This is a genomic window from Paraglaciecola arctica BSs20135 (genome assembly GCF_000314995.1).
GTDB classification, from domain to species: domain Bacteria; phylum Pseudomonadota; class Gammaproteobacteria; order Enterobacterales; family Alteromonadaceae; genus Paraglaciecola; species Paraglaciecola arctica.
In genome coordinates this window covers 57,672-115,342 of sequence record NZ_BAEO01000056.1, presented here as the reverse complement: position 1 = coordinate 115,342, position 57,671 = coordinate 57,672, and the positions used below count along the sequence as shown (strand labels likewise).

Sequence of the window (57,671 nt, the reverse complement as noted above, 5' to 3'; positions counted from 1 at the left end):
AAACCATGCTTCCTCATCTTAAATGGTTGGGTGAGCAACATAACTTTCAGCAAATTATGCCTATCTCAGCTAAAACAGGTAAAAATGTCGAAGAATTACGTGCCTTAGTATTGGCTACTTTGCCCGAAAGTGAATTTTATTTTCCTGAAGATTATATTACAGATCGTTCAAGCCGGTTTATGGCATCTGAGATTGTTCGTGAAAAGCTAATGCGTTTTACTGGTGACGAATTACCTTATTCTATTACTGTGGAAATTGAGCAATTTCTACTGGCAGAAAATGGTATCTATCGTATAAACGGTTTGATTTTGGTTGAACGTGATACCCAGAAAAGCATGGTTATTGGTAAAGGTGGACAACGCCTTAAAACCATTGGTATGGAAGCACGAAAAGATATGGAAGTATTGTTTGATGCAAAAGTCTATTTAGAACTTTGGGTAAAAGTGAAGTCAGGCTGGGCAGATGATGAAAGGGCATTACGTAGCTTAGGTTATGGTTTAGATAACTAATCTAAACCGGAGGTTCCATCCTTAATAAATAAGAGGTTTACATGCGTTCAATCAGCGATATTCGCCGTGACTACACTCAAGCAGGGTTAGATGTCGATGATTTGACACCTGAACCTTTTGCACTTTTTGAACGGTGGTTAAAAAATGCAGTCGATGCTAACTTAGCTGATCCCACAGCTATGACAATAGCGACAGTTGATAAAACAGGTCAACCCTCTCAACGTATAGTGTTATTAAAAGGTTTTGATGAAACAGGCTTCGTTTTTTACACTAATACTGGCAGTAAAAAGGCTCAGGACTTAAGCCATAACAGTAAAATTTCGTTGCATTTTCCATGGCACATGTTGGATCGCCAAGTCAAAGTTTCGGGTATTGCTCAGCAAATAAGCTCGGTGGATGTGGCTAAATACTTTTTATCACGTCCTAAACCTAGTCAGATTGCCGCTTGGGCTTCGGCGCAAAGCCGTCCTATTAATAGTAAACAATTACTTATGCAGAAATTTGCAGAGGCTAAAGCTAAGTTTGCAAAGGGGGAAGTTCCATTGCCATCATTTTGGGGTGGTTACCGAGTTGTCGCTCATGAAATTGAGTTTTGGCAAGGAGGAGAACATCGGCTTCACGATCGATTTGTTTATACTAAAACACCCGAAGGAAATTGGCAGTCAGAACGTTTAATGCCTTAACCGTTTGAGGTGTATTTGTGTTAATTGATAGTCATTGTCACCTTGATTTTAGCTGTTTTGATCATGACCGAGTTGAGATTTTAGGTAACTGTAGAAAGTTGTCGATAGACACTATTGTTATTCCCGGTACTCAGGCTAGTCAGTGGCAAAAACAAATTGATCTATGTCATTTGTATCCACAGCTTAGATTTGCCTTAGGTTTACATCCGTATTTCCTTAATAGTTTTGAATCTGAACATTTAGTTAATTTAACTTATCTGCTAAATCAATATCAAAACAAAGTATTGGCTATAGGTGAGATTGGTCTTGATAGTCATATTGACGTCAATTGGCAGTTGCAAATACAAGTATTTGAACAACAACTAACTATAGCCAAAGAAAATCTGTTGCCAGTCATTTTGCACCATAGAAATTCACATAACGAACTAATACGAATACTTAAAGCAACAAAATTCAGCCAGGGCGGCGTTGTGCATGCTTTTTCGGGGAGTATCCAAGAAGCGCAGACCTACATTGATTTGGGGTTTAAAATAGGAGTTGGCGGTGGTATCACCTATGCTCGCGCAAATAAAACACGTAAAACTATTGCTCGGTTGCCTCTTTCTAGTTTAGTTCTAGAAACCGATGCTCCAGATATGCCGTTAATGGGCAAGCAAGGACAAAGGAATAGTCCTGTGTATTTAGTTGAAATATTTGAGAGTCTGTTATCCCTACGTAAAGAAACTAAGCTGCAAGTACTTCAAGCATGTTCCCGTAACGTGCTGGATAGTTTTGTAAACTTATAGGCTACCTATTGTTTCGATGCACGGATCAGTTGTCTATATCTGACTTTATAAAATGCGCGGGTGATTAATATGCCAGCAATGGCTGCTAGGATCATCAACATTTGTACTTGTTGATTGAGTTGATTTTGATACTCGCTATGGTACGCCATCACCTTCTTTTCCTCCAAAATGATACTCAAATAACCGATTATCTGTTGATTGTGGGTGATGCTTTGCACGAAGACTAAAGGAGATATGGTGTTCAATTTATAAGCTGCAACTACCGATGCCGCTGAATTGTTATCAGCTAACACTCTACCTTTATTATCGAATAGCGACACGCCAGCAACGTGAGGGTCTGCGGCAATATAACTAAGTTGTTGGCTTAATTTTTCCGAATCATTTTCTAGTAACGAACTTATCAGCATTTTACCAGACAAAGAAGATAAACTAACACCTAACTGATTTGCTTGTTTAGAATGCCAGTTCAGTGATTGCTCAGAGCCTATAAGCCAAAGGTTGATGCTAGCAATGCACCCAACAACGACCAAAACCAGATTCACTATCCGTTTGAATATGGAATAGCGACTAGGTTGCTTAAAAGGAGCAATAAAAAGAGAGGGAGTGATTTGTTGCATGAGCAGACAATAAGGCAAATTGGTTGTGATGCCAAGCTAATAGCTTGTAGGTTGTAAAAAAATCTCATTAAGTATGAGCAAAGCACATATTACATAGCGTTTTTTTCGTAAACTACTAGATAAAATATTGAAAATTAGCTGTCTATCACCATATCTACAGCGCATTCGTTATTGGTCATTACAGGATTATTATGATCTCAGTCAAAAATATATTTAAGTCATTCAATGGTTTTCTCGCCGTTAATGATCTCTCATTTGATATCAAGCCAGGCGAAGTGGTGGGATTTTTAGGTCCAAACGGAGCTGGAAAATCTACCACCATGAAAATGTTGACAGGTTTTTTACTTCCCACTAGTGGTGATATCTATATTAGTGATTTGTCTCTTAAGCAGTCTGCATTAGAGATAAAAAAGAAAATCGGCTACTTACCGGAGGGAGCGCCAGCCTATGGTGATATGACTCCACTGCAGTTTCTGAATTTTATTGCCAGAATTAGAGGTTACAAAGGTGCTGAAAAAGCGGCAAGGATTGAACAGGTTGTTAATCAGGTCGAACTTCAGGAAGTATTAGACAAGCCTATTGATAATCTATCCAAAGGCTTTAAACGACGCGTAGGTTTAGCACAGGCCTTGATCCATGACCCCGAGATATTGATCCTTGATGAACCTACTGATGGACTCGATCCGAATCAAAAGCATCAAGTCCGTGAACTAATTAAAAATTTGTCTAAAGATAAAATAGTGATTATCTCTACCCATATTCTGGAAGAAGTCACAGCTGTGTGTAATCGCGTGATGATTATATCCAAAGGGAAACTTTTGTTTGATGACACACCGAATGCTCTTAACCGTAGGTCGAAATATTATGGTGCAGTGACTTTACATTTTAGCTATCGCGCCGATGTCGCTGAGTTAGGTGAATTGGAAGGTGTGGCAGAAATGGAAGAGGATTTAGAGACGGGACGTGTGACCCTGTTTCCAAAACCCGGTGCAGACATATTGCATTTAGTCACAGCTCACGCTCAAAGATGCAAGCTACCAGTAGATAGCTTATATGTCGAGCAAGGTCGTTTAGACCAAGTGTTTAGAGAAATTACTCAAGAGGTGCCCAATGAGTAACATTAGTATTTTATTTAAACGTGAGTTTTCTAGCTTTTTTGCTACGCCTGTCGCCTATGTGTTTATTGGGATTTTCTTGGTTTTATCCGGTGTGTTTACATTTTTTGTAGGTGGTTTCTATGAACGTGGACAAGCTGATTTGTTGCCATTTTTTAATTTTCACCCTTGGTTGTATCTTTTTTTAGTGCCTGCTATCGCTATGCGAAGCTGGTCTGAAGAACGCAAAAGCGGCACCATTGAATTGTTAATGACACTACCAATTAGCACTTGGCAAGCCATGTTGGCTAAACATCTTGCTGCTTGGGCGGTATTAGGTTTGTCGCTTTTATTAACTTTCCCTTTGTGGTTAACGGTTAATTATTTAGGAAACCCAGACAACGGTATTATTGTCGCCGCTTACCTTGGCAGTTGGTTAATGGCTGGAGCATTTTTGTCAATAGGCATGTGTATGTCGGCACTCACTAAAAATCAGGTGGTTGCCTTTATCTTATCAGTGGTGGTGTGTTTTGTATTTGTAGTAAGCGGTAGCAATATCGTCCTTGATGCATTTAAAAGCTGGGCGCCTAGCATGGTCATTGATGTAGTGGCCTCTTTTAGTTTCCTGACCCATTTTGAGGCCATGGCTAAAGGTGTGATTGCGTTAGATGATTTAATGTACTTCCTGCTTGTGACCACATGTTGGTTATTTGCAGGTTTAGTTGTAATTGAACAAAAGAAGGCGGATTAGTCATGCAACATAAATTGACATCATCTGTGAATTTGGTTTTGTTAGTCGTGGTGTTTTTTGCTCTTGTGTTTTTGAACAACCAATTGTTATCTTCGGCTCGGTTAGATTTAACTGAAAACCAAGTTTATTCGTTGTCTCAGGGCAGTAAGCAGATCCTCAAAGAAATAGACGAACCAATCAATTTATACTTTTTCTTTTCAGATAAAGCCTCAAAAAACATGACTAGTTTACGCAACTATGCAAACCGTGTTGAAAGCCTATTAACTGAATATGAAACCCTTGCCAACGGCAAACTAAAGTTGCGAGTTTTAGATCCTCAAGCATTTTCGGAGCAAGAAGATCAGGCCGATCAATATGGTTTAACCGCTGCTAATATTGGTGCAGCAGGTGAAGCTATTTATATGGGAATGGCGGCGACTAATGCTTTGGATGAACAAAAGGTCATTGCGTTTTTTGACCCACAAAAGGAAGGTTTTTTAGAGTATGAAATCAGCAAACTAATTTATCAATTAAGTGAGCCAGAACCTGTCAATGTTACTTTAATAACAGACCTTGCCATAAAGGGGGGACAAAATCCCATGACGGGACAAGTTGATCCTGCTTGGACATTTCTGACTCAGTTAGAGCAATTGTACCAAGTAGAACAACTCGATAGTGAAACCACCAGTTTACCGGATAACACCGACGTATTGCTGTTAATTCATCCTAAAGAATATAACGATGCTTTGTTATTTGCGATCGATCAATATGCGCTCACTGGCGGTAAAATTTTAGTTTTTCTGGATGCGCATAATGAATCTGACCAAATGGCAATGATGGCCGGACCTATGCCTAGTGGCAATAGTTCTAACTTGGAACCCTTGCTCAGCGCATGGGGTGTTCAGTTTGATAGTGAGAAGGTGCTGCTTGATGCCTTGGCTGGGCTAGACATACGCACCCAAGATGGTGGCGTGACCAGACACTTTGGTTTTGTAGGCCTAACCACAGATCAGCTTGATCGTGAAGATGTAGTTACATCAAACCTTGAAGTGATAAATGGTGCGTCCTTTGGTGTATTTAGTCAACGTGAAGGCGCCGAAACTACTTGGTTACCACTGGTTCGCTCAACACTAAATTCAGACTTGATGGATGTTTCGAGCTATGCCATGACACAGGATCCTCAAGAATTGGCGAAAGCTTATCAAAGTAACAATAAGACATATGTTTTAGCTACCAGACTTTCAGGGCCAAGCCATAGCGCTTTTGATAAAGCCCCTGAGGGGGTTGAACAGAGCGAAATAACTACATCAACTGATAACTTAAACATCGTTTTAGTAGGTGATTCTGACATGCTCGCGGATCGTTTTTGGGTGCAGCAATCAAATTTCTTCGGACAGACTATTTTTACCCCTTTTGCTAATAACGGTGACTTTATTACTAATGCCGTCGAGAATTTAGGCGGCAGCGATGCGCTTATTAGCATTAGAAGTCGGGGGGTATTTAGTCGCTCTTTTAGTAAGGTTGATGAACTCACTGTTATTGCTGAGCAAAAATTCCGTGATCAAGAACAGATACTGCAACAACAACTAGAAGAAACTGAGCAACAATTGTTGCAGTTACAAAATCAACAAGTTGAGGGTGGTGCTTTGGTCATAACCCCAGAGCAACAGTTAGCTATTGATGAATTTATGCAAAAGAAAATCACTATTCGTAAGTCGCTACGTGATGTTAGACATCAACTTGATAAAGACATTGAAAGTTTGGGTAATTGGTTAAAACTTATCAATATTGCAATAGCCCCACTTTTACTCATTTTATTACTAATGTTGTTAAGAGGGATTTTCAGAACTAAACCTCGTAAAGCAGTTGCTGAGTCAAAAGAGGCCGCTGTTTTATGAATAAACAAGTTTCTATATTGACTGCTATTGCGATATTAGCTGTTGGACTAGGGGTATGGCTGATCCAAGCACCTACCAAAGATACATTTGAAGCAGGATTTTTGTTTGAAGATCTGCAAAAATTTGCTAATCAATTGGATAACGTCGAAATAAAAAATGCACAAGGTGTGTTATTTAGTGCACAAAAACTAGGTGACAGTTGGTTGGCCACTTTTGATCCTGGACAACATGTTTATCCTATTTCACAGGACAAACTAGCAGATTTTGTCGAAACTATGATGCGCGCAAAATTAGTTGAGGCAAAAACGAGTAAGCCAAAAAACTATATCCGTTTGGGATTACAATCTATAGATACTGACGACAGCATGGCAACGTTAGTAACCTTTAAAGCTGATGATCATTTATGGCAGGTTTTAGTAGGTAATAAGGTCACTGTGGGGGAAGGGCACTATATCCTTAAACCTGAAAACCCTCAAAGCTGGCGAATAGATAAAACAGTAAATTTACCAATAGATAAATTTTCATGGTTAAAACAACCGATTTTACCTTTTCAAACACAAGATATTAGTTCCGTTTCAAGAGTAGACAACTTAGATTGGCAAATAACAAAATCTGCTAGTGGTGATTTTCAATTAATTAACATGCCCAAAGATAGAGAATTGCAGTACGACAGTATTCTTAATGCAGTTGTTAGTAACTTAATCGATCTTAATTTTGAACAGCTACTCACCGCGGATGATGATTTTACTCAATCGTTAAAGATATTGACTCAGCTAGAAGTGAGTACCTCAGACGAAAAAATATTTCAGGTCATCGTAAGTGAACTTGATGATAAACATTATGTGAATTTTAGTTCTAACGATCAGCCAGAGTATTGGCAAAAATGGTATTACCAAGTGTCTAACTTTTCAGCACAACAATTGATCAAAACCCTAGATGACTTTTTAGCAGAACAGAACGCCACTACAAACAATAGTGATCCAAGTCCTGAAACTGTTGATGAAGGGGATTCACCTTTCTAATAGGTATGTATTATACGGGTTCTGGTTATTTTAATAAGGATTGTAAGTAGCTTGAACCTAGTTCCCTTGCCTTTGTTATATTGTTTTCAGGAATACTTTCTGGTTCAGGGTAATGTTTCAGCACAGCTTCAATACTGCTTTCTCTGAGTATATGTAAAATGGGGTAGGGTGACCTATTAGTGTAATTGGCTGGATCATTTTGATCCTCACCATCGAAGCAGTAATCGGGATGAAAGCTGGCTAATTGATAGATACCTCCATAACCACCTTGGCTTATGAGCGAGTTGGCCATTTCAAGCATATCTAAATAACACTCAAAATCGGCAAAGCCTGATGGAAAAATCAGCAATGTGGTTTGGATATTCTGTTTTTGGTCGAGTATTGCCAGTTCTTCTAGTAAATGGCTTAGAGCATCATTAACTTGAGTCGCGGGGAAAATGGCATAACGCACAGTATTGCGTTGTATTTCTTTTTTAGCGAAAGGACAGAAGTTTTGCCCTACAATCACTTTGTCTATCCAATATTTGACCGCAGTCAGAACCTCTTCATCCGGTAACTGGGCAGATATGTTCATATTTATGAATGGTACTTCACATAAGCTTCTAATGTATTTTCAATTAGACTGGCGACTGTCATCGGTCCTACACCACCTGGCACGGGAGTTATCCAGCCAGCTCTTTGAGAAGCTCCTGCATATTCAATATCTCCTCCTAAGCTACCATCTTGATTACGATTGATACCTACATCTATAACAATTGAACCGGGTTTTATCCAATCTCCTGGAATAAATTCTGGTATGCCTACCGCCACGACTAATAAATCAGCACGCTGAACATGAGATTTCAGATCTTGAGTGAATTTATGACAACTAGTTACTGTACATCCGGCTAAAAGGAGCTCCATAAACATTGGACGACCGACAATATTGGAAGCGCCTACTATGACTGCATCCAAACCTTTAATAGGGCGCTTAGTGGACTCAATAAGACTCATGATGCCTTTAGGTGTGCAAGGACGCAAAGCAGGGATACGCTGGGCAAGTCTGCCGATATTGTAAGGATGAAAGCCATCTACATCTTTGTGAGGATCGATACGCTCTAATATTTGCTCTTTGTTTAAGCCTGCGGGAAGTGGAAGTTGTACTAATATACCGTCAATTTCATCGTCGACGTTTAATTGGTCGATAATATCGAGCAGAGATTGTTGAGACGTTGTCGCCGGTAAATCATAAGATTTAGAGACAAATCCAACTTCTTCACAGGCCATGCGTTTCTTGTTAACGTAAACATGTGAGGCAGCATCACTGCCCACTAATATAACGGCCAAACCTGGCGCTCTTCTGCCTGATGAGATTATGGCTTCGACTTGTATAGCTACATGTTGTCTAATATGTTTGGCAATTAAAATACCATCAATTTTCTGTGCTGGCATGAATAACCTAGAGCAAAATATTCCGTGAGTGTATTGTCACATATCGCTGGGGTTTGTCGCAATTAGGATGTATTAAAAATGCCAAAATCAATCATAATTCTTAAACCATTTCTAGTTGTTATTGATATAACGTGCAGTTAGTCTAGTAGGTGAAATTTATTAAACTAACGTAGATTTTACCTCTGAAAAGAATGGTTACTGGACTTATTACAGCAATTAATAAATGTGAGATGTAAATGAAAAAAATTCCAAATGAAACCCAATTGTTGAAAAAAGCCTTAGTAGTGGGCGAAGCATATGCCAAAAACAGAGGGTTCAAAACTTTCTCAGCAACAGATTCTGCTAAAGAAAAAGTTGAATGTATTTATCGTTTGTTGGCGAATGACAAACTGATTACGCCGTTACCTGCTGGCAGTGAAGATTTATTGAGTATGAAACATAAACTTGCAGTTTGGCTTAGAAACAAGCTACCTAAAGACCATGCACTTTTGAAATAAAAGTTCGTATGTATAGTTTTTTAGGTGCTGATTTATCAAAAAATGCGCATCTTGGATTAAAAGTAATCAATCGAAAAAATTGATCGAAAAAGTGTTTGACGAGGTTATGTAAGCTATGTAACATGCGCCTCCCGTATCGAGATGAGAACAACGTTACGGGTTAAGTCGGTGAGTAGCGCAGCTTGGTAGCGCACTTGGTTTGGGTCCAAGGGGTCGCAGGTTCGAATCCTGTCTCACCGACCATTTCTCAAATGTCACCTTAGGTTCCATAGCTCAGCTGGATAGAGCAACGGCTTTCTAAGCCGTGGGTCGAAGGTTCGAATCCTTCTGGGACCACCATTTGGTTCTAATTCTTTCGAACGCATAAGCGAGCGAGAGGTTGAGAAATAGTTCTTAATTTAAAAGTTGAAAATTTACTACAGTTTATTGTGGTGAGCGTAGCTCAGTTGGTAGAGCCCCGGATTGTGATTCCGGTTGTCGCGGGTTCGAGCCCCGTCGCCCACCCCACTCGCGGGAGTGGTGGAATTGGTAGACACGCTGGATTTAGGTTCCAGTGCTTCACGGCGTGAGAGTTCGAGTCTCTCCTTCCGCACCATATTTATAGTCATTTGATCCCAAATGGTTTTTATATTAAGAAAGTAATTTTTAATTTATCTAATTTGTATATCCCTATACAAAACTGATAGTTCATAAGTTCATTATTTTAAGGAACTTCATCTTTAAATATTGTGATGAACTTATAATAGGTTGTTTTAGAGTTAAGTCGGTGAGTAGCGCAGCTTGGTAGCGCACTTGGTTTGGGTCCAAGGGGTCGCAGGTTCGAATCCTGTCTCACCGACCATCTTTTCTTGTTTTATATTCCTTTAATAAAATGTTTACTTTCTAAGTCGTATTTCGGCAACTTTCTGAGACCTCCTTAGGGTGGCATTACGATGAGTTTCCTATTAATTTCTATATTCCATCTCGTGTCATAAGCTTGCTCAGACACTTACCGCCATCCATGGTGATTGCCCTACTTAATTCGAAAAATAATCGGCGAGCTTTAATCTGTGGGGTCAGGTTTGTTGAAAGTGAAAATATTGGACTCATTGTCAAATTAAGAATTTAAGTTATTGATTTTAAAATAAATTGTTTTTTCCTGCGTATGCCCTGTGAGCAATAGATCTTTAGTCTTTTGTATTATGATGGGCTTGTTTAAACTTAATTATGGAATTGAACATGGAACGTCCTACTAAAGAGCAGGTAAGTAGATTGCCATTGTATGTTGGCCTTAGCCTTGCAGATATTGATATTATCGAAACTGAGTTAGATGCAGTAAATGCATTAAAAGAGTTAGAGACTGAAATTTGTTTGGGGTTTGATACTGAAAGTAAGCCTATTTTTCGTAAGGGGCAAACCAGCCCTGGACCCACCTTGATCCAACTAGCAACAGCAACTAAGGCCTTTTTATTCCCTACTAAGTTTCCTTTCGCTATATCTACAGCTAAGGCTATTTTGTGCAACCCAAATATTCAAAAGGTAGGCTTTGGTCTTAAAGGAGATAAAAAGGAACTTCGTAATAAACTCAGTATTGATATTGCAAACACACAAGATTTATCAGTTGAGTTAAAGAACCTAGTGGGTGATAAAGATTTGATTGGAGCTCGAGCCGCTGTGGCAATGGTGCTTAAATCTAGACTAGGGAAGGGGGCTCAGAGGTCAAACTGGGCACAATACCCACTTCAGCAACATCAAATATTATATGCAGCGAATGATGCTCATTCAGCTATTTGTGTTAAAAATCATTGTGTGGCTCAGGAGCATATTGTTGACGGTTGACGGTAACCTGAATTCTGGTTTACTAAAGAGTCAATCAAACAGAAGGGAATTCTGCGAGAAAAAAGCATGAATGCCAGTATGTAGAGCATATGCTCTTAAAATCTCGTATCTCGAAAATTTAACTATAGCAGCTATGTCATTGTATCTATGGCAAGGATTTTTTAAGTACCAAAGTCGTTATTAAGTTACTAAACGACAATACTATTCCAATGCAGGGCATTTTACCCTCGACTTGCGTAATAGCTATCGCTATACTACTGCGTCTTTTTATCAGGCTGTCTTGGCTAGAAATAAGTTTTTTTCTTTTGTCAGGATATTCGGACGCAACAAGTGTTATCCGTAACACTCAATTATTTTGCGCCGATAAAAGCTCATTAGTCATTATACATAAGCGCAAGTATGCGCATAATTGAGGTATTAGAATGCAAGTTTCCGTTGAGGCGACCAAAGGTTTAGAACGCCGTCTTACTATCACCGTTCCTGCTGAGTCAATTGATTCTGCAGTTAAGTCTCGCTTACAGCAATTAGCTAAAACCCAAAGAATCAATGGTTTTCGCCCTGGTAAAGTTCCTGTTAATGTTATTAAGAAACGTTATGGCCAAGCCGTTCGTCAGGAGATTGCTGGTGAAGTGATGCAACGCAACTTCTATCAGGCTATTACTCAAGAAAAAATTAATCCAGCAGGCATGCCTAGCTTTGAAATGAAAACTGATGAAGATGGCAAAGACTTAGAGTTTGTTGCCGCTTTTGAAGTGTATCCAGAAGTAGAAGTGAAAGATATTGCTAAGATTAAGGTTGAAAAACCAATAGTCGACATCAGTGATAAAGACTTAAGCGAAATGATTGACACTTTGCGTAAGCAACATGCTAACTACAAAGAAGTTAAACGCAAAGCTAAGAAAGACGACAAAGTCACTATTGATTTTATCGGTACTATCGATGGTGAAGAGTTTGATGGTGGTAAAGCTGAAGATTTCGCCCTTGAAATGGGTAAAGATCGCATGATCCCTGGTTTTGAAAAGCCAATAGTTGGCAATAAAACTGGCGACGAAGTTATTGCTGATGTTACTTTCCCTGAAGATTATCATGCTGAAAAGCTGAAGGGTAAAGTGGCGCAGTTCACTATCAATATCAAAAAAGTAGAGCAATTAGACTTACCTAAAGTTGACGAAGAGTTTGCTAAATTGTTCGGTATTGAAGATGGCAACATTGAAGCGCTGCATGCTGAAGTTCGCAAAAATATGCAACGTGAGCTAGATCAAACATTAAAAGCGTCAATAAAAGAGCAAGTGATTGCTGGTTTATTAGAAAAAAATCAAATTGATTTGCCAAAAGCATTAGTTGATCAAGAAATTAATGCGTTACGCGAGCAAGCTAAACAACGTTTTAGCCAGCAACAAGGCGGAAACGTTGACAACATGCCAGAGCTACCTGCTGATTTGTTTGAAGAAAACGCCCGTAAACGCGTAAGTATTGGTTTGTTGTTAGGTGAAGTGATTAAAACTAACGACCTAAAAGTAGATACTGCTAAAGTAGATGCGCTAATTGAAACTGCCGCTTCCGCTTACGAAGATCCTCAAGAAGTGATCGAATACTACAAAACTAATGACGAATTAATGCAACAAATGAACAATGTTGCTATGGAAGAACAAGCAGTTGAATTATTGCTTGAACAAGCCAAAGTTAAAGAAGTGAAGAAATCTTTTGATGAGATCATGAACAAACAGGCTTAATTTGGCCATTGTTAATTGACTTATCTAGTCTGTAACTGCTTAAATGCTCGGTAACTACCGAGCATTTTTATTTGTGAAGAATTCTAATATATGATGAATACACCTTTTGATCCTACAAACGCATTAGTCCCTATGGTCGTTGAGCAAACTGCTAAGGGTGAGCGTTCATATGACATTTATTCTCGTTTACTTAAAGAGAATATTATTTTCTTAGTTGGTCAAGTTGAAGACCATATGGCTAACTTGATCGTGGCACAGATGCTTTTTTTAGAAGCGGAAAATCCAGAAAAAGACATTTTTTTGTATATAAACTCCCCTGGTGGTTCAGTTACTGCCGGTATGGCAATTTACGATACAATGAATTTTATTAAGCCTAATGTGAGTACTATTTGTATTGGGCAGGCGGCGAGTATGGGCGCATTTTTGTTGTCGGCTGGTGAAAAAGGTAAGCGTTATTGTTTACCAAACTCACGGGTGATGATCCATCAACCTTTAGGTGGTTTTCAAGGACAGGCTTCAGATTTTGAAATACATGCCAAAGAAATCCTGTCTATTAAAGAGAAGATGAACAGGTTGATGGCACAGCATACTGGAAAAGATTATGAAACTGTTGCTAAAGATACCGATAGAGATAACTTTTTAAGTGCTGATGAAGCTATGGAATATGGCTTAATAGATAAGGTCTTTACTAATAGGCCTGATAATCAAGCAGAAACAAAAAGCGACAAATAAGATAGTGACTCTTTGAAATATTAATGAGTACACTGTAGCTCAATCAGTATTAGGGCAGTTGTGGTAATAAGTCGGTTTGAGATAGGAAAAGATTGTAAATGAGTGATAAAAAAAGCAACGATGGCGACAACAAACTTTTGTATTGTTCGTTCTGTGGTAAAAGCCAACATGAAGTAAGAAAATTAATTGCTGGCCCGTCGGTTTTTATTTGTGATGAGTGTGTCGATTTATGTAATGACATCATTCGCGAAGAAATAAAAGAAATCGCACCCAAGAAAAAACAAGATGACTTACCTACACCGAAAGAAATTCATGCTCATCTAGATGATTACGTGATTGGTCAAGAGCATGCAAAAAAAGTGCTTTCTGTTGCGGTTTATAATCATTACAAACGTTTAAGAAATGGCGATGTACATGAAGGTGTTGAATTAGGTAAGAGTAATATCTTGCTAATGGGTCCAACAGGAAGTGGTAAAACCTTACTAGCCGAAACACTTGCAAGGTTGTTAGACGTGCCATTTACCATGGCTGATGCAACAACATTAACTGAAGCGGGTTATGTAGGTGAAGATGTCGAAAATATCATTCAGAAATTACTACAAAAATGCGACTATGATGTTGAAAAAGCCCAGCGCGGTATTGTTTATATCGATGAGATAGACAAGATATCACGTAAATCAGACAACCCATCTATTACCCGAGATGTATCCGGTGAAGGCGTACAGCAAGCACTACTTAAACTAATTGAAGGCACAGTTGCTTCTGTCCCCCCTCAAGGTGGCAGAAAACATCCGCAACAAGAGTTTTTGCAAGTAGACACCTCTAAGATATTGTTTATTTGTGGTGGTGCTTTTGCTGGTTTAGATAAAGTGATTGAGCAGCGTGCTCATACAGGAACCGGTATTGGTTTTGGTTCAGAAATTAAAAATATTAGCAACAAAGCGCAAGAAGGTGAATGGCTTAAAAAGGTAGAGCCCGAAGATCTAGTGAAATACGGCTTGATCCCAGAATTTATTGGACGTTTGCCTGTACTTACTTGTCTTGAAGAACTTAGTGAAGATGCATTGGTTCAAATTTTACGTGAACCTAAAAACTCCTTAACCAAACAATACTCAGCGTTGTTTGGAATGGAAAACACTGAACTAGAATTCCGTGAAGATGCTCTTCAAGCTATAGCTAAAAAAGCCATGCAACGTAAAACGGGGGCTCGTGGTTTACGCTCTATAGTTGAAGCTGTATTGCTGGATACTATGTACGACCTACCATCAATGACTAACGTCAGTAAAGTTGTGATTGATGAAACTGTCATTCGTGGGGAATCAAAACCTATTTTGATTTACGACAGTGGTGTCGATAAAAAAGCCGCTTCGGAATAAAAATAAATAAAAGGCTCGAAAGAGCCTTTTTTATTGCTGAAAATATCCCCAGAAAAATCTATTTACTGCACTTTATTCTGCTTTGTTTTAAATTATCATTTGAACTTTTACTGCCTAGCCCCATATACATCCGATAGATTTAATATTAAATGACTTAATGCGAGACCAAGAATGACTAAAAAGCGAGAAAATCGCATTGAAATGCCTGTTTTGGCGTTACGTGATGTAGTTGTATATCCCCATATGGTTATCCCATTGTTCGTTGGGCGTGAGAAATCAATTCGTTGTTTAGAAGCAGCGATGGAAAAAGATAAACAGATATTCTTGGTCGCTCAAAAAGATGCGGGTGTTGATGAACCTGAAGTAGATGACATATTCACCGTAGGGACAATCGCAACTATATTACAGTTGCTTAAGTTACCTGATGGTACGGTTAAGGTGTTAGTTGAAGGTAATCAACGTGGTAAAATTGACTCTTTTGTTAGTACAGAAGACTTTTTTATTGCAGAAGTACTCAGCTCAACAGATACCGAATTAGCTGAATCAGAACAAGAAGTATTGATCCGTTCGGCTATTTCTCAGTTTGAGGGATACGTCAAACTGAATAAAAAAATTCCACCTGAAGTTTTGACCTCATTAAGCGGTATTGAAGATGCCGCGCGCTTGGCTGATACGATGGCGGCACATATGCCCCTGAAGTTGTCTGAGAAACAAAAAGTGCTTGAGATGCTTGGGATCACAGAACGCTTAGAATATCTAATGGCGTTGATGGAAAGCGAAATTGACTTACTGCAGGTAGAAAGAAAAATTCGCACCCGCGTTAAAAAACAAATGGAAAAGAGTCAGCGAGAGTACTATTTGAATGAGCAAATGAAAGCCATTCAAAAAGAACTCGGCGAACTTGATGATGCGCCAGATGAATTTGAAGCACTGAATAAAAAAATTACCGATGCCAAAATGCCAGCAGAAGCCCAGAAAAAGGCGACTGCTGAATTGGCTAAATTGAAAATGATGTCGCCTATGTCGGCAGAAGCTACTGTTGTTCGTAGTTATATTGACTGGTTAACCAATGTTCCTTGGGTAAAAAGAAGCGTTGTCAAAAAAGATCTCGCCGCTGCTGACAAGATTTTGGATGCAGATCATTACGGTTTAGATAAAGTTAAAGAACGTATTATCGAGTATCTTGCGGTGCAACAGCGAGTGAAAAAACTCAAAGGACCTATTCTATGCTTAGTAGGGCCTCCTGGAGTGGGTAAAACGTCTTTAGGACAGTCTATAGCTAGAGCTACTGGTAGAAAGTATGTACGTATGGCTTTAGGTGGTGTCCGTGATGAAGCTGAAATTAGAGGGCATCGCCGCACCTATATAGGTTCTATGCCAGGAAAAATGGTTCAAAAAATGGCTAAGGTAGGGGTTAAGAATCCACTCTTCTTGCTCGATGAAATTGATAAAATGGCGTCGGATATGCGAGGTGATCCGTCTTCAGCCTTATTAGAAGTATTAGATCCAGAACAAAACAGTACTTTTAGTGACCATTATCTAGAGGTAGATTACGACCTTTCAGACGTCATGTTTGTTGCTACTTCAAATAGCATGGATATTCCGGGCCCATTACTGGATCGTATGGAAGTTATACGTTTGTCAGGATATACCGAAGACGAAAAGCTGAATATCGCGACCCAACACTTAATGGATAAACAGATATCCAGAAATGGTCTTAAAAAAGGCGAGTTGGTGATTGATGAAAGTGCCATTATTGGCATTATTCGTTATTACACCCGCGAAGCAGGTGTTAGGAATTTAGAAAGAGAAATTTCTAAAATATGCCGTAAGGCTGTTAAGAATATCTTATTGGGTAAAAATATCACCCAAGTACTAGTGAACCAGGATAACCTGAATGAATATTTGGGTGTACAGCGTTTTGATTACGGTAAAGCTGACAAAACTAACCAAATAGGTCAAGTTACCGGATTAGCTTGGACACAAGTAGGTGGCGAACTATTAACTATAGAAACCACATCTGTAGTGGGCAAAGGCAAAACTACCTTCACCGGTTCATTGGGTGATGTAATGCAAGAGTCGATTCAAACTGCCATGACAGTGGTGCGCAGTCGAGCAGATAAATTACGTATTAATAATGATTTTCACGAAAAACGCGATATACACGTACACGTGCCTGAAGGCGCAACACCTAAAGATGGTCCTAGCGCGGGGATCGCGATGTGTACTGCCCTAATTTCTACGCTTACAGGTAACCCTGTACGCTGCGATGTGGCGATGACAGGTGAAATTACACTTAGGGGAGAAGTGTTACCTATTGGTGGTCTGAAAGAAAAATTATTGGCAGCTCACCGTGGTGGGATCAAGACCGTCATTATCCCTAAAGAGAATGAACGTGATCTCGAAGAGATCCCTGACAACGTAAAACGAGACTTAAATATCCACCCTGTACAGTGGATAGATGAAGTCTTAGCCCTAGCCTTAGCAGAGCATCCGGAGAAATTTCAGCCAGTTGTTGTTAAAAAGATTAAAAAATAAGCATAAAAGAGAGTTTTTTCAATTTTTTTTCTACTTTAGGGCTTCACTATGTAAATAGTTATGGTAGCCTTTAAACCAGATTCCCTTAAGGCCTTGTCATGAAAGGGATTGAGACGATTCATTGAAAGTTAATGATTTGTAAATATATAGCTTGAAGTTAAGTTTCATGCTTGATATAAATGTTCGGCTTTGCATGGTGCAGGCCGCAAAATATAATAACAAATGAAGGGGTTCATATTGTGAATAAGTCAGATCTTATTGATACCATCGCTGCAAGTGCAGATATTTCTAAAGCAGCTGCGGGACGTGCACTAGATGCATTAACTGGCGCTGTAACAACAGCACTTAAAGATGGAGATCAAGTTGCATTAGTTGGTTTCGGTACATTCTCGGTACGCGATCGTGCTGCTCGCAGTGGTCGTAATCCTCAAACTGGTGCGACTATTCAGATTTCAGCAGCTAAGGTGCCTTCGTTTAAAGCTGGTAAAGCATTAAAAGACGCTTGTAACTAATCACTTAGTTCATTTATACCAAAAGGCGATGATTTATCATCGCCTTTTGTTTTTGTGCAGTTTGTGTCTAGTCTGTTTTAATAAAGAAATTAAAACAGCCTAGATATTTTTCAATTCACTGCGAACAATCATTAATAAATTAACTCGGTTGGTATATAATCCCGCGCGCTTGCGTACAAGGCAGCCTAACTTGGGTGTCTTCATTACTTATCAATAACAGCTCATTTGGAGTTTGGACTTTAGTATGTTGGAAAGAATCAGAGAAGGATCACAAGGCCCTTGGGCTATGGGGATCTTAGCATTAGTTATTTTAAGTTTTGTATTTGCAGGAGTGGGGAGTTACATCAATTCATCTGCATCTAGCGCCGCAGCCACTGTAAATGGCGAAGAAATAGGCATCGATGAATTAGAACGCGCCTATCAAAACGAACGTTCGCGGATGGAGTCTCAGTTTGGAGAAGCCTTTGCTACATTGGCAAGTGATGCTGCCTATCTACAAAATTTCCGTCAGGGGATCTTAGATCGCCTAATTAGTGAGAAACTTCTCGACCAAGCCGCACAAGAATTGGGTTTGCGAGTCAGCGATCAGCAAATCAAGTCAGCCATAGTAGGTATGCAAGAATTTCAAGTAGATGGAAAGTTTGATAATGATCGTTATCTTGCCATTTTACGCCAAGCAGGTTTTCAGACAAATAACTTTAGAGACTATATGCGCGTTGACATGGTTCGCAGGCAACTGTCGCAGTCATTAATAGCAACAGAATTTGCTTTAACAAGTGAAGCAAAAACAGCGCACCTAATGCAGCAGCAAACTCGTGATATTCATTATGTAAACGTTCCTGCCGCTAAATTTATTGATCAAGTAAAGGTCACTGATGATGAAATTTTGGCTTATTATCAAAGTAATATCAGTCAGTTTGATACTGAGCAGAAAGTCAGTTTGTCCTATGTTGAGTTGGAATTAGAAGATTTATTACCTACGATTAAGGTTAATGAAGAAGAGCTCACTGAATTCTACCAACAAAACCTTGGTGATTATCGTACAGACGAAGAGCGCCAAGCGGCACATATATTGTTCGAAAGTTCTGAACAAGACGAGACCATTGCTGCTGAGGCTGAAGAAGTTCTTGCTAAAATACAAGCTGGAGAAGATTTCTCAGAACTCGCTAAAACATTTTCTAGCGATACTTTTAGCGCTGAAAATGGTGGTGATTTAGGTTGGTTTGGCAAAGGAATTATGGATCCTGCATTTGAAAACGCTGCCTTTTCACTCGTTAATAAAGGTGACGTGAGTGCTGTAGTCAAAAGCGAATTTGGTTACCACATTATTAAGTTAACAGATGTTAAGCCTGAGCAAGTTACTGCTTTCGAAAATGTCAAAGAAGAGATAACGAATAAAGTTAAAACTTTCAAAGCAGAAGAGCGTTTTTACGAAATTAGCCAAAGAATTTCAGAAGTGGCTTTTGAAGTACCAGACAACCTTGACGAAGTAGCAGACATTGCCGCTAAAGCGATAAGTACCACAGCTTTGTTTAGTCGCAATAATGCGCCAGAAGTAGTGTCTAACCCCAATGTATTAGCAAGTGCATTTAGTGCTGAATTAATTGAAGATGGGGTAAATAGCGAAGTAATAGAGCTGGGTAGCAATCACATTATGGTTGTTAGAATAGCCAAACAAGAGCCTGAACGCACTAAAGCGATGGAAGAAGTCAAAGATCAAATCCAACAGACATTGTCTGCAAAAGCAGCTCAACAGGCTGCCAGAGATTGGGCCTTGGATGTGAAAACAGCCTTGAGTGACGGCGAAGATGTGAATGCTAAATTAGCCGCTCTTGAGCTTAGTTGGGAAGACAAGCAAGGGGTTGCACGAAACGACGCTGCTTTGTCTCAGACTATTGTTGAAGCTTTGTTCAAGCTATCTGCAACAGATACAAGTGTTGTTGATTTAGTCAATGGAGATATCAGTCTGGTGCAACTAGTTCAAGTTAACTCAGGCACTGAGGCAAATGCCCAGCAATTGGCTTCATTACAAAATCGTCTGGCATCGAATAAGTCTCAAATATTATATGGAGCAGTAATAGAGTCTTTAAAAGCACAGGCAGATATTGAGATTTATTAATAGTCCGACATATATGTATATTTAGGATCGGTCATTGAATAATAAAAAAGAGCGTTTATCGCTTCTTTTTTTTTTGTTAATTTTGACAAGCAACTTTATTAGCCTGTCATTGCCATTCAGTTATCCATAACAAAGAGCTGTAAAATAGTGCAATTACAGCGCAAAAAATGAAAATATATATAAACCCTTGTTTGCCATCACCTAAGCTATAGTTCTTCTTTTTTAAATACATAAACCAAACCAAACACAGCACAACAGGAATAAGCACTAAAAATTTTATCAAAGTCACCTCTTCTCTAAATTACTTTAGCCTCGATTTTAGGGACAACAGAATAATATGCAATCTATACTAGGTATTTGCTGTCTAATTGCATATAATCCGCGCGAAATTTTATGTGTCCTTTCAAGGGACGAAATATAACTAATACTGGAGTTACGAAAATGGCCTTAGAGCGCACTTTTTCTATTATTAAGCCTGATGCAGTTGCAAAAAATGTTATCGGTGCTATTTACAACCGTTTTGAGTCTGCTGGCCTAAGATTAGTGGCGTCTAAAATGCTTCATTTAAGCAAAGAGCAAGCAGAAGGATTCTACGCTGAACATAGCGAACGTCCATTTTTTGGTGCTTTAGTTTCTTTCATGACTTCTGGTCCTGTTATGGTCCAAGTCTTAGAAGGCGAAAATGCTGTATTGAAAAATCGTGAAATCATGGGTGCTACTAACCCAGCTGAAGCGTTAGCGGGCACTTTGCGCGCTGATTATGCTGCTTCAATCGACGAAAATGCTTGTCATGGTTCAGATGCTCCTGAATCAGCAGCTCGTGAAATTGCTTATTTCTTTAGTGATGAAGAAATCTGCCCACGTACACGCTAAGCGGAAATTTGCTTTTGATAAAGGGAGCTTAGGCTCCCTTTTGTGTTATTTGTTATTTGTAATATGTACTGCAAAAACTGAGTAATCGGTTAAAATGGCAGTAGTTTAGTCTGTTTATTGAGGTTTATTGTGTCAACTGAAGTGGTATCTGCCCAACCTAAAAAAATTAACCTACTTGATTTAACTCGAGATGGTTTACGTGTCTTTTTTAATGAAATGGGAGAAAAGCCCTTCAGAGCAGAACAAATTATGAAGTGGATCTACCAGCAAGGCGTGGCAGATTTTGAGCAGATGACCAACCTCAACAAGGCCTTAAGAACTAAACTGCAGGCCAAATGTGAAATTAAAGCACCAGAAATAGCCTATCAGCAGAATGCTTCAGACGGCACCATTAAATTTGCCTTGAAACTTGAAGGCGGTCAGGAAGTTGAAACAGTGTGGATCCCAGATGGCGATCGAGCAACATTATGTGTGTCTTCACAAGTGGGTTGTGCACTGGAATGTACTTTTTGTTCAACCGCACAACAGGGATTTAATCGTAATTTAAAAGTCTCTGAGATAATTGGTCAGGTTTGGCGAGTAGCCACCACAATAGGTTTAAATAATGATACTGCTAAACGTCCCATCACTAACGTAGTGATGATGGGCATGGGTGAGCCATTATTAAATGTTAAAAATGTTGTGCCTGCAATGGAACTGATGATGGATGATCTTGCCTTTGGTTTGTCCAAACGTAGAGTGACCTTAAGTACCTCAGGTGTGGTACCGGCCCTTGATATGTTGGGTGACCAAATAGACGTAGCTCTGGCGATATCTATTCATGCACCAGACAATGCATTACGCGATGTACTTGTTCCGGTTAATAAAAAATATCCTTTAGAGGTATTTCTAGCCAGTGTTAGAAGGTATTTGGCTAAGTCAAACGCCAATCAAGGAAAAGTCACAGTAGAGTACGTGATGTTAAATGGGATTAACGATAGTACCGACCAAGCTCATGCTCTGGCAAAAGTAATGGCAGACACGCCATGTAAAATAAATCTTATTCCGTTTAATCCATATCCTGGCTCACCTTATACATGTTCTAGCAACTCGCGGATTGACCGTTTTGCTAAGGTCCTTATGGAATACGGGCTAATAGTGGTAGTTCGCCGTACTAGGGGCGAAGATATCGATGCCGCCTGTGGACAGCTAGTGGGGGAAGTGGTAGATCGTACAAAAAGAATTTTGAAAAAAAAGCTGAAGGGCGAGAGCATTTCAGTCAAGATGACACAATAGATTTTTTATCGGCAATATGTCACATAGGTCCTAATGAACTTCATTCTAAAAATTATCAGTATCGTTTTTATTGCACTGATATTCCTCAGTGGATGCACCAGTCGAAGTAGTCAAAATTCGGGCCAAAATTTTGACAAATTAGAAGCTTCCAAAACTCGTGTTTCTTTAGGTTTGACTTATCTTAAAAACGGAAACTATAGCCAAGCAAAATATAATTTAGATAAAGGTTTAGAATTTGCGCCAAGGTCAGCAGACGCTAATTTTGCAATGGCTTATTATTATCAAAGTGTTAGCGAGTTAGAGCAGGCCGAAAATGCTTATCAATTTGCTATGGATCTTGATCCAAAAAATGCCAACATAGCCAATAGTTATGGGGCGTTTCTATGCCAAAATGGAGACTATGAAAAAGCCAAGACATATTTTCTTAAAGCAGTGAATACCAGCAGTTATGTCTCCAGCGCCGAGACATATGAAAATTTGGCCTTGTGTAGCCAAAACCAAGGCCGATCTGAAGATTCTATTCAATATTTACGCAGTGCAGTTAATCACCAACCAGGAAGAGCTAGCAGTCTTTATCTTCTTGCTCAGTCGTTGCTCGATACACAACAGTGGCAAGAAGCGAGAGGTATTCTTAGACGTTATGAGAAAGTTTCGCAGATCAGTCCGCAAAGTCTGTTGATGGCAATGAAGATAGAGCGAGGTACAGGCAATGATACTGCCGCAAAAGGTTATTTGGATATGTTGGTAAGGATATTCCCTAATGATCCAATCACCAAGTCAATATTAACTGACATGCAGTCGCGTCCTGAAATAGTCAGCAAAACAGAAAACCCTCCAATGTTAAAAATAGCAGCTAAAATCTCACCCGAGTTAGTTGCTTCTCAAGTCACTGAAATGGCTACGGACAATACAGTGGCAGTGACAGAAACAGAAACGAACGATTCATTAGCAATAGTAAAAGACACCGATATAAAGACGGATGAGATTGTACAATCCAATGTAGCTGCTACAGAAGAATTGTCGGAGCAGGTAACTCAAGCAACAGAATTGCCTACAGACAATACAGTGACAGAAACTAACGATTCATTAGTAATTGTAAAAGACGCCGATATAAAGAAGGATGAGATCGTAAAAGCCAAAGTCGCAGAAAAATTGTCGCAGAAAACCGAAGTAGAGCCAGAAATTTTAGATACACCCGACTTCCATGTTGTTACCAAAGGCGAAAATTTATATCGAATTTCGCTTCTTTATAACATCAAAATGCAACGTCTGATAGAATGGAATGATTTGGCCGACGCGTCGGCTATTTACGACGGTAAGAAGTTATCTTTAGTAGCCCCAAGTGTTGTAGAGTAAAACTAAACTATGATTGAAAAAGAAGCAGTTCAACAACCAGAAGCCATTATTCAAGGGCCGGGCCAGATATTAAAACGAGCCCGAGAGAAGGCTGATATGTCGTGCCAAGACATTGCTGACAGAATGAAATTAAAAAAGAGCCTAATTGAAGATATTGAGCAAGACAACTATGACATTAATATTTCACTGACATTTATCAGAGGGTATCTAAAGCTTTATGCAAAACACGTTAAGGTTGACGAAGCTGAGATACTGAATGCGTTTGAAAGTCTAAGCACTCAAAAAAAGGAACCTGCCAAACTACAAAGCTTTTCACGCAGAGTGGCTCATCAAGCCAATGATGACAAGCTGATGTTAGTGACTTATTTAATTGTTGCAGCGGTCATAGCTTTAGTGGTTATTTGGTGGTTTCAACAAAGCTCAAATGACACTACTACAGCGTCAAATGTGAGTAATTATTCTGAAACGGTTACAGAAAATGTTGTTGCTAAAGAAATATTCTCACTCGAAGAAAAGTCGGATGATTCTGTTGCTACAAAGTCAAGTGTGCAACTTCCTCCGAGCGATAACCAATCTATTAGTGCTGATAGTGCTGATAGTGCTGATAGTGCAGAAAACGCAGAAATTGTGGATGATTCCAACAACTTGAACGAAACCACTGATGTGATAGAAACAACGGTAATCGAAACTGCAGCGCCAGTTAAGTTGATATTCGAGTTTGCTGGCGATTGTTGGATGAATCTGACTGACGCCACGGGTGAAAACATTGCTTACGGGGTCAAAGTTAAAGGGAGAGTTATGCCAGTAACAGGAATTCCTCCTTTTGTTGTGACTTTAGGTGCACCTGAAGTGGTAAAAATTCGTTATGCAGGTGAACCTTTGGATATGTCTTTTTTACCCGCTGGACGCATCGCCAAATTTGATTTACCCCTGTCTGAATAATTGAACGAATTAATAGAGCTAAATTATTACTATGTTTGCTGAATCACCGATTAAACGCCGACCTTCCAAACGTATCAATGTTGGTAATGTGCCTATTGGGGATGGAGCACCCATTGCGGTGCAGTCTATGACTAATACCCCAACTACGGATGTAGAGGCGACAGTGGCGCAAATTAAACGAATTCAGGCTGTTGGAGGCGATTTAGTCAGAGTCTCTGTGCCCACTATGGATGCAGCTGAAGCGTTTAAATTAATCAAACAGCAAGTCTCAGTACCACTAATTGCCGATATTCATTTTGATTATCGCATTGCCTTAAAAGTGGCAGAATATGGTGTGGATTGTTTGCGGATTAACCCTGGCAACATTGGCAGTATGGACAGAGTTCGCTCAGTAGTAGATTGCGCCAGAGATAAAGGCATTCCCATTCGTATTGGAGTCAATGGTGGTTCTTTAGAAAAAGAGATCCAAGAAAAATATGGTGAGCCAACACCAGAAGCTTTAGTTGAATCTGCCATGCGTCATGTGGATATTTTAAATAAGCTCAATTTTGATCAATTTAAGGTCAGTGTCAAAGCTTCAGATGTATTTTTAGCAGTAGGGGCTTATCGATTGCTGGCCAAACAAATCGAGCAACCCCTACATTTAGGCATTACTGAAGCTGGCGGCATTCGTGCTGGTGCAGTAAAAAGTTCGGTAGGCTTAGGTATGTTGCTGGCTGAGGGTATTGGCGATACCATTCGTATTTCCTTAGCGGCTGATCCAATTGAAGAAATCAAAGTTGGTTTCGATATTTTAAAGTCATTACGCATTCGCTCTAGAGGCATTAACTTAATTGCTTGTCCAAGTTGTTCTCGACAAGAATTTGATGTGATAAGCACAGTGAATGCATTAGAACAGCGTCTAGAAGACTTACTTACCCCAATGGATGTATCCATTATTGGTTGTGTAGTGAATGGACCTGGAGAAGCTGAAATCTCGGATTTAGGCTTAACGGGGGCGCGAAATATGAGTGGTTTTTACTTAGATGGTATACGTCAAAAAGAACGCTTGTCGAATGATGATTTAGTCGACCAACTTGAAAAGCGCATTCGTGCCAAAGCCAGTCAGCTTGATATAAGCCGTAAGATCGAGGTAAAACAGTTAAGTTAGTTCACTAGCTAATTGTTATAGCTAGATTTTCATTAACTTTTTATGGGTTTTTGAGCTTCATTATTTTACGTTTATCCATAAAGTCCCTATAATGCGGGGCTTTTTTAATTATTGCAGAAGAGATTATTTTTAGTGTCGAAACAAATTCAGGCTATTCGAGGAATGAACGACTGCTTGCCTACTCAATCAGGGCTTTGGCAGTACGTAGAATCTACTATTCGCGAAGTAGTCGCCAGTTACGGTTATCAAGAAATCCGCACGCCTATTGTTGAAAGCACCGATTTATTCAAACGCTCTATTGGTGAAGTGACCGATATAGTCGAAAAAGAAATGTACACCTTCGCCGATCGCAACTCAGACAGCCTCACATTACGACCCGAAGGCACAGCCTGTGTGGTGCGAGCTGGAAATGAACATGGTTTATTGTATAACCAGCAACAACGTCTCTGGTATATAGGCCAAATGTTCCGCCATGAACGCCCGCAAAAAGGACGTTACAGGCAGTTTCATCAATTTGGTGTAGAAGTATTTGGTTTAGCTGGGCCAGATATTGATGCTGAAGTGATATTGCTTAGTGCAAGGTTGTGGAAAAAGTTTGGGATCAGTGAAAACGTCACTTTAGAAATTAACTCTCTAGGTTCTACTGAGGCTAGAGTGGCTTATAAAGAACAGTTAGTAGCTTTTCTAAAAACTCGGGAATCGGAGTTGGATGAAGATAGCTTAAGACGACTCAAGAGTAACCCGTTACGAGTGCTTGATAGTAAAAATCCACAAGTGCAAAACGCCGTAAAAGATGCACCAAAACTGATTGATTGCCTTGATGAAGAGTCGGCCAAACATTTTCAAGGTTTGTGTGAACGTTTAGACAACTTAGGTATCCAATATCGGGTCAATCCTGCATTGGTGCGTGGACTGGATTATTATAATCGAACTGTATTTGAATGGGTCACTGATAGTTTAGGTGCCCAGGGAACAGTATGTGCTGGCGGACGCTATGACGGTTTAGTAGAACAACTTGGTGGAAAAGCCACTCAGGGCGTAGGTTTTGCCATGGGACTAGAGCGTATAATCTTGATGCTACAAGCATTGGAATTGGACAAAAGTCTAAAGTCGCCAGTTGATGTTTATGTTACTGCCATGGATGAATCTGTTGAACTATATGCCAGACAAGTCAGTGAAACATTAAGAGATGATTTACCGCAGCTAAAAGTGATGAATCATTGTGGCGCTGGGAATTTTAAAAAGCAGATGAAACGTGCTGATCAAAGTGGTGCCAGTATTGCTTTAATCATAGGTCAGGATGAGATGGTCTCGCAGCAAGTTGCCGTTAAATACTTGCGAGAGCAGCAAGCTCAAGAAACAGTTTCAATTAACGAATTAACACAGTTTACGCAAAAGCTATTTAACGTCTAACAGCGTAAATTTTTTGAATTAACATTATGTGCTATCAAATTTTATATAGCCATGTAGTCAGAGGAATGGATGATGGAACAGTACGAAACAGAAGAGCAACAAGTCGAGGCCATTAAACGCTTTTGGAAAGAGAATGGTGTAGCACTAGTTATTGGTGCACTTTTGGGCTTGGGTGGTCTTTTGGGCTGGCGTTATTATAACGATTCACAAATTGCAGCAAAAGAGCAAGCTTCTTTTGCTTATGAAAAAGCTTCAGAAGAATTAGTAAAAGGTGAAGCGGGTTTCAGTCAAGCTAAAACCTTTATGGATAGCCATAGTGGCACTGGTTATGCCATGTTAATGGCATTGGAATTGGCTCAACAGGCCATCGAGCGTAAAGACTTAACTGAAGCTGCCAAACAACTTGAATTCGTGGCCGACAATGCCAAGTTATCAGCCGTTAAGTCAGTTGCACAGCTTCGTTTAGCTCGTATTCAAATAGAACAAGGTGAATTCGAGCTAGCCATTGCAAGTGCAGACAAAGTTACCGATCAAGCTTTTAAAGCTCAAAGCCAAGAAATTAAGGGCGATGTATACCAAGCTCAAGAGTTATTTGATAAAGCTAGAGCTGCTTACAGCGCTGCTTTGGAAACAAATGGACGTGATCCAGTTTTAAAAATGAAGCTAGATAATTTAGCCATTGCAGCCAATGGTTAAGGTGAAAATAGTGAAACATTTTTTTTTATTCTTGCTGTTAACCAGTTCAGTTTTGTTATCAAGCTGCACCACAATTAGTAATTGGTTTTACGATGAAGAAGAGTTAGAAATTCGCAGGCTTAAGCCTATTGAAGCACAATTTACTCCAACGGAAGTTTGGTCTGTAGACTTAGGCGCCGGTATTGGTAAGTTCTATTCAAAACTTGGTCCTGCAGTGGCGTATGACAAAGTGTTTGCAGCAAACCGACAAGGTAACGTTAGTGCTTTTGAACAAGCCACAGGCAAAGAGATATGGTCTAAAGATTTTGCGACCTACGACGAACAAGGATTGACCTCTGGAATAAAAAAACTCTGGTCTAATGGTCTATCAGCTAAAATTGCCGGCGGGCTCAGTGTTGCATACGAAACTGTCTTTTTTGGTACTGAAAATGGTGAAGTGATAGCGCTAGACGCAAATACTGGTGAACAAAAATGGATCACAACGGTTAAGGGCGAAGTATTAGCGGCGCCAGCCATTGAAGCGGGTATTGTACTAATTAATACCGGATCTGGATTTATTTTTGCTTTGAATGCCGATAGTGGCGAAGAAGTTTGGTCTACAGAGGCCGATGTACCACCTTTGTCATTGCGTGGGGTTTCTTCACCAGCGGCGGTTAACGGCGGGGCTATTATAGGTACTGCTACTGGCAAACTGATTGTGAATATCCTTGAAACCGGGCAGACTGCATGGGAGCAAGTTATTTCGGCTGCTACTGGTGTGACTGAGTTAGAACGAATTGTAGATATCGATAGCGAACCTTTGGTGGCTGCAGGTAATGTTTACGTTATTTCTTATGACGGTACGCTTGCCGCAGTTGAATTGCGTACAGGGCGAGTTATTTGGAAACGTGAATACAAGTCTTATCGTCGTTTGTCATTGTCGGGCAGCACACTATATTTAGTTGATGTAAACAGCAACTTGTATGCATTAGATAGTCGTAATGGTGTTGAATTATGGAGCCAAGGTGCTCTTAAAGAACGTTTGTTGACCGGCGTTACACCTGTAGGAAACTATTTAGTGGCAGGTGATAAATATGGTTATTTGCATTGGTTTGACCAAGCTGATGGCAAAATTGTCGCCCGTTTAGAAGTGGGCGATGATGATGAAGATGAAAGTATTTATCACTCACCGGTAGTGGATGGAGACACTTTATACACTCAAACCAGAGATGGTAAATTAGTGGCTATCAAAACACCATAAACTAATTTTTGTGTGATTTTCGTTAAAGAATCGCACCAATAATTTTTTAACGGCTTGGAATATTTCCAAGCCGTTTTTGTCTATAGGATATGTATTTATGTTACCCGTTGTTGCCTTAGTTGGCCGCCCAAATGTTGGAAAATCCACTTTGTTTAATCGTCTCACCCGCACACGAGACGCGTTGGTGGCTGATTTTCCCGGCTTAACTCGGGATAGAAAATACGGTACTGCCAAATACGAAGGACTGCAGTTTATTGTGGTTGATACCGGTGGTATAAGTGGTGACGAACAAGGTATTGATGTAGTTATGGCCGAACAATCTTTGTTGGCTATTATCGAAGCTGATGTGGTGTTGTTTTTAGTTGATGCCCGTACCGGTATGACGGCGGCAGATCAAGGTATTGCTGAGCACTTACGTAAGCAAGAAAAACCAGTTTACGTGGTCGCCAATAAAGTTGATGGAATTGATGGGGATAGCGAAAGTGCTGATTTCTTTGCCTTAGGTTTGGGTGACGTTAATCAAATCGCTGCTGCTCATGGCAGAGGCGTAACACAATTATTGCAAAGTGCGCTTGCTCCCATAGCTGAGCAATTTCCCGATATGCACATTCCTGAAGAAAGTGATGAAGAGCTTCAAGAGATAGACGCCGATGAGCAACTAGCCAATTTGCAAGCTCTACCTATCAAGTTAGCGATAGTTGGTAAGCCCAATGTGGGTAAGTCAACTCTGACAAATCGTATTCTTGGCGAAGAACGTGTCGTAGTCTATGACGAACCAGGTACTACACGAGACAGTATTTTTATTCCCATGGAACGGGATGGAAGAGAGTACATTCTGATTGATACCGCTGGGGTGCGAAGACGTAGAAATATCTCAGAAGCAATAGAAAAATTTTCTATTGTGAAAACATTACAAGCTATAGAAGAGTCCAATGTGGTGTTATTTGTAGTTGACGCCCAAGAAGGCATTACCGATCAAGACTTAAGTTTATTAGGTTTTATTCTCAATGCCGGTCGTTCGTTAGTGGTGGCCGTAAACAAGTGGGACGGTCTAAATAAAGATGTAAAAGAAGAAATCAAGCGGGAGTTAGACCGACGTTTAGGTTTTATTGACTTTGCCCGCTTACACTTTATTTCTGCTTTACACGGCACCGGAGTTGGGCACTTATTTGAATCGGTGCAAGAAGCCTATGCCTCTGCCACCAAACGAGTCAATACCTCTATGTTGACACGTATTATGGATATGGCCCAAGAGGATCATCAGCCTCCAGTGGTACGTGGTCGCCGTGTTAAAATGAAATATGCCCACGCTGGTGGATACAATCCGCCGCTTATCGTTATTCATGGCAATCAGTTAAAAGACTTACCAGATTCGTATAAACGATATTTGATGAACTATTTCCGTAAATCCTTAAAAGTGATGGGCACACCAATCAAAATTGAATTCAGGGAAGGTGCAAATCCTTATGAAACTGATCATAGCTCCCTGAATGATTCCCAGCGACGTAAACGCAGACAACTTATGCGTATGCATAAGAATGCTAAGTAATTAGGTATAGTTGCATTTGGAAATACTATTAAAACTACGATATTGACTTGCTTGATGTCACAAATAAAAGTAATCGGGTAACTACTGTTTTAGTTGATATGATAACGAGACACCATTGCATTGCCCGATAGTTTATTTTGTGACAGGTTTCTTTCTACTAGTTCGATTAAGTTAGTATTTTTTTGTAAGGCTTCGAGTGAAGCCATGCCCGCAGCAATATCTATTTGTTCAAATGTTAAATCGCCATCTTCGCTTTTGTGTTGAGCTATTGAGCTTAATACTTTTTGTACAATATGTTTGGCACCAAATATGTAAGTATCGGGCAATAAGACCGCAAATTCATTGTCGCTATACCTGATTAATGTGTCGGTAGGGCGACTCAAGTGTTCTGATATTAGTTGCACCACTATCCTTAAATACCTAGCTTCTACTGCTGATGTATGTTGTTCATCAAATAATTCGATATTTTTCAATTCAAACATAACAAGGGATAATGGTGCATCATTTCGTTTCGCTAAGTAAATTTGCTTGTCGTAACAGTCATTAAAAAATCGTCTGTTGTATAGGCCAGTTTGAGGATCTACAAACACCTTATTTTCGATACTATCTTTTTGTAGCTTAGCTTTAACATGTGCCCTAACTCGTTTAACTAAGGTTTGAACCACTATGGGTTTGTTCACAAAGTCAGTAGCACCTGCATCCCAGCATTTCATTTCTTGTTCAGTAGAAGTATCAGCAGTCGAAAACATTATGGGGCAATTGAGCATGGTGGGTATGGTTTTGAGCATTTTACAAGTTAACAAACCATCTAAAACAGGCATATGCAGATCTAGAATAACCAAGTCAGGTGCATGAGTGACACAAAAACCAATGGCATCTTCGCCTGACCCTGCAGAAAAAACCCGAAAGTAAGGGCTTAACGTTTTTACTAAAAAGTCGGTGGTGGTGGGATTATTGTCAACCACTAAAATAATTGCACTCAGCAGTTCTGAATCTGAAGATGATAAAGAGATGCCTTCCTTCATGATAAAAATAATCCTTTATTGATTTAAATACTAACTAAAACTTACCCTGTTAATTTAGCGTAAAATATAAACGATTCCAAATATAAATTGAATGAACAACAGATATGAGAAATTATCTTCTCGCTTATTCATTTGTCGATAGAAAATGTATGCAAATCGAAAGACTGACCTATGATTTGCTACTTAAAGTAAATGCCTAGACTAATTGATTTGATTAATCTCACTGCGTATTTCACCGTCTTCTAAACGGGTAACTAATGTATCGCCAACTTGTACTTTTTGAATGCTTTTAACTATCTCGCCCTGTTTAAAACTGATGCTATAGCCCCTTGCTAAAGTGGCTAATGGACTGACGGTATCTAATAAATGCATGTTATTAAATAATTTCTGCTTTTTGTTATCTACTAGTAGTTGGCAACCTCTTTGTAATTTAGTTTGCAACTGCTGTAAATTTTGTTGATACAGTTGTAGCAGTTTTTGGGGAGACGATAAGGAAAGTCGGCTATTTATGTGTTGTTGCTGTTGATTCGCTTGAGAAAGGTTTTGCTTAATGGCATTTTGTAAAGCAGTTTGCAATTGATCTACATACTGACTTTTTTGCTCAAGTTGTTTTTGTGGATGGTTTTGCAATAATCGTTGTTTTACAGTTCGATGCTGGTGATTCAGTTCTTGTTGTAACCTATTATATGATTTCAGTAATTTGTCCTGAAGGACTAAGATTTTATTGTGCAGAGACGATTGATCCTGACTGACCAATTCGGCAGCAGCTGAAGGGGTTGGGGCACGCATATCTGCCACAAAATCTGCAATACTCACATCTATTTCGTGACCGACTGCACTGATTATGGGGATAGTTGAGGCGAATATTGTTCTGGCCACTTGTTCATTGTTAAAACACCACAAATCTTCTAACGAACCGCCGCCTCTGCCAACAATTAACACATCCACTTCGTTTCTTAGGTTGGCTAGAGTTATAGCCGCACAAATTAGTGACGCTGCACTATCACCTTGCACTTGGCTAGGATAAATAACCACTTCAATAGCAGGGTTTCGGCGTTTTAGTACAGTTAATATATCATGCAATGCGGCACCCGTAGGGGAGGTCACTACCCCTACTCTTAATACTGTATCAGGTATTGGCTTTTTATATTCTTGGGCAAATATCCCTTCAGAGGCTAACTGCCGTTTTAACATTTCGAATTGTTGTTTAAGTTGCCCTTCACCTTCTGGCTCCATATGCTCAACAATAATTTGGTAATCACCTCTAGGCTCATACAAGCTGATGTTTGCTCTGACTAAAACCTTGTCACCTTCTTTAGGTTTCTGATGCACTTTACGGTTTGCACCCTTAAACATGGCCCCTTTGACTTGGGCACGATCATCCTTAAGGGTGAAGTACCAATGTCCAGAACTAGCAGCGACAAAATTCGAGATTTCAGCTGACAGCCAAATCTGACCAATTTCGGCTTCTAAAACCGAGCGAGCTAAACGATTAAGTTTGCTAACAGTAAGGATATTTTTTGATGTGGTTTGGGCAAGAAACATTGATTGCAGGGTTCTCTAATATAACATTGCCAATTAGTTTACCTGATTTACTCGCAATTCTGATATATATCTAGACTGATATGCCTAAAGCCGTTAGAATTGCGCCGCAATTAAATCCGCATTTATAGGTGATATTGCATGTTAAGGATCGCGAAAGAAGCCCTTACGTTTGACGATGTTTTGTTGGTGCCAGGGCACTCAACTGTTCTCCCTCATACCGCCAATCTTAATACAAGATTGACTCGTGGTGTAAGTTTAAATATTCCCCTAGTTTCTGCCGCAATGGACACAGTTTCCGAAGCGCGTTTAGCTATTGCGTTAGCGCAAGAAGGCGGTATTGGATTTATTCATAAAAACATGACGCCAGAACAGCAGGCAGAACATGTACGTACGGTGAAAAAATACGAAAGTGGCGTGGTGTCTGACCCAGTTACTGTTCTGCCCAGCGCTACCATTGGCGAAATTAATGCCTTGAGTAAAAGACACGGCTTTTCTGGTTTTCCTGTAGTAGATGAAGATAATAACCTTATAGGTATTGTAACTGGCCGTGATTTACGTTTTGAAAACAGTTTAGAACAACCTATTTCCAGCGTTATGACAAAGAAAAATGACTTAGTTACAATCAAAGAAGGCGCCTCCTCAGAACAAGTGCTTGAGTTAATGCATGAACACCGTATAGAAAAAATTCTAGTGGTAGACGATGCATTTAAACTAACTGGCATGATCACCGTTAAAGATTTTCAAAAAGCAGAAAGTAAACCTAATGCTTGTAAAGATGAGTTGGGTCGCTTACGTGTAGGTGCAGCGGTTAGTGTTGGTCCTGGGACCGATGAACGTATCAAAGCTCTAATCGAGGCTGGTGTTGACGTGTTACTGATTGATACCTCTCACGGTCATTCTCAAGGTGTAATTGACCGTGTCACTAAGGTACGTAAAGACTATCCAGACGTGCAGCTAATTGCAGGTAATGTCGCAACTGGTGCAGGCGCTAAAGCTCTAGCTGATGCCGGTGTTGATGCAGTTAAAGTCGGTATAGGCCCTGGGTCAATATGTACCACTCGAATTGTAACTGGTTGTGGTGTTCCGCAAATAACTGCAGTATCAGATGCGGTTGACGCCTTAAAAGGTACCGATGTGCCGGTGATTGCTGATGGCGGTATTCGCTTTTCTGGTGATATTGCAAAGGCTTTGGCTGCGGGCGCGAGCTGTGTGATGGTTGGTAGTTTGCTGGCAGGAACCGAAGAGGCGCCGGGTGAAGTTGAATTATACCAAGGTCGCTATTATAAATCCTATCGTGGTATGGGCTCTTTGGGGGCAATGGACCAAAGTAATGGTTCTTCTGATCGATATTTCCAAGACAGTAAAAGTGCAGAAAAACTTGTTCCTGAAGGCATAGAAGGCCGCGTGGCCTATAAAGGCCCAATCTCCAACATTATTCACCAACAAATGGGTGGCTTGCGCTCCGCGATGGGATTGACGGGGTGCGCAACTATTGAAGAGTTACGCACTAAATCACAGTTTGTCAAAGTGACTGCAGCTGGTATGGGTGAGTCCCATGTGCATGATGTGAGTATTACCAAAGAAGCACCAAACTACCGCCTAGGGTAAGTGCTTTATTTCAAATGAACGCTGTTTGCCGGTCAAATGGCGTTCACATTTTATTTTTATAAGAGTAACCAAATGAGCTTAGATATCCATGACCAACGTATTTTGATCCTCGATTTTGGATCGCAATACACTCAATTAATTGCACGTCGAGTCCGTGAAATTGGCGTTTATTGTGAACTTTGGGCATGGGATGTCAGTGAAGAACAAATTCGTGAATTTAACCCCAATGGTATTATTTTATCTGGTGGCCCTGAGTCAGTGCATGCCGAAAACTCCCCTAGAGCGCCAGAGTATGTATATCAAGCAGGTGTGCCTGTATTCGGTATTTGTTATGGCATGCAGGTCATGGCTGAACAACTTGGCGGTGCGGTTCAAGGCTCAAATAAGCGTGAATTTGGCTATGCTCAAGTCGAAGTGATTGCTGACATGGCGTTGTTAAATAACATTGAAGATCACGTAGGTGCCAATGGTAATGCCTTACTTGATGTGTGGATGAGCCACGGCGATAAGGTCAGCGCTGCTCCTCCAGGGTTTGTAACCACGGCGAAGACGGATAGCTGCCCATTTGCTGCGTTTGTGAATAAAGAAAAACAATTCTACGGTGTGCAATTTCACCCTGAAGTCACCCACACTCGCCAAGGTGAGCGCATTTTATCGCACTTTGTTTTAGACATATGTGGTTGTGAGAAACTGTGGACACCAGCAGCCATTATCGAAAATGCCATCGAGAAAATGAAAAAACAAATCGGTGATGACCAAGTTATTCTGGGTTTGTCAGGCGGTGTCGATTCTTCTGTTGTGGCTATGCTGTTACATCGAGCTATTGGTAAAAACCTCACTTGTGTATTTGTTGATAACGGTTTGTTGCGTCTTAATGAAGGCCAGCAAGTAATGGACATGTTTGGCGATCACTTTGGTTTGAATATTCGCAAAATTGAAGCTGAAGATAGATTTCTAGATGCTCTAGCTGGAACAGATGAACCTGAGGCTAAACGTAAAATTATTGGGCGTATCTTTGTTGAGGTATTTGATGAAGAGTCGAAAAAGTTAGTCGATGCCAAATGGTTAGCACAAGGCACTATTTATCCTGACGTTATCGAGTCTGCAGCTTCAGCCACAGGTAAAGCCCATGTGATTAAATCTCATCACAACGTGGGAGGATTGCCTGCAGATATGAAAATGGGGCTAGTGGAACCACTGCGTGAATTGTTTAAAGATGAAGTGCGCAAAATTGGTTTAGAATTAGGTTTACCCTACGACATGTTATATCGTCATCCTTTCCCTGGGCCGGGTTTGGGCGTACGGGTTTTAGGTGAAGTGAAAAAAGAATATTGTGATTTGTTACGTCGTGCCGATGCGATTTTTATTGATGAATTACATGCAGCTGATTTGTACCAAAAAGTCAGCCAAGCATTTACGGTCTTTTTACCTGTTAAATCTGTTGGTGTAATGGGTGACGTACGTAAGTACGATTGGGTGGTGTCATTAAGAGCTGTAGAAACTATAGACTTTATGACAGCTCACTGGGCACATTTACCTTATGACTTTTTAGGTAAAGTATCGAATCGTATTATCAATGAAATTGATGGGATTTCTCGTGTGGTTTACGATATATCAGGTAAACCACCGGCTACCATAGAGTGGGAATAATATAGTAAGGTGTGTTGGACTTTGATCAAAAGACGACCTATGAAAGGTCAACACACCTTAGTTGAATCGTTAAGTAGAGAAGGCAAAACGCCCTATGAGTAACATAACAATAAGAGCTGCAGTACAAGCAGACTTGCCAGTATTGAAAGGCTTTGAACAAGGGATTATCGCTACAGAGCGGCCTTTTAATGATTGTTTAAAGTCGCAAAATATTTGTTATTACGATATTGGGGCGTTAATTGATAGCGAAAATTCTAATGTAGTGGTAGCTGAAGATAACGGCGTGATTGTGGGCTCGGGTTATGCTCGTATCAAACAATCTAAAGCACATTTAAACCATGAACTACATACCTATCTTGGGTTTATGTATGTTGCGCCAAGCCACAGAGGCCAAGGCATTAATCAAATGGTTATTGAAACCTTGATTCAATGGGGTAAAGATCAAGGTATGCGGGACTTTTACCTTGAAGCATACGCAGACAACATCCCAGCACTGAATGCATACAAGAAGTTAGGCTTTCAAGCTTCGCTTATTGAAATGAAATTATCCCAATAGGGCAGGCACAAATAGTCAGCACTACTACTATGGACATATCAACCTATGGCTTTAAAGCCAACCATTTATAAATTCAAATTATCTGTATCTGATCTTAACCATGATTATTTTGATACCCTTAATTTAACCGTTGCATTACATCCATCAGAAACCAAAGAACGGATGATGGTGCGGGTTTTAGTGTTTTGTTTACATGCCTATCAAGACCACGAGAACCTAATGACCTTTACTAAAGGTTTAAGTGCAATTGACGAACCTGATATTTGGTTGCGAGGTTTAGATGATCAACTTCACTTATGGATAGATGTTGGTGAACCCAGTTTTGAGCGGATCAAAAAAAGCTGCCGTTTATCGAAACAAACTTATGTATACAGTTTTAATTCAAAATCTAATGCATGGTGGAAACAGTCACAAACCCAATTTAGTTCCTTGCCAGTGAATGTGCTCAGTTTTGATTGGCAAGAGATCCAAGGGTTGAGTGGTTTGCTTGTCCGTAAAATGGACTTCTCAGTCACCTTAAGTGGAGAATCCGCATTTATCGCCGCTGAGAATGAGCAAGTGGAAGTAAACTGGCAAGCCTTGCAATTAAATGAAGAATAAATAGCTATTAATCGCTTCGCAGTTTACTGCGCAGACCATTACTAAATCATTTGCCGACTGGCACAATAGACGGCAAAATATGCCGCCTATTTTACAGTAGAGACAATAAAAACAATATGCCTACTAAGTTTGATTCAATTCGGCCCTTTGACGACGCAGATTTATCTGTTGTTTTACCTAAGCTTTTTAATAATAAAGAATTTATCAATAGCATAGTCGCTTTCAAATTTAGTGCTTGGCCGCGCTTTATGCGTCCGGCTTTAGGTTTTGTTACCCGTCATTTTATCATCAAACAAATAAGTAAAATTACTACGCTTAGAAGCTTTCAACACTTAGTTGAACCTTATATGGAGCGAATGATCAGTACTACTACAGAGTCCTTTACTGTTAGTGGCTTAGACAAACTGGATTTATCTCAAGCCTGTTTGTTTATGAGCAATCATCGTGATATTGCCTTAGATCCTGCTTTTGTGAACTGGGCGCTACACGTCAATGGGCAAGATACTGTACGTATTGCTGTAGGTGATAATTTACTTAAAAAAGAATGGGTTGCCGATCTTATAAGATTAAATAAGTGTTTTATCGTGAAACGCTCTGCCTCTGACAGACGTGAGAAACTAGCTGCAGCCAAGTTATTAAGTGAATATATTGAATTCACCTTAAATACTGAACAACAGCATATTTGGATAGCGCAAAGAGAAGGGCGTGCAAAAGACGGTAATGACATCACTAATCCCGCTATTTTGTCGATGTTGGCATTAAATAAATCTAAAGATGTTGAGTTTTCAGAATACATTCGAAACTTACGTATTGTGCCTGTATCCATATCCTATGAGTTTGATCCCTGCGATATCAATAAAGCCAAAGAACTTCAACAAGTTGAACGTGAAGGTAGTTATGACAAGCCAGATAATGAAGATGTTAGAAGCATAGTTAATGGTATTACCGGTCAAAAGGGTAGGGTACATATTCATTTTGGTGAAGTATTAGCCGCTGAGTTTAGCAACGCAAAAGAAGTGGCTGCACACATAGATCAAGAAATACTGCAGGGATACAACTGTTTTTCAACTGGGCCAGTTGCGGCAGAAATGCTAAGCAGTGATAACAACAGGATTGCTACAGAAGGCCTTGAGACTGATGCGTATACCAAGGCTGCTACTGATTATTTACAGGCTAGATTAGTCAATTTATCTAAAGCAGAGCAAAACAAATTTCTGAATATGTATGCTTGTGCTCATCTCAGAAAAATGAGGTAAGTTTGTTACCTCATTTTTTCCGAATACAAATAAAAATTAATCGTTTAGTTACAAACTCTATGTACTTAAAATCATCCAGTTTGAACAATCTAAAAGTTGCGACTAGGCCACTTTATCTTTTTTTAAATCATCAAATTGACGATTTAGATCATATTTTTCGTCAGTAACGATTTTTTCTAGGGTTTCAATGCGTTCACGCATAGCAGTCACTTCACGTTCTAAATCATTAGTTAGATTGACCTGGTCGACTTCTTTTTTATCCTTCTTTTTGCCTTTTGGTCCATTTACCAGTTCAACTATTGCCCAACAAACTAAAGCGACTATTGCGATGGCTGTCATATTCATGTTTTATCCCCTTTGCCTTGATACGATTTATAAAAAGTTTATGCTTATGCCAATAACAAAGCAAATAATTGACCATAATTTAAAAGCTATACTTATCATCTAGTTATGATGTTTTAGTAATATTTTGACTTTATGGTTTGGCGAAAATGGCCAATTAAGTGAGCTAATTAACCAAAAGTAGAGAAATACAACCATTGAGTACTGAACAAGACGAATATTGGATGCGCCACGCCTTATCTTTGGCAGACAACGCGCAGCAGCAAGGTGAAATTCCTGTGGGTGCAGTGCTGGTCAAAGATAATCAGATTATTGGAGAAGGCTGGAATCAACCCATTAGTTTGCATGATCCCTCTGCACACGCAGAGATGATGGCGATCCGTGATGCTGGGAAAAACATGCAGAATTATCGGTTAGTTAACAGTTGTTTGTACGTAACACTTGAGCCTTGCACTATGTGTGCAGGATTATTGATCCACAGTCGTATTCAGCGTTTGGTTTTTGCAGCGTCAGATTTTAAAACAGGGGCCGTAGGAAGTTTGTTCGACTTACTAGGTGATCCTCGAATGAATCATCATGTTGAAGTGATTGGTGGCGTATTAGCACAAGAGTGTGGTGATAAATTATCAGCGTTTTTTAAAATGCGCAGGGAACAAAAAAAATCTTCTAGGAATAAAGATTAATATCTTGGCTTAGCAGGCTTGTGCTAATTCTTCTGTTGCCTCTATTATTTGAAAATTTTGGCGACGAGATATCACTTTTTGATGAACACGTTTTAGCAGTTGGCGCCTTCGACTGTTGCTACCTAAGCGGTTTCTATTAATGTTTGTGGTACGTTTTTTCATTATGAACTCCTATTTAATTGGGTATATAGACTCTACAAAATCTATTAAAGTTTCAATCAATATAAGTTATCTTTATTAAGAATTTATGACAGTGCAAATTTTAAGCGCTATCTAAGTTCTTTTATCTACATGTTATTGTTATTACGTCGCCCATAGTTGATAGTGAAATCTTCATTTTGTGTCGTTATTAAGCTGAATAAATTTATAATTTTTATAGGCTAAGAGCTATAGGTGTGTGGTTCTGTTGGAATTCCCTTTGAATAACAAAAAGCATGGCTGTGACTATATTAGTCTTGTTGTCCTCCTGTGAGGGCAGTTCTGATCAAGATGCTGCATCGATAACGATTGAAGAGCCCCTGTTGTTGAAGTGCCAGAAACCTTTGCTGGCTGCACTAATGTGCAATATACGATATTAGGTGCAGACGACAATGAGGAAGCTGATCCCGAATATCCGCAACGCGCATTCAGGATATGCTGGGTGTGAGTAGTGGCTAATCAGCCACTACTTCAACTTCTTGTTCCGTTTCATCCGGTGTAATTTCAGGCTCTAAAATTTGCGGTTGTTGTTCGTCTAACCACACCAGAGTGTCGTAGTAACGCCTGATGTTATCGACATATGCGACGGCTTCATTGCCTCGGGCATAGCCGTAACGAGTTGTTTTATAATATTTTTTTTGTCTTAGCTGGAGTAGCCGTATTTTTACGTCTACCCACATGTCAGGGTTGGCCCCTTGGCGATCTGTTAATACTCTTGCATCTTCTAAATGCCCCAATCCCACGTTGTATGCCGCCAGTGCAAACCATAAACGGTCGGGGTGGGTAATGCGATCTGGGATACGTTTAAGTAGTTTAGTTAGGTAGTTTGCACCACCTTTAATACTTTGCTCAGGATCCAGTCGAGACACTATGCCTAGCTCCTTAGCTGTGGCCAGTGTTAGCATCATCATGCCGCGCACACCTGTGACAGATTTAGCTTTGGGATGCCAGTGACTTTCTTGATAACTCATGGCGGCCAATAAACGCCAGTCTAGATCATTCGAATATTGCTCAAACCAAGGTTGAAATTTGGGCAGAACTTCTCTTGAAGATTTTATAAACGCCCTAGTATCAACATAATTAAATAGTCTTACATGTCCAAAATATTTGTCTTCTAACGCAGCTAAAGTGCCATTGTTTTGGATAATGCCAAAATATTCAATCAGAGCTGCCAACAATGAATCATCTCTATCTTTATTGACTGCCCAAGCAATATCTTGTTCAGGGCTGATGGAAAAACCTATAGATAGTTCAGGATAACGGCGGCGCATTAAGGCCAAAATGTTAGAGTCGGCTATGGTGTAGTCAAGTTCTTCGGTCAACACCATTTCTAGCAGCTCTTCCATATCACTGTCGTTGGTTTCTTGCCAACTCAGTTGCTCAAACTCCTTTTGCAATTTAAGAAGAGATTCATGATGGCTACTGCCAGCAGCTATAACTAATTTACCTTTTAAATCTTCAATTGTTCGTGGCCATTCTTTACCTTGCTTGAATACCAGTTTTTCACTGACACGCTGGTACCCGGGGCCAAATTTGAATCTTTGATATCGTTCGGGGCTGACACTCATGCCTGCTGCAATCATATCTAGGTGGGCGTTTGATAATTGCGGAAATAAATCATCCAAATTGTAGTATGGGAACACTTCAAGTTTTACACCAAGGTAAGCAGCAAAACCTTCAGCCAGTTCATATTCAAAGCCAACAGGCCCAGTGGCACCATTGTAATAGGTGGTTAGCCCATAGGTGGTTCCAACTTTTAATATTCCAGCATCTAATATGTCGCCCAAGCTGGAAGAATGTTTGATGTCATTACAACCACCAATTATCAGTATTAGGAACAAAATGAGACTGCGCTGTAAACGAATAATTATTCCCTCATTTAGGTAGTATTTTATATAAGATCCTATTGTGAACAAATTATTGGATTTCATCCAGTGCTTTGTTTATACGCAAGTCTAACAAAAGTAGACTGTTTGGTCATATGGCAAAGTAAGCAAAGTTATGAATTAAAACAAATAAAACTAAGTTTTTAGCCAAACTGATGCTTATAAATGTAGTTAAATTACCCTATAATCCGCGCCTTAAAATTCCTCATTCATCGATTCGCATATTTTAAATGATATGTGAATTCTGCTATAGGTAACGGCTTTATGTTAGTGCTTCGCGGTACCCCTGCTTTATCCGATTTTCGTATTGAAAAATATCTTGCTCAATTTGCCGAACATGGCCTACCAGTATCTAGTATTTATGCTGAATATGCACATTTTGTGAAGGTTTCTGAGCCACTTAGTGAGCAAGAACATTCAATATTGGCCAAGTTGTTAACTTATGGCCCTAGTATTCAAGAACATCAAGCTGAAGGTACACTACTTTTAGTGACCCCTAGGCCTGGTACAATCTCACCTTGGTCCTCTAAATCCACTGATATAGCGCACAACTGTGGTCTAGGTAAAGTGCAACGTTTGGAAAGAGGCGTAGCTTATTATCTGCAAATTCAACAAGGCGATTTAACTGAAACACAATTAGCAGCATTAAAAGCATTACTTCACGACAGAATGACAGAAGTGATTATGGCTGATTTCCAAGCTGCCGAGTCGCTGTTTGTACAAAGTGAACCTACTGCTTTGACTTCTGTGGATATGCTCAGTCAGGGTAAAACTGCCTTAGAACAAGCCAATGTTCGATTAGGATTAGCATTAGCGGACGATGAAGTGGATTATCTGTTTGATAATTTCAGTCGCTTGGGGCGCAACCCAAATGACGTTGAATTGTATATGTTTGCTCAAGCAAACTCTGAACATTGTCGTCACAAAATATTTAACGCTGATTGGACAATAGACGGCCAAGTACAGCCTAAATCATTGTTTAAAATGATTAAAAATACTTATGAACAGTGCGGTGAAAACGTCCATTCAGCCTACAAAGACAATGCTGCTGTGATGGAAGGTAGTTTTGCAGGGCGTTTTTTCCCAGAGTCCCAGGGTAACGAATATCGCTATCATCATGAAGACATCGATATTTTGATGAAAGTCGAAACCCATAATCACCCCACAGCTATTGCGCCGTTTTCTGGCGCCGCTACCGGTTCTGGTGGTGAAATACGTGACGAAGGCGCAACCGGAAGAGGCTCTAAACCTAAAGCCGGCTTAGTCGGATTTTCTGTGTCTAACCTACGTATTCCTGGATTTGAACAACCATGGGAAACAGATTTTGGAAAGCCATCTCGTATAGTTAGCGCGTTCGACATTATGATGGATGGCCCTCTTGGAGGCGCGGCATTTAATAATGAATTCGGTCGCCCCAGTATTTTAGGTTACTTTAGAACCTACGAACAAAAAGTGACAAGTTTTAATGGTGAAGAGGTGAGGGGATATCACAAACCCATTATGCTCGCTGGTGGTTTGGGTAATATTCGCAAATCACATATCCAAAAAGGCGAAATCACAGTTGGGGCTAAGCTAATTGCTTTAGGTGGCCCGGCAATGAATATAGGTTTGGGTGGTGGTGCTGCCTCGTCTATGGCGTCTGGCCAATCTAGTGAAGACTTAGATTTTGCATCGGTGCAACGTGGTAACCCAGAAATGGAACGTCGTTGCCAAGAAGTGATTGATAAATGTTGGCAGATGGGCGATGAAAACCCTATCCAATTTATTCATGATGTGGGTGCTGGTGGTTTATCTAACGCCTTCCCTGAGTTAGTGAGCGATGGCGGACGGGGTGGCAAGTTTGAATTGCGCAATGTGCCAAACGACGAACCTGGAATGTCACCTTTAGAAGTCTGGTGTAATGAGTCACAAGAACGTTATGTGATGTCAGTTGCACCGGAAAACCTTGCTACCTTTGCTGAAATTTGTCGCCGTGAACGAGCGCCTTTTGCGGTCGTAGGTGAGGCTACTAAAGAAGAACATCTGACACTCAGTGACCAACATTTTGAGAACAACGCAATTGATATGCCTCTGGAAGTATTGTTAGGTAAAACCCCTAAAATGCACCGTGATGTCATCTCTAAAAAACTTGATTCGATAGCAGTTGATACTAGTGTCATGAAACTAGCAGAAGCGGCAGAACGAGTGTTGAATTTACCCACTGTGGCCGAAAAAACCTTTTTGATCACTATTGGTGATCGTTCAGTGACAGGCTTGGTCGCTAGAGACCAAATGGTCGGGCCTTGGCAAGTACCTGTAGCTGATGTAGCGGTAACAGCCAGTTCCTTTGATAGTTATCAAGGTGAAGCTATGTCTATGGGCGAGCGCACCCCTATTGCATTAATTAATTATGCAGCATCTGCCCGTATGGCGGTTGGTGAGGCCTTAACTAACTTAGCGGCAGCTGATATTGGTGATTTAAAACGGATCAACTTATCGGCCAATTGGATGGCCGCTGCAGGGCATCCTGGTGAAGACGCAGGTTTATATGAAGCCGTCAAAGCCGTGGGTGAAGAGTTATGTCCAGCTTTGGATATCACCATTCCTGTGGGCAAAGATTCGATGTCAATGAAAACCACTTGGCAGGATGAACAAGGTGATAAATCAGTAACATCACCACTTTCGTTGGTGATCACTGCTTTTGGTGCCGTAAAGGATATTCGCAAGACCTTAACGCCAGAATTAAACACCAAAGTAGCTGAAACTGAATTATTACTGATTGACTTAGGCCAAGGACAAAATCGTCTAGGTGCATCGTGCTTGGCACAAGTATACCAACAGTTAGGTAATGTGGCTCCAGATGTAGATTCTGCTCCGCTATTAAAAGGGTTCTTTTTAGCCGTGCAGCAATTAGTCAATGAAAAACGTTTATTGGCTTATCACGATAGATCAGACGGCGGTTTGTTTACCTCTATAGTGGAAATGGCTTTTGCTGGTAAAACAGGTGTGGATATTCATTTAGATGCACTTAGCGGCTCGGCCATTGAATTATTATTCAACGAGGAACTAGGCGCAGTTATTCAAATTTCAGCGACTGAGAAAGAACAGGTATTAAAGGTTTTTGCTAAGCACAAAGTCCAGCATTTGGTACACAGTATCGGTAGCCTCAATAACACTGACCAGATTGTCTTCAAACAAAACGGACAGGTTGTTCTTGAAAATAGCAGAGTGTTTTATCGTCAAGCTTGGGCACAAACAACGCTGCAAATGCAGAAACGCAGAGATAACCCAAGTTGCGCCGAACAAGAGTTTGCTGCTAAAGCCGATGTTAAAGATCCTGGTTTACATGCCAATTTAAGTTTTGATGTCACTGAAGATGTTGCTGCACCCTATATTCTTAAAAGTGTCGCCCCGCGTATCGCTATATTACGAGAACAAGGCGTGAACTCCCATGTGGAAATGGCCGCTGCATTCGATCGTGCAGGATTCAGTGCGATAGATGTACATATGAGTGACTTGTTATCGGGTAAACAGTCTTTAGATATGTTTAAAGGCTTAGTCGCCTGTGGCGGGTTTTCTTACGGTGACGTGTTAGGTGCTGGAGAAGGTTGGGCAAAATCTATTTTGTTTAACAATCAAGCCAGAGACCAGTTTGCTGAGTTTTTTGCTCGCCAAGATTCGTTCTCTCTGGGTGTGTGTAATGGTTGTCAGATGATGTCTAATTTGAAATCACTTATTCCTGGCGCCGAATTGTGGCCACATTTTGTAACCAATCAATCTGAACGTTTTGAAGCGCGGGTCGCGATGTTGGAAGTCAAATCATCAAAGTCGATATTTTTTGATGGAATGCAGGGCTCAAGAATGCCTATTGCGGTTTCTCACGGTGAAGGTCGAGCAGAGTTTGCCAACGAACAGGGAGCGCTAACGGCTTTACAAAGTGCCGCTGTTTCCCTGCAATACGTCGACAATTATGGTCATGTCACTCAAAACTACCCCGCTAACCCGAATGGTTCACCTCTTGGGATAGCAGGTTTAACCAGTAGTGACGGTAGGGCAACCATTATGATGCCTCATCCTGAAAGAGTGTTTAGAACTGTTGCTAACTCTTGGCACCCAGAAGATTGGCAAGAAGACAGTGCGTGGATGCGTATGTTTAGAAACGCTAGAGTTTATCTTGGCTAGAGATGAACTTTTACGAATAAATACAATCTATGCTTAATGTAAACAGATAATTATAACCAGTATTTATTGAAGTCGACTTTTATTAATGACTGGGAAATTTACAACTCCAGTCATCTTAAATTTTTGATAATTTCAAGTTTTTTATTAAAGAAAAAATAAAACCCTTGTATATCAGTGAAATAGTGATTAATATTTAGCCACATGTTGACAGGGAGTACGTCTTCTGCATGTTAACAAAGTGTAAATGAATATGTGTTTGATGAAATTAAAAATTAAAAATAATAAGAGACGCTCATGAATCGTTCAAACAAAGGCTTTGGTTTAGCTGGTGTAATAGTGACAGTTATATTCCTCATTGTTGCCGCTATTTTTAGCGCTTCGGCTAAATCTTCTACTCTTACTGAGTTTTCTACAGACTCTCCCCCAGAAACGGTTATCAAATTACACTCTGAAATCTAATAAGTTTTCTTAGTTCCATTCGTTTCACTAGTCCTACTTTTGGCGATGTAACTCGCGGTTATTGGCTTTTGCTTGTTGGTTCTTTTTCAATAAAGCATACACTGCACTATTTCCACCATGTTTAGGCTGTGCCGTATGGTATGCAATAACCTCTGGCATTTGTTGTAACCATTGATGCAGGTAACTTTTTAAAAGTGCCGGAAATGGCTGACTGTGCAAACCTAGGCCGTGTTTAATTAATAAAGTACGATCCCCTTTTTTGTGACTATCTATGATGTGATTAAAAAGCGAGGTTCTAGCCTGTTCAAATTGATTTTGTTGTAGATTTAAAACAAAATCAATTTTGTATTTACCTAATCTTAAATTTTTAAAAACGCCCTGTTGAACACCATCCTGCTTAAAACTAATGTGATCATATGGATCGACAGGCTCGACCTTTTCAACGCTCAGGTAGTTATTCGTAAGGTTTTGGGTGGACTCTATTGCCTGTCTTTTTAATTGTTGAGCCAAAGTGTTTTTTTGATGACTAGTAGGCACAGTATCGATTTGTTGGATCGGTTTTACATCTTTTAGTTCGTTTAAAAACTCATCTAGACCCTCGTCAAATATTTCCATGCTTTGCATTTTTTCCATCTATTTACCTCCGATTCACTTCCTATTTACCGCCACTTCATAGCGAAGAATACATTGATATTCGGCAACTTGTCATTACAAAATACATTCAGTGAATTGGTATTACATATTTTTATGTGGCGCTAAATATGCCACACTTTATCTAAGTACTTTCTATAAGGTAAAAACATGTTTACAAAATACATTGTTGTTGGCGCTGTGGCTTTAACCATGCTTAGCGGTTGTTCCGACAATAGTACAACTAAGACAACTGCTAGTCCTAAAATAGAGCAATCTGCAGCTGCTACTGAAGTGGCAACAAGTACCATGCAAGTCGGCAAGGATTATCATTCCTTTGCGAATCCAGAGTCGATTAAAGTGACTCACTTAAGCTTAGATTTGACTGTGGATTTTGCTAAAAAAGTTTTAGTGGGAACCGCTCAGTTAGATTTTCAAAGAGCAGAAAAGAACGCAAAACAGTTGATATTAGACACACGTGATTTAACTATAAAAAGTGTCACAGCTATGGGTAAAGAGCTTAATTTTGATTTAGCCAGCGGCGATTCATTTTTAGGGGCAGCCTTAACCATTGAAATACCAGCCGATGCAGATAGTGTGGTGATTAGTTATCAAACCTCACCCGAAGCATCTGGCGTACAGTGGCTTACACCAGAGCAAACAGCCGGTAAAAAACATCCGTTTTTGTTCACACAAGCACAAGCTATCCACGCTCGCAGTTTTATTCCACTACAAGACTCTCCTCAAGTCAGAATGACCTATGACGCGACTATTCGTACCCCTAAGGCATTACTTGCAGTAATGAGTGCGTCTAACGATCCTGACACTGAACGAGATGGGGTTTATGAATTCTCTATGCCACAACCAATCCCGTCATACTTGATTGCGTTAGCTGTAGGTGACTTACACTTTAAATCAATGGGTGAACGCACTGGGGTGTATTCTGAAAAAGGTATTTTGGACGCTGCTGCGGCTGAATTTGCTGATACTGAGTCTATGCTAATTGCCACTGAAAAAGCCTTTGGACCTTATAGCTGGGATAGATACGACTTATTGATTTTACCTCCATCTTTCCCTTTTGGTGGAATGGAAAATCCAAGATTATCTTTTATTACCCCCACTGTGATTGCAGGGGATAAAAGTTTAGTGTCGCTGATTGCCCATGAATTAGCTCATTCTTGGTCTGGTAACACAGTCACTAACGCTACGTGGAGAGACCTTTGGTTAAACGAAGGTTTTACCACCTATTTAACTTATCGAATTATGCAGATGGTTTATGGAGACGAACGATTCGAAATGGAAGCTGTTTTAGGTCGTCAAGACTTGCAAGCAGATATTGATTCGTTGCCTGCCAATGACCAGATTATGGCCATTGATTTAAGAGGCCGTGATCCTGATGACGTTTTCAGTAATATTCCTTATGAAAAAGGTGCATTATTTTTGCGTGAATTAGAAAATAAAGTGGGCAGAGAAAACTTTGACCAATTTTTATTAGGCTATTTTGAAAAATTTGCATTTAAAAGTATCACCACAGAGCAATTTGTTAGTTATTTAGAACAAACATTACTTAAAGAACACAGCGATAAGTTGTCAAAACAAAGAATTGAACAATGGATTTTTCAAGCGGGGATCCCCGATGATGCCCCGGTTCCTGAATCTGATGCTTTTAGTGTGGTAGACCAAGAAAGAGATGCTTGGTTAACAGGTTCAATTCAAGCTAATGAAATTGATAGTGAAAGTTGGGTAGTGCATCAATGGTTGTATTTTTTAAATAACATGCCTGAAAAATTAAGCCAAGAGCAACTCGCCGATTTAGATAAGGCATTTTCCTTAACCAGTAGCAAAAATAATGAGATTGCCCATAGCTGGTTATTGATCAGTGTTAACAATTGGTATCAACCAGCTTTTAAACGATTGCATGAATATTTAACGTCTATTGGTCGCAACAAGTTAGTTAAACCATTATATAAAGCACTATCGCAAACCTCAGAGGGTAAAGTTATGGCTCAGAAGGCCTTTGCTGAAGCTAAAGCGGGTTATCATCCTTTAACCGTTAAAGCCAATGAGGGCTTTGTCGAGTAAGGTGAATTGATTACCTAAAATGCGAAAAGCCAGTCATGTGACTGGCTTTTTTAATTTGTACGGATTGGTATAACTTGAAAAAGGGGATTAGCAAACTTCTTTAAACAAAGACTCATCAATAATAGTGTTATCAATAATTGCTTGCGCCATTTGTACACATTTACCACATTGTGTGCCAACACCTAACTTTTGTTTAAGCAGACGCATATTACCCACACCGTCTTCTAAGACAGCCTGTTTAATCGCTTTATCTGTGATGCCATGGCATAAACAAACGTACATAAAATTTCTCAATAACCCGTATGCAAATAAGAATAATTGTTATTTACATAAAGATCAAGTATTAGATCTCAACATTATTTTTATTAATGCTGTGCAATAAACAAACGCTTTAAATTTTAATCCTCATTCCTAGCATAATTTTTTAAGCTAACTATTGTTTTTTATCCAAACGCACTCATATGCTTGGTAGCATCTATAATATTATTTGGTCTCACAGACATAATTATCAAATTGTGATCCATTCAATTACATAAACAGGAGAATTTAATGAGTGTATTAGTTAGTCGTCCAGCCCCAGATTTTACTGCAGCAGCCGTACTTGGCAGTGGTGAGATTGTTGACAGTTTTACCCTAAGCGAAGCCATTAAAGGTAAAAAAGCGGTTTTGTTTTTCTATCCTTTGGATTTCACTTTTGTTTGTCCATCTGAGTTAATCGCTTTTGATAAACGCTACGAAGAATTTGTTAAGCGTGGTGTTGAAGTAATTGGTGTCTCAATCGATTCTCAATTTACCCATAACGCTTGGCGTAATACTGCTATTAATGATGGCGGTATTGGTCCAGTAAAATACACTATGGTTGCTGATGTTAAACATGAGATCTGTCAAGCCTATGATGTTGAGCATCCAGATGCAGGCGTGGCTTTCCGTGGCTCTTTCCTGATTGATGAAGCGGGTTTAGTTCGTCATCAAGTAGTAAATGACTTGCCTCTTGGCCGTAATATCGATGAAATGTTACGTATGGTTGACGCCTTAAACTTCCATGAAGAACATGGTGAAGTTTGTCCAGCAGGTTGGACTGAAGGCTCAAAAGGTATGGTAGATAGTCCTGATGGTGTGGCTAGTTACTTATCTGAGAATGCTGATAAGCTATAAATAGAACAGTGTTTAAAACAAAAAACCGCTCTCTGAGCGGTTTTTTTATGGCTGGTTTTTCTCAATTATGAGCTTCTAAGCCGCCCAAGCTTTGCCATTTGTTAAGAATGTAGCAAAATAACTCTGCTGTTTTTTGAGTGTCATACAGGGCTGAATGTGCTTCATTTTGATCAAAGCTTATACCCGCAGCCATACAGGCTTTTACTAATACTGTTTGTCCTAAGGCTAAGCCAGACAAAGTGGTAGTATCAAAAGACACAAAGGGATGAAACGGACTACGCTTAATATGACTTCGCTCAATAGCGGCGTTCACAAAACCTTGGTCAAAAGCTGCATTGTGGGCAACTATGACTGAGCGTTGGCAATCTGCATCTTTTTGCTCTTTACGCACTTTTTTACACAAGTCCTTCATTACTTCAGTTTCATCCAGTGCACCTCTAAGGGCACAATAGGGATCAATACCATTAAAATCCAAAGCAGCTTTTTCTAAATTAGCCCCTTCAAATGGGTTAACGTGGTAATGAAACGTTTTGTCTGGGTAGAAGAACCCGTTTTCGTCCATTTTAGTGGTGACTGCTGCGATTTCCAGTAGAGCATCGCTTTGTGAATTAAAACCAGCGGTTTCAACATCAACTACCACAGGGAAATACCCCCTGAAACGATTTTTTATTTTAAATAAATCAGACATGGAAACCTAGAAAGTTTTTTTGAAAAGCGATTATGACAAGGTTCTTTTTCAGTAGCCAGTCTAAAACGTTAAACAATGGTAATTTAAAGCAAACTCAATTAACCTCTGTTTAATATATAGACTGGCTTTATTATTACTAATCTATATAAATAAGTTGTCACTTAGAGAGATGTTAAAACCCCTTAATCAATCGCTGAATGAAGTAATGGTGACGCCTGGTGAAAAAACGCTGAGCCCATTATTAGAAGCCACTTATTTATATTGAATGGTATTAGCTAAACGTTTATTGAATTTTGTCGATATAATTGACAGAAGCGAGGGGCTCCTTAATCCATGATGAATAAAATGTTAAAATCCATTCTTTGTGCCATCTTAGTGTCACTGTCGGTTAATTCTGCCGCTGCGCTACGTCAATATACTGCCAAAGTTGAGAATTCAGATTGGCAGCTTAAAGATGAAACTCGTTTACAGTGCACTTTAAGTCATAAACTTCCCGGTTATGGTGAGGCTATGTTTAGCAGTTTTGCCTCAAAACAGCTAAATATGGAATTCGAACTAGATATGTTACGACTGCCTAAATCTTATGGCGTAGCGGCTGTGTATTCAGTGCCTCCAAAATGGATGCCTGGCCAAGTGCAACGCACTATTGCCGATATGACAATCCGTAAACAATACAATGGTGACTTACCTGAACAAGCCGCTTGGACTATGCTGTCTGAGCTAGAGAAGGGGTTTTGGCCAACTATTTATTATCAGGATTGGTACAACCAATACGACAAAGTGGCTGTGGGATTAAATGCCAGTAATTTTGCTGTGCCCTACACACAATTTGCTGAATGTGTGGCAAATCTATTACCTTATAGTTTTCAAGACATTGCCTATACAGTGCTTAATTATCAATTCAATAATACTAAGTTGACTAAATACTCCCAGAAACGTTTAGCTATGATTGGCGAATACTTAAAAGAAGATACAGATTTAGAATTGGTGTTGCTAGACGGTTATACTGACAGTTATGGCGGTAGAGAAATCAATAAACAGATTTCTGTGCGTAGAGCTGTGGAAATAAAAGCGTTTTTCAGTTCTATGGGGGTTGCACCAGAACGAATAGAAATCACTGGGCATGGCGAAAGACGTCATGTGTCATCTAACGCAAACGAAAGCACACGAGCTAAAAACCGCCGAGTGGTGATTAGAATGTCAAAACCTTAATTTAGCTAAGCCATTGAACATAATTTCTCCTAAAAAACTACAGAACAGTAAATGGACTGCAGTAGTGCCTTTGAATAAAGAAAAGCACTTTATTATTACGGAGGTGGAATATGATGAGGATGGGGTTGTCATTTCATGTTTGTTAGAAGCGATCATCTCTAAACGTTCAACACATATTCATTGGCCAAGCTTAAAAGATACAGAGCAATGGTTACAAGGTTGGAAGTGAGCTGTTAGCCTAATTCACTTAACAGCAACCGAGTCCATAAGTTATCTTTAAATTGTTCTCTAAAGAAACCCAAATGACCAATACGTTTTTCTCCTAAATCTCTAGGATGCAAATTCTTTAGCTCTTTGTTTTTATTGCCAAATAAAGCATGTAAGTCATGCATATTAGTTAAGGACAACATTTCATCGTCGCTAAAACAAACAGAAACAAGTGGCACTTCAAGTTGTTGAAACTTCGCTTTTACACTTTCTGACTCAACTCCTACGCAGTATTCGGGATGCAAGCACCAACGTCGCCATTGAAACATCACTTGTTTTGGTAAATCGCCAACCATGCCAAGCTTTTTCCCGGGGAAATAACCCAATAAGCTGGTGGCTAGGGGCATAATAACATACCAAAATAAAGGCGCTTTTTTACGCAGTGCAGGCGCGTTGTGTTTCCAATACCCTGTACCAGAGGATACAGTAATAACCTTTTTAACTTGTTCAATATTGTCAACTAATGGGAATATCTGGCCACCTAAACTATTACCTAACCAATAAATTGGGGAGCTTGAATCTGTGTCTAACACAAATTGTAATGCGGCCGAATATTCATCTGTAGCCCAGTCTAGAATATTGCAGCGGTATTCTTTCAAATGTTTATCTTTGCTTTCTCCGATGCCACTGCAATCGAAGGTTAAAACACAATAGCCTTGTTCAGTTAGCCAGTTGGCAATTGATTGGTAGTAGGCTTGAGTCACCCCCATAGCAGAAGCTATGACTATTTGACCTATAATTGGTTTTGCATCTAAGCCCTGTGGCGTAAACCAGTAACCCTTAATAGCGTTATTATTTTTAGTTTTTAAGGTGATGGCTTGCATAGTCTTAGTCCTTAGTTTTAATCTTCTGATTGGGTAATTTGTTGCGTAAACAAATTCACCGCGCAATCACACATTTCATCTATATGACTGCGGTCAGCGTAGATCCCATCGATCAATAATCGTGCTATACCGTGCATAGTGCCCCAAGTGACCTGCGACAAACGTAAAGTATCTTCGCCGCTGGGCATTAACCCTTGTTCTTGCCATTTTTTGGTCATTTTCACTTGGTGGTGAAAACTTGGGTAAGCCGCATTTCGTAGTTCGCTAGTGGCACTATTTTGTTTCCAAATTGTACGACCAAACATTAAATCGTAAAGTTCTGGATTATCAGCGGCATAACTGATGTAACCATGAAAAAATTGACGATATTTCTCTTTGGGAGATAACCCGGTTTGGTTAAATATATTTGCCGCATCTTGTTGCCATTGCACAAAACCTTTTTCAGCGATAGCACACAACAATTGGTTTTTATCTTTAAAGTGGTGATATGGGGCGGTGCGAGATACTCCCACTTTGTCAGCTAATTTACGTAGAGATAAACCTTCAATACCTGTTTCTTTTAACAATACATTGGCGGCATTGAGCAGTGTGATGCGTAAATCACCATGATGATAACTTGGCTTATTTTGTTTTTGTTTCAATGCTGTTTGTTGACTCATAACCGACTATTAATAAATTTGATGTTTGTTATCTTGACAGCGTCAACATATGCTTTTATCTTGACGCTGTCTAGTTTAATTTTTTGTTAACAGTTTGGGCTTTATTTACTGACTTTCAGTAATAAGCGCGTACTAAGCCAAGGAGAATACCCGTGCCGAATATTGATTTTTCAGCGCTAGAAACCTTATCTGTGAGTATCGAGAATAACATTGCTCATATCCAATTGAGTCGTCCTGAAGCACTCAACAGTATGGTGCCAGCGTTTTGGCGAGAACTGCCCGCTGTTGTGAGAAAAATTGACGCTGAGTCTCAAGCGCGGGTGATTGTTATCTCATCCCAAGGCAAACATTTTAGTGCCGGCATGGATTTGTCAGTATTCACTAATATGGCCAAAGATTTTCAAGGCGAACCTGCAAGACGTGCAGAACGTACTCGTCGATTGGTACTTGAGTTACAAGATAGTTTTAATGCAATGGAAGAAGTGCGTATTCCAGTGTTAGTGGCCGTTCAGGGGGGAGTAATCGGTGGTGCTGTGGATATGATATGTGCCGCAGATAGTCGTTATTGCACTGAAGATGCCTATTTTACTATTAAAGAAACTGAATTAGGTATGACCGCAGATGTAGGCACATTACAACGTTTACCTCATCTTATGCCTCAAGGTTTGATCCGCGAATTGGCCTACACCGGCCGCAACATGCAAAGCGAGGAGGCAAAAGCCTGTGGTTTTGTAAATCAAGTGTTTAGCGACCAACAAACAATGCTTGAAGCGGTAATGAAAATAGCTGCCAAAATTGCCATGCATTCCCCAATGGCTGTGGCTGGCTGTAAAGAAATGATTAACTACACACGTGACCACAATGTAGCAGATAGCTTAACTTATATGGCCACATGGCAAAGCGGTATGTTCCAAATGCCTGATGTACAAGAAGCTATGGCCGCAGGGCAACAAAGGCGTTTGCCTGTGTATGCCGAATTACACAAAAAATCTTCTGGCATGTAAGTCAGCGTAAACAAAATCAAGAAAATAGGAACAATATTTAAATGACAGCCAATACAGCATTAGAACAAGGTTTAGACAAATACCCTCATCTACTTAAACCTTTAGATTTAGGTTTCACTCAACTCAAAAATCGGGTCTTGATGGGATCCATGCACACAGGCTTAGAAGAAGCGCCTAATGGTCATGTACGTATGGCCGCTTATTTTGCTGAGCGTGCTAAGGGAGGAGTAGGCCTGATTGTTACTGGTGGAATAGGGCCAAATGATGAAGGCGCGACCCACAAAGATACTAGGCGCCTAGATACAGACGAAGCGATAGCCAATCATAAAACCATTACCGATGCAGTACATCAGTATGGCAGCAAAATCTGTATGCAAATATTGCACACAGGGCGTTATGCCTATAATCCAGCCTTAGTTGCGCCCTCTGCGGTGCAAGCACCAATCAATCCTTTTAAACCTAAGGCGCTAGATGCACAAGGTATAGAAAAACAGATCCAAGATTTTATTAATACCTCACTACAAGCGCAAAAAGCCGGTTACGATGGCGTTGAAATAATGGGATCTGAAGGTTACTTCTTAAATCAGTTTATCGCAGCGCGTACTAACCACAGAGAAGACGAGTGGGGTGGTTCCTATCAAAATCGTATTCGTTTGCCGCTAGAAGTAGTGCGCCGAGTGCGTGAAGCTGTGGGTGAACACTTTATTATTATTTACCGTTTGTCGATGTTAGATTTGGTTGAAGGCGGTTCGACTTATGATGAAGTGGTTGAGTTAGGCCAAGCCATTGAAAAAGCAGGCGCGACTATTATCAATACTGGTATTGGTTGGCATGAAGCACGTATCCCCACTATTATCACCAAAGTCCCCCGTGCAGCCTTTACTTGGGTTACCGCTAAATTTAAAAAAGCCTTGTCTATTCCAGTTGTCACTTCAAACCGTATCAACACGCCAGAAGTGGCTGAAGAGGTGTTAGCCCGTGGTGATGCCGATATGGTATCAATGGCAAGACCATTTTTGGCCGATCCTGAATTTGTAATTAAGGCCATGGAAAATCGTGCCGATGAAATTAATACCTGCATAGGTTGTAATCAGGCATGTTTAGATCACGTGTTTGAAAGCAAAATGACTAGCTGTTTGGTTAACCCACGTGCTTGTCATGAAACTGAATTGCTTATTGAAGCAGCCAAAACCATAAAAAATGTAGCTGTAGTAGGGGCTGGACCTGCTGGTTTGGCTGCGGCCACTACAGCGGCGCAACGCGGTCATAAAGTCACCATTTTTGATTCTGCTTGTGAGCTTGGCGGGCAGTTTAATATTGCCAAACAAATCCCTGGGAAAGAAGAGTTCTTTGAAACCCTTAGGTATTATGCTCGCCAGTTGGAGCTGCATAATGTCACTGTAAAACTCAATACTCGGGTTGATGCAAATACCCTAAATGGTAGTGAATTTGATGAAGTGATAATCGCCACTGGTATTGCTCCTCGCACGCCACCCATTGAAGGCATTGAACACAGCAAAGTACTGAGTTACATCGATGTGATTGTCGATAAAAAACCAGTTGGCAAAAAAGTCGCCATCATTGGTGCAGGCGGTATTGGCTTTGATGTTTCGGAATATTTGTCCCATGCGGGCGAGTCTAGCAGTCAAAATATCCCTGCATTTATGAAAGAGTGGGGGATTGATATGACCTTTGGCTCTCGATCTGGTATTGAAGGCATGAAACCTTCTCCTACACCTTCACCTAGAGAAATCTATTTGTTACAGCGTAAATCTACAAAGGTCGGTAAAGGATTAGGTAAAACAAGCGGCTGGGCCCATAGGGCAGGTCTACTCAGTAAAGGTGTAAGTATGCTGGCTGGTGTTGAGTACCTAAAAATTGATGATGCTGGTTTGCATATTAAGGTGAATGACCAAGTGCAGGTATTGGACGTCGACAACGTCATTATTTGCGCCGGACAAGAGCCCCTTAGGGAATTAGTTGAGGGTTTGACTAAACCACACCATTTAATTGGTGGTGCAGATGTGGCAACTGAATTAGATGCCAAACGTGCAATTAGTCAAGGAACACGATTAGCTGCCGAATTGTAGGTAGTTATTTGAAAAAGCTAGGTTCAAGCCGACTCTATGAGTCGGCTTTTTTGTGTTTTTTTTACTGTTCTCTTTACTTCAGCTTAGGTTAATTGGTATTAAATTTACCCAATTAAATAACATCTGAAGTTGTTTTAACAAACAAAGTTAATTATTGTCTAATGGCTTAAATCTAAGTGGCTACGTTTAAGTCGTAGTTGAAATTATTAGAAGGATAAACGGATGTTCAAAAGATCATTATTTATTGGCGCACTATTGAGTATTACTCTGGTTGCATCACCTTTGGTTTTTGCCAAAGAAAAGTTTGAGAAAATAACCGAAGTTGAAGGGATCAGCGAATATAATCTCGATAACGGCTTACGTGTTTTATTATTCCCTGACCAAACTAAAGAAACAGTAACAGTCAACGTTACTTATCATGTGGGTTCAAAACATGAAAACTATGGTGAAACAGGCATGGCTCACCTACTGGAACATTTGGTTTTCAAAGGTAGCCCTAAACA

At 40.0% G+C, this 57,671-nt stretch carries 52 protein-coding genes and 5 tRNA genes (2 of these 57 cut by a window edge); 44 read left to right on the top strand and 13 right to left on the bottom strand.

Features of this window, described 5'->3' with window-relative positions:
• The 3 genes in view from era to GARC_RS19170 are tightly spaced (at most 41 nt apart) and all read left to right on the top strand, a layout consistent with a single transcriptional unit that may run on beyond the window.
• A protein-coding gene (gene era, locus GARC_RS19180; protein ID WP_007623361.1) for a GTPase Era crosses the window boundary here: on the top strand, positions 1-509 show its 3' portion. The gene continues 433 nt to the left of window position 1, outside the view; the window shows 509 of its 942 coding nt (coding positions 434-942); its start codon lies beyond the left edge, outside the window; its stop codon occupies positions 507-509.
• Positions 510-550: 41 nt separating this feature from the next.
• On the top strand, positions 551-1,192 hold the full coding sequence (gene pdxH / locus GARC_RS19175; protein WP_007623360.1) for a pyridoxamine 5'-phosphate oxidase: 642 nt from the start codon (positions 551-553) through the stop codon (positions 1,190-1,192).
• Between the two features lie 17 nt (positions 1,193-1,209).
• Entirely contained in the window at positions 1,210-1,977 is a 768-nt protein-coding gene (locus tag GARC_RS19170) for a TatD family hydrolase (RefSeq protein WP_007623358.1), read from the top strand.
• Between the two features lie 5 nt (positions 1,978-1,982).
• Here the strand turns inward: GARC_RS19170 and GARC_RS19165 are convergent, their stop codons facing one another.
• On the bottom strand, positions 1,983-2,594 hold the full coding sequence (locus GARC_RS19165) for an AhpA/YtjB family protein (protein WP_007623356.1): 612 nt from the start codon (positions 2,592-2,594) through the stop codon (positions 1,983-1,985).
• 191 nt (positions 2,595-2,785) lie between these two features.
• On the opposite strand from GARC_RS19165, the gene GARC_RS19160 reads away from it, so the two are divergent.
• Genes GARC_RS19160 through GARC_RS19145 form a run of 4 tightly spaced genes read left to right on the top strand, consistent with a single transcriptional unit; the run spans position 2,786 to position 7,338 of the window.
• Positions 2,786-3,712 (top strand): ABC transporter ATP-binding protein, encoded by a 927-nt coding sequence (locus GARC_RS19160; protein ID WP_007623354.1) that lies wholly within the window; start codon positions 2,786-2,788, stop codon positions 3,710-3,712.
• A complete protein-coding gene (locus GARC_RS19155; protein ID WP_007623351.1) occupies positions 3,705-4,439 on the top strand; it encodes an ABC transporter permease subunit in 735 nt (244 codons plus the stop codon). Before GARC_RS19160 ends, GARC_RS19155 begins: the two co-directional genes overlap by 8 nt.
• A gap of 2 nt (positions 4,440-4,441) precedes the next feature.
• Positions 4,442-6,316, top strand: coding sequence for a GldG family protein (locus tag GARC_RS19150; protein ID WP_007623349.1), 1,875 nt, complete (start codon positions 4,442-4,444; stop codon positions 6,314-6,316).
• On the top strand, positions 6,313-7,338 hold the full coding sequence (locus GARC_RS19145; protein WP_007623347.1) for a DUF4340 domain-containing protein: 1,026 nt from the start codon (positions 6,313-6,315) through the stop codon (positions 7,336-7,338). Before GARC_RS19150 ends, GARC_RS19145 begins: the two co-directional genes overlap by 4 nt.
• A gap of 25 nt (positions 7,339-7,363) precedes the next feature.
• On the opposite strand, the gene GARC_RS19140 is transcribed toward GARC_RS19145, so the two are convergent.
• Together GARC_RS19140 and folD are read right to left on the bottom strand one after the other, a co-directional pair.
• The gene (locus GARC_RS19140) at positions 7,364-7,912 is read right to left on the bottom strand and encodes a DUF1415 domain-containing protein (protein ID WP_007623345.1); all 549 of its coding nucleotides are present in this window, start codon (positions 7,910-7,912) and stop codon (positions 7,364-7,366) included.
• A gap of 2 nt (positions 7,913-7,914) precedes the next feature.
• Entirely contained in the window at positions 7,915-8,769 is an 855-nt protein-coding gene (folD, locus tag GARC_RS19135; RefSeq protein WP_007623343.1) for a bifunctional methylenetetrahydrofolate dehydrogenase/methenyltetrahydrofolate cyclohydrolase FolD, read from the bottom strand.
• Positions 8,770-9,005: 236 nt separating this feature from the next.
• Between folD and GARC_RS19130 the strand changes: the two genes are divergently transcribed.
• The 22 genes from GARC_RS19130 to der all read left to right on the top strand — a co-directional run bounded on the left by GARC_RS19130 (position 9,006) and on the right by der (position 30,588).
• The gene (locus GARC_RS19130) at positions 9,006-9,266 is read left to right on the top strand and encodes a DUF5062 family protein (RefSeq protein ID WP_007623341.1); all 261 of its coding nucleotides are present in this window, start codon (positions 9,006-9,008) and stop codon (positions 9,264-9,266) included.
• A 166-nt stretch (positions 9,267-9,432) separates the two neighbouring features.
• Positions 9,433-9,509, top strand: a tRNA-Pro gene (locus GARC_RS19125).
• A 19-nt stretch (positions 9,510-9,528) separates the two neighbouring features.
• Positions 9,529-9,605, top strand: a tRNA-Arg gene (locus GARC_RS19120).
• 92 nt (positions 9,606-9,697) lie between these two features.
• Positions 9,698-9,773, top strand: a tRNA-His gene (locus GARC_RS19115).
• 3 nt (positions 9,774-9,776) lie between these two features.
• Positions 9,777-9,861, top strand: a tRNA-Leu gene (locus GARC_RS19110).
• 169 nt (positions 9,862-10,030) lie between these two features.
• A tRNA-Pro gene (locus GARC_RS19105) sits at positions 10,031-10,107 on the top strand.
• A 377-nt stretch (positions 10,108-10,484) separates the two neighbouring features.
• A complete protein-coding gene (locus GARC_RS19100; protein WP_007623339.1) occupies positions 10,485-11,084 on the top strand; it encodes a 3'-5' exonuclease in 600 nt (199 codons plus the stop codon).
• Between the two features lie 422 nt (positions 11,085-11,506).
• Positions 11,507-12,817: a trigger factor gene (gene tig / locus GARC_RS19095; RefSeq protein WP_007623337.1), complete on the top strand. Its 1,311-nt coding sequence runs from the start codon at positions 11,507-11,509 to the stop codon at positions 12,815-12,817.
• A 90-nt stretch (positions 12,818-12,907) separates the two neighbouring features.
• Complete coding sequence (gene clpP / locus GARC_RS19090) at positions 12,908-13,549, top strand: ATP-dependent Clp endopeptidase proteolytic subunit ClpP (RefSeq protein ID WP_007623335.1); 642 nt, start codon at positions 12,908-12,910, stop codon at positions 13,547-13,549.
• Between the two features lie 98 nt (positions 13,550-13,647).
• Complete coding sequence (gene clpX / locus GARC_RS19085; protein WP_007623333.1) at positions 13,648-14,925, top strand: ATP-dependent protease ATP-binding subunit ClpX; 1,278 nt, start codon at positions 13,648-13,650, stop codon at positions 14,923-14,925.
• A gap of 171 nt (positions 14,926-15,096) precedes the next feature.
• A complete protein-coding gene (gene lon, locus GARC_RS19080; RefSeq protein ID WP_007623330.1) occupies positions 15,097-17,463 on the top strand; it encodes an endopeptidase La in 2,367 nt (788 codons plus the stop codon).
• 239 nt (positions 17,464-17,702) lie between these two features.
• A complete protein-coding gene (locus tag GARC_RS19075; protein ID WP_007623328.1) occupies positions 17,703-17,975 on the top strand; it encodes an HU family DNA-binding protein in 273 nt (90 codons plus the stop codon).
• 244 nt (positions 17,976-18,219) lie between these two features.
• Positions 18,220-20,094 (top strand): SurA N-terminal domain-containing protein, encoded by a 1,875-nt coding sequence (locus GARC_RS19070; protein ID WP_007623327.1) that lies wholly within the window; start codon positions 18,220-18,222, stop codon positions 20,092-20,094.
• Between the two features lie 441 nt (positions 20,095-20,535).
• Positions 20,536-20,967 carry a nucleoside-diphosphate kinase gene (gene ndk / locus GARC_RS19060; RefSeq protein WP_007623325.1) on the top strand — a complete coding sequence of 144 codons (432 nt, stop codon included), beginning with the start codon at positions 20,536-20,538 and terminating at the stop codon, positions 20,965-20,967.
• Between the two features lie 129 nt (positions 20,968-21,096).
• Positions 21,097-22,242 (top strand): bifunctional tRNA (adenosine(37)-C2)-methyltransferase TrmG/ribosomal RNA large subunit methyltransferase RlmN, encoded by a 1,146-nt coding sequence (locus tag GARC_RS19055; RefSeq protein ID WP_007623324.1) that lies wholly within the window; start codon positions 21,097-21,099, stop codon positions 22,240-22,242.
• A 33-nt stretch (positions 22,243-22,275) separates the two neighbouring features.
• Positions 22,276-23,598 (top strand): type IV pilus biogenesis/stability protein PilW, encoded by a 1,323-nt coding sequence (pilW, locus tag GARC_RS19050; protein WP_007623323.1) that lies wholly within the window; start codon positions 22,276-22,278, stop codon positions 23,596-23,598.
• 9 nt (positions 23,599-23,607) lie between these two features.
• Complete coding sequence (locus GARC_RS19045; protein WP_007623321.1) at positions 23,608-24,540, top strand: RodZ domain-containing protein; 933 nt, start codon at positions 23,608-23,610, stop codon at positions 24,538-24,540.
• 31 nt (positions 24,541-24,571) lie between these two features.
• Positions 24,572-25,690, top strand: a complete 1,119-nt coding sequence (ispG, locus tag GARC_RS19040; protein WP_007623320.1) for a flavodoxin-dependent (E)-4-hydroxy-3-methylbut-2-enyl-diphosphate synthase — start codon at positions 24,572-24,574, stop codon at positions 25,688-25,690.
• Positions 25,691-25,822: 132 nt separating this feature from the next.
• Positions 25,823-27,103 (top strand): histidine--tRNA ligase, encoded by a 1,281-nt coding sequence (gene hisS, locus GARC_RS19035; RefSeq protein WP_007623318.1) that lies wholly within the window; start codon positions 25,823-25,825, stop codon positions 27,101-27,103.
• A gap of 69 nt (positions 27,104-27,172) precedes the next feature.
• Positions 27,173-27,799, top strand: a complete 627-nt coding sequence (locus GARC_RS19030; protein WP_226989227.1) for a YfgM family protein — start codon at positions 27,173-27,175, stop codon at positions 27,797-27,799.
• Positions 27,800-27,809: 10 nt separating this feature from the next.
• Positions 27,810-29,039: an outer membrane protein assembly factor BamB gene (bamB, locus tag GARC_RS19025; protein ID WP_007623313.1), complete on the top strand. Its 1,230-nt coding sequence runs from the start codon at positions 27,810-27,812 to the stop codon at positions 29,037-29,039.
• 97 nt (positions 29,040-29,136) lie between these two features.
• A complete protein-coding gene (der, locus tag GARC_RS19020) occupies positions 29,137-30,588 on the top strand; it encodes a ribosome biogenesis GTPase Der (protein ID WP_007623311.1) in 1,452 nt (483 codons plus the stop codon).
• Between the two features lie 89 nt (positions 30,589-30,677).
• On the opposite strand, the gene GARC_RS19015 is transcribed toward der, so the two are convergent.
• Complete coding sequence (locus tag GARC_RS19015) at positions 30,678-31,613, bottom strand: GGDEF domain-containing response regulator (protein ID WP_007623309.1); 936 nt, start codon at positions 31,611-31,613, stop codon at positions 30,678-30,680.
• Positions 31,614-31,814: 201 nt separating this feature from the next.
• The gene (xseA, locus tag GARC_RS19010; protein WP_007623307.1) at positions 31,815-33,158 is read right to left on the bottom strand and encodes an exodeoxyribonuclease VII large subunit; all 1,344 of its coding nucleotides are present in this window, start codon (positions 33,156-33,158) and stop codon (positions 31,815-31,817) included.
• A gap of 138 nt (positions 33,159-33,296) precedes the next feature.
• Here xseA and guaB point away from each other — a divergent pair, with 138 nt between their 5' ends.
• From guaB to GARC_RS18985, 5 genes are all read left to right on the top strand, one after another.
• The gene (gene guaB / locus GARC_RS19005; protein ID WP_007623305.1) at positions 33,297-34,766 is read left to right on the top strand and encodes an IMP dehydrogenase; all 1,470 of its coding nucleotides are present in this window, start codon (positions 33,297-33,299) and stop codon (positions 34,764-34,766) included.
• Positions 34,767-34,838: 72 nt separating this feature from the next.
• Positions 34,839-36,416 carry a glutamine-hydrolyzing GMP synthase gene (gene guaA / locus GARC_RS19000; protein ID WP_007623304.1) on the top strand — a complete coding sequence of 526 codons (1,578 nt, stop codon included), beginning with the start codon at positions 34,839-34,841 and terminating at the stop codon, positions 36,414-36,416.
• A 94-nt stretch (positions 36,417-36,510) separates the two neighbouring features.
• Positions 36,511-36,972, top strand: coding sequence for a GNAT family N-acetyltransferase (locus GARC_RS18995; protein WP_007623303.1), 462 nt, complete (start codon positions 36,511-36,513; stop codon positions 36,970-36,972).
• 45 nt (positions 36,973-37,017) lie between these two features.
• On the top strand, positions 37,018-37,572 hold the full coding sequence (locus GARC_RS18990; RefSeq protein WP_007623302.1) for a YaeQ family protein: 555 nt from the start codon (positions 37,018-37,020) through the stop codon (positions 37,570-37,572).
• Positions 37,573-37,688: 116 nt separating this feature from the next.
• Positions 37,689-38,828 carry a 1-acyl-sn-glycerol-3-phosphate acyltransferase gene (locus GARC_RS18985; RefSeq protein WP_007623300.1) on the top strand — a complete coding sequence of 380 codons (1,140 nt, stop codon included), beginning with the start codon at positions 37,689-37,691 and terminating at the stop codon, positions 38,826-38,828.
• A gap of 102 nt (positions 38,829-38,930) precedes the next feature.
• Here GARC_RS18985 and GARC_RS18980 read toward each other — a convergent pair whose 3' ends face one another.
• On the bottom strand, positions 38,931-39,173 hold the full coding sequence (locus tag GARC_RS18980) for a hypothetical protein (RefSeq protein WP_039990076.1): 243 nt from the start codon (positions 39,171-39,173) through the stop codon (positions 38,931-38,933).
• A 194-nt stretch (positions 39,174-39,367) separates the two neighbouring features.
• Between GARC_RS18980 and tadA the strand changes: the two genes are divergently transcribed.
• Positions 39,368-39,853 (top strand): tRNA adenosine(34) deaminase TadA, encoded by a 486-nt coding sequence (gene tadA, locus GARC_RS18975; RefSeq protein WP_007623296.1) that lies wholly within the window; start codon positions 39,368-39,370, stop codon positions 39,851-39,853.
• A gap of 9 nt (positions 39,854-39,862) precedes the next feature.
• Here the strand turns inward: tadA and GARC_RS27050 are convergent, their stop codons facing one another.
• Complete coding sequence (locus GARC_RS27050; protein ID WP_007623294.1) at positions 39,863-40,015, bottom strand: hypothetical protein; 153 nt, start codon at positions 40,013-40,015, stop codon at positions 39,863-39,865.
• A gap of 491 nt (positions 40,016-40,506) precedes the next feature.
• A complete protein-coding gene (mltF, locus tag GARC_RS18970; RefSeq protein WP_226989225.1) occupies positions 40,507-41,982 on the bottom strand; it encodes a membrane-bound lytic murein transglycosylase MltF in 1,476 nt (491 codons plus the stop codon).
• Positions 41,983-42,201: 219 nt separating this feature from the next.
• On the opposite strand from mltF, the gene purL reads away from it, so the two are divergent.
• Together purL and GARC_RS26950 are read left to right on the top strand one after the other, a co-directional pair.
• Entirely contained in the window at positions 42,202-46,098 is a 3,897-nt protein-coding gene (gene purL / locus GARC_RS18965; protein ID WP_007623282.1) for a phosphoribosylformylglycinamidine synthase, read from the top strand.
• A 294-nt stretch (positions 46,099-46,392) separates the two neighbouring features.
• Positions 46,393-46,557 (top strand): hypothetical protein, encoded by a 165-nt coding sequence (locus tag GARC_RS26950; RefSeq protein WP_007623280.1) that lies wholly within the window; start codon positions 46,393-46,395, stop codon positions 46,555-46,557.
• 33 nt (positions 46,558-46,590) lie between these two features.
• Here the strand turns inward: GARC_RS26950 and smrA are convergent, their stop codons facing one another.
• The gene (gene smrA, locus GARC_RS18960; protein ID WP_007623278.1) at positions 46,591-47,190 is read right to left on the bottom strand and encodes a DNA endonuclease SmrA; all 600 of its coding nucleotides are present in this window, start codon (positions 47,188-47,190) and stop codon (positions 46,591-46,593) included.
• Positions 47,191-47,358: 168 nt separating this feature from the next.
• On the opposite strand from smrA, the gene GARC_RS18955 reads away from it, so the two are divergent.
• A complete protein-coding gene (locus GARC_RS18955; protein ID WP_007623272.1) occupies positions 47,359-49,269 on the top strand; it encodes a M1 family metallopeptidase in 1,911 nt (636 codons plus the stop codon).
• Positions 49,270-49,356: 87 nt separating this feature from the next.
• On the opposite strand, the gene GARC_RS18950 is transcribed toward GARC_RS18955, so the two are convergent.
• Complete coding sequence (locus GARC_RS18950; RefSeq protein WP_007623270.1) at positions 49,357-49,551, bottom strand: bacterioferritin-associated ferredoxin; 195 nt, start codon at positions 49,549-49,551, stop codon at positions 49,357-49,359.
• 267 nt (positions 49,552-49,818) lie between these two features.
• Between GARC_RS18950 and GARC_RS18945 the strand changes: the two genes are divergently transcribed.
• Positions 49,819-50,424: a peroxiredoxin C gene (locus tag GARC_RS18945; RefSeq protein ID WP_007623267.1), complete on the top strand. Its 606-nt coding sequence runs from the start codon at positions 49,819-49,821 to the stop codon at positions 50,422-50,424.
• Between the two features lie 61 nt (positions 50,425-50,485).
• Here GARC_RS18945 and rnt read toward each other — a convergent pair whose 3' ends face one another.
• On the bottom strand, positions 50,486-51,112 hold the full coding sequence (gene rnt, locus GARC_RS18940; RefSeq protein WP_007623265.1) for a ribonuclease T: 627 nt from the start codon (positions 51,110-51,112) through the stop codon (positions 50,486-50,488).
• Positions 51,113-51,445: 333 nt separating this feature from the next.
• Here rnt and GARC_RS18935 point away from each other — a divergent pair, with 333 nt between their 5' ends.
• Both GARC_RS18935 and GARC_RS18930 read left to right on the top strand, forming a co-directional pair.
• Positions 51,446-52,324: a flagellar protein MotY gene (locus tag GARC_RS18935; protein ID WP_007623262.1), complete on the top strand. Its 879-nt coding sequence runs from the start codon at positions 51,446-51,448 to the stop codon at positions 52,322-52,324.
• A gap of 13 nt (positions 52,325-52,337) precedes the next feature.
• Positions 52,338-52,553 carry a TIGR02450 family Trp-rich protein gene (locus GARC_RS18930; RefSeq protein ID WP_039990075.1) on the top strand — a complete coding sequence of 72 codons (216 nt, stop codon included), beginning with the start codon at positions 52,338-52,340 and terminating at the stop codon, positions 52,551-52,553.
• 4 nt (positions 52,554-52,557) lie between these two features.
• Here the strand turns inward: GARC_RS18930 and GARC_RS18925 are convergent, their stop codons facing one another.
• Both GARC_RS18925 and GARC_RS18920 read right to left on the bottom strand, forming a co-directional pair.
• Complete coding sequence (locus GARC_RS18925) at positions 52,558-53,415, bottom strand: alpha/beta hydrolase family protein (protein ID WP_007623259.1); 858 nt, start codon at positions 53,413-53,415, stop codon at positions 52,558-52,560.
• A 17-nt stretch (positions 53,416-53,432) separates the two neighbouring features.
• Positions 53,433-54,074 (bottom strand): TetR/AcrR family transcriptional regulator, encoded by a 642-nt coding sequence (locus GARC_RS18920; RefSeq protein WP_007623245.1) that lies wholly within the window; start codon positions 54,072-54,074, stop codon positions 53,433-53,435.
• A gap of 152 nt (positions 54,075-54,226) precedes the next feature.
• On the opposite strand from GARC_RS18920, the gene GARC_RS18915 reads away from it, so the two are divergent.
• The 3 genes from GARC_RS18915 to GARC_RS18905 all read left to right on the top strand — a co-directional run.
• On the top strand, positions 54,227-55,078 hold the full coding sequence (locus tag GARC_RS18915; RefSeq protein ID WP_007623243.1) for a crotonase/enoyl-CoA hydratase family protein: 852 nt from the start codon (positions 54,227-54,229) through the stop codon (positions 55,076-55,078).
• A 41-nt stretch (positions 55,079-55,119) separates the two neighbouring features.
• On the top strand, positions 55,120-57,168 hold the full coding sequence (locus tag GARC_RS18910; protein WP_007623241.1) for an NADPH-dependent 2,4-dienoyl-CoA reductase: 2,049 nt from the start codon (positions 55,120-55,122) through the stop codon (positions 57,166-57,168).
• A gap of 222 nt (positions 57,169-57,390) precedes the next feature.
• A protein-coding gene (locus GARC_RS18905) for a M16 family metallopeptidase (protein ID WP_007623239.1) crosses the window boundary here: on the top strand, positions 57,391-57,671 show its beginning. 2,449 nt of this gene lie beyond the right edge of the window; the window shows 281 of its 2,730 coding nt (coding positions 1-281); its start codon is at positions 57,391-57,393; the stop codon falls past the right edge of the window.

Coding starts and splice junctions, on each gene's coding strand:
- pdxH (WP_007623360.1), top strand. CDS start 551: ATGCGTTCAATCAGCGATATTCGCCGTGACTACACTCAAGCAGGGTTA.
- GARC_RS19165 (WP_007623356.1), bottom strand. CDS start 2,594: ATGCAACAAATCACTCCCTCTCTTTTTATTGCTCCTTTTAAGCAACCT.
- GARC_RS19160 (WP_007623354.1), top strand. CDS start 2,786: ATGATCTCAGTCAAAAATATATTTAAGTCATTCAATGGTTTTCTCGCC.
- GARC_RS19155 (WP_007623351.1), top strand. CDS start 3,705: ATGAGTAACATTAGTATTTTATTTAAACGTGAGTTTTCTAGCTTTTTT.
- GARC_RS19150 (WP_007623349.1), top strand. CDS start 4,442: ATGCAACATAAATTGACATCATCTGTGAATTTGGTTTTGTTAGTCGTG.
- GARC_RS19145 (WP_007623347.1), top strand. CDS start 6,313: ATGAATAAACAAGTTTCTATATTGACTGCTATTGCGATATTAGCTGTT.
- GARC_RS19140 (WP_007623345.1), bottom strand. CDS start 7,912: ATGAACATATCTGCCCAGTTACCGGATGAAGAGGTTCTGACTGCGGTC.
- folD (WP_007623343.1), bottom strand. CDS start 8,769: ATGCCAGCACAGAAAATTGATGGTATTTTAATTGCCAAACATATTAGA.
- GARC_RS19130 (WP_007623341.1), top strand. CDS start 9,006: ATGAAAAAAATTCCAAATGAAACCCAATTGTTGAAAAAAGCCTTAGTA.
- GARC_RS19100 (WP_007623339.1), top strand. CDS start 10,485: ATGGAACGTCCTACTAAAGAGCAGGTAAGTAGATTGCCATTGTATGTT.
- tig (WP_007623337.1), top strand. CDS start 11,507: ATGCAAGTTTCCGTTGAGGCGACCAAAGGTTTAGAACGCCGTCTTACT.
- clpP (WP_007623335.1), top strand. CDS start 12,908: ATGATGAATACACCTTTTGATCCTACAAACGCATTAGTCCCTATGGTC.
- clpX (WP_007623333.1), top strand. CDS start 13,648: ATGAGTGATAAAAAAAGCAACGATGGCGACAACAAACTTTTGTATTGT.
- lon (WP_007623330.1), top strand. CDS start 15,097: ATGACTAAAAAGCGAGAAAATCGCATTGAAATGCCTGTTTTGGCGTTA.
- GARC_RS19070 (WP_007623327.1), top strand. CDS start 18,220: ATGTTGGAAAGAATCAGAGAAGGATCACAAGGCCCTTGGGCTATGGGG.
- ndk (WP_007623325.1), top strand. CDS start 20,536: ATGGCCTTAGAGCGCACTTTTTCTATTATTAAGCCTGATGCAGTTGCA.
- pilW (WP_007623323.1), top strand. CDS start 22,276: ATGAACTTCATTCTAAAAATTATCAGTATCGTTTTTATTGCACTGATA.
- GARC_RS19045 (WP_007623321.1), top strand. CDS start 23,608: ATGATTGAAAAAGAAGCAGTTCAACAACCAGAAGCCATTATTCAAGGG.
- ispG (WP_007623320.1), top strand. CDS start 24,572: ATGTTTGCTGAATCACCGATTAAACGCCGACCTTCCAAACGTATCAAT.
- GARC_RS19030 (WP_226989227.1), top strand. CDS start 27,173: ATGATGGAACAGTACGAAACAGAAGAGCAACAAGTCGAGGCCATTAAA.
- der (WP_007623311.1), top strand. CDS start 29,137: ATGTTACCCGTTGTTGCCTTAGTTGGCCGCCCAAATGTTGGAAAATCC.
- GARC_RS19015 (WP_007623309.1), bottom strand. CDS start 31,613: ATGAAGGAAGGCATCTCTTTATCATCTTCAGATTCAGAACTGCTGAGT.
- xseA (WP_007623307.1), bottom strand. CDS start 33,158: ATGTTTCTTGCCCAAACCACATCAAAAAATATCCTTACTGTTAGCAAA.
- guaB (WP_007623305.1), top strand. CDS start 33,297: ATGTTAAGGATCGCGAAAGAAGCCCTTACGTTTGACGATGTTTTGTTG.
- guaA (WP_007623304.1), top strand. CDS start 34,839: ATGAGCTTAGATATCCATGACCAACGTATTTTGATCCTCGATTTTGGA.
- GARC_RS18995 (WP_007623303.1), top strand. CDS start 36,511: ATGAGTAACATAACAATAAGAGCTGCAGTACAAGCAGACTTGCCAGTA.
- GARC_RS18990 (WP_007623302.1), top strand. CDS start 37,018: ATGGCTTTAAAGCCAACCATTTATAAATTCAAATTATCTGTATCTGAT.
- GARC_RS18985 (WP_007623300.1), top strand. CDS start 37,689: ATGCCTACTAAGTTTGATTCAATTCGGCCCTTTGACGACGCAGATTTA.
- GARC_RS18980 (WP_039990076.1), bottom strand. CDS start 39,173: ATGAATATGACAGCCATCGCAATAGTCGCTTTAGTTTGTTGGGCAATA.
- GARC_RS27050 (WP_007623294.1), bottom strand. CDS start 40,015: ATGAAAAAACGTACCACAAACATTAATAGAAACCGCTTAGGTAGCAAC.
- mltF (WP_226989225.1), bottom strand. CDS start 41,982: ATGAAATCCAATAATTTGTTCACAATAGGATCTTATATAAAATACTAC.
- purL (WP_007623282.1), top strand. CDS start 42,202: ATGTTAGTGCTTCGCGGTACCCCTGCTTTATCCGATTTTCGTATTGAA.
- GARC_RS26950 (WP_007623280.1), top strand. CDS start 46,393: ATGAATCGTTCAAACAAAGGCTTTGGTTTAGCTGGTGTAATAGTGACA.
- smrA (WP_007623278.1), bottom strand. CDS start 47,190: ATGGAAAAAATGCAAAGCATGGAAATATTTGACGAGGGTCTAGATGAG.
- GARC_RS18955 (WP_007623272.1), top strand. CDS start 47,359: ATGTTTACAAAATACATTGTTGTTGGCGCTGTGGCTTTAACCATGCTT.
- GARC_RS18950 (WP_007623270.1), bottom strand. CDS start 49,551: ATGTACGTTTGTTTATGCCATGGCATCACAGATAAAGCGATTAAACAG.
- GARC_RS18945 (WP_007623267.1), top strand. CDS start 49,819: ATGAGTGTATTAGTTAGTCGTCCAGCCCCAGATTTTACTGCAGCAGCC.
- rnt (WP_007623265.1), bottom strand. CDS start 51,112: ATGTCTGATTTATTTAAAATAAAAAATCGTTTCAGGGGGTATTTCCCT.
- GARC_RS18935 (WP_007623262.1), top strand. CDS start 51,446: ATGATGAATAAAATGTTAAAATCCATTCTTTGTGCCATCTTAGTGTCA.
- GARC_RS18925 (WP_007623259.1), bottom strand. CDS start 53,415: ATGCAAGCCATCACCTTAAAAACTAAAAATAATAACGCTATTAAGGGT.
- GARC_RS18920 (WP_007623245.1), bottom strand. CDS start 54,074: ATGAGTCAACAAACAGCATTGAAACAAAAACAAAATAAGCCAAGTTAT.
- GARC_RS18910 (WP_007623241.1), top strand. CDS start 55,120: ATGACAGCCAATACAGCATTAGAACAAGGTTTAGACAAATACCCTCAT.